Below are 57,671 nucleotides of genomic sequence, written 5' to 3' on the forward strand. Positions count from 1 at the left end.
GGCATATCATCCACTGGGTATCCTTGGTTATTAGTGGATTGGAAATGCATTTTTTTATAAGACATATTGGCCACCTGAGGTCATGAATGTTTGAGCTACGTGAAAACGGATAACCACAGTATAGAGTGAATGGTTAGTAGATTATTCGCACACGTTGGCATTTTTTGCATATGAAATGAGTTTGGTTCGAGAGTGTGGATTTAGCAAACCAATAGCGGGAAATAGTTTTGTTAATGAAAGGGTTGGAGAGGGGGGTCGAGCATCATTATTACTGAGCCAAAGTAGGCTCAGTAATATCTTACAATGCTTTCGTCAGTCACCTTTAGCCAATTGCTTGTGTAACAAAGCTATAGGAAAATGGCGCTGTTGTGCTGATCGGTGGTTGCCCTATCGCCATTAAGGAAACATCATCAACTTGTTCTAACCCCCAATCAAGAAGTGTTGACTCAAGATTATACTGGGTTGGTGTGTCTATACGGACGAATTTACCAAGGTATTGTGCTAAAAGTGACTCAATTAATAATATGGCATCAGTTTGATTTTGTGCCACGACTGGCCCAATAGCAAAGCCTCGGCCAAATGGGCGAATACAAGCAAACCCAGTGACTTTGTCCTCAGGATCTAACACCATGATCTGCTGGGCGATATCAAAAATGGCTTCGCCTACTTTATTTCTGGTCATACCTTCTGTCTGATTCATTAGCTCAAGTAACGCATTTTTGTCATTTGCTAATGCTGGACGCAGGCCAGTAAAAGGTTTTATGAGTTTATTTGGCGAATGTATGACATTACCTTGGAATTGTTTTGCTCGGCCATATTCTTGAAACCCCAGTTTTTCGTAAAGAGGTTTTCCGGCAGTCGTTGCACTAAGAAAGAGATTTCTGTCTCCTGCTTTATCCATGATGCTATTCATCAATTGGCGTCCTAGCCCTAATCCTTGATACTTGTCGGCAATGATAATCAGGCCGATGCTAGCGAAGTTACCCTGTAGCACGCTACATGCGGTGCCAATCAATTGCCCTTCATGTTCAAAAACGATAGTTTCGGATAGTTGGAGCATGGTTGCCCAATCTTCACGGCGATGGGGCCAACATAATGCTTGTGTTAAGGCATAGGCGTTATCCAAATCGGCTTCAGTCATTTCTCTTTGGGTATAAGCCAATGTATTAACAGTATTACTCATGCTTTATATCCTTGTTTCATCTTTGCGGAATCTGTCTATACCCAAATATTCTCAAGATGCTGTTTCAGCGAGAATGTCACTGCTCTGAGTTCTGCATATTGAGGTCATTTGGGCATATATGCACGTTATTCTATTCTGGGGATAAGATGCAAGCTCTCATCGGTATTTCGGTAAATAATGCCGAATTGATAGCGCCTTTGATGAGAGATGCTGTGTAAGCCTAATAGCTCGGCAGCACCTGCTGAGATAATTTATTTACTATGGATATACCCAAATGAAGAACGATTCTCTCAAGGTATTTGAGGGATGCACTGATGCCTTTTGTGTTCTATCACGATGTTGTAGTCGCATAAGGTATGTCACAACAAAGCATAGGGATATCAAGATCTCGTGTTAATGAGGAATGTTCATGGAAGACCAATACATAACAAATACCCCAATCCCAAATGGTCATTTTTATCACGGTGAATGCCACCTATCTAAAAAGGATGAGTGCGTAAAGGTGGTTTGTCCCTCTACGGGGGAGGTGTACGCTCAAATGCCTATTGCCAGTAAGGAGATGGTGGATAACATTGTTCTAGCATCTTATAACGCTCAAAGAGACTCAGATTGGGCGACTAGAGCTCCAAGAGAAAGAGCGAAAGTATTGTATCGTTGGGCCACCCTTATCGAGCAGAATCAAGCCTATTTGGCTCGCCTTGAGGCGATTGGTTCGAGCCGCCCTATGCATGAAGTTTTGGCGTGGGATATTCCTTACATTATTGATACCGCGAGATTTTTTGCTGAACTTGCTGATAAGCACGGTGGTTACATTGGGGCGACTCAATCTGATCGGCTGGGGATGGTTATTCGCGAACCTTACGGGGTTGTTGGTGCGATTACACCATGGAACTTTCCTTTGAGTATGGCAATGTGGAAAGCTGCTCCCGCTCTGTCTGCCGGTAATGCAATTGTGATTAAACCGTCGGAGCTAACCCCATTTTCAACAGTATATTTAGCTAAGTTGGCCTTTGATGCTGGTTTACCCAAAGATATCTTTAACGTTGTTTTAGGTTCCGGAAGAGAAACGGGTGCTGCGCTATGTGAACATCCGCAGGTTGGTAAAGTGACATTTACTGGCTCCACTCAAACAGGTGCTTCGATCATGTCTGCTTGTGCAATGACCGGCCCGAAACCCGTGACATTAGAATTGGGCGGGAAAAGTCCTCAAATTGTTTTTGCTGACACAAAAGATTTGGAGCGTACGGCGCATTGTGTAGCAAAAGCAATCACTGGAAATGCAGGTCAGGTCTGTGTGTCGGGGTCGCGCTTAATTATTGATAAAAGCATTGAAGCTTCTTTTATTGAATGTCTTAAACGGTATTTCAAGCAACTCTCCCCTGGTGTGACTTGGGAAAGCGAAACAACTTTGTCACCGATTATTTCAAGGCAGCAAGCGACTAGGATTCAATCGATAGTGGATCAAAGCATAAAAGAGGGGGCTGATTGTTTATGTGGCGGGGAAATTATCAATGGATTGGGGGGCGCTTATTTTGCCCCGACGCTACTTAAGATACATGACGAGAAAAATATCGCTTTAGAACAAGAAATTTTTGGACCTGTACTGACAATACAAACTTTCGACACAGAACATGAGGCTTGGAGCTTGGCTCAGCACGATGTGTATGGATTAGCGGCTGGTATCCACAGTGCCAATTTGGACCGTGTGATGCGCGGTATAAGGAAATTGGAAGTTGGGTCTGTGTGGATAAATCGATATGGCCGTAGCTTTGATCACATTATGCCTACAGGAGGGTATAAGCGCTCCGGAATTGGAAAAGATATTGGCATTGAAGCTTTTGAAGCAAACTTAAGGAGTAAATCGGTCCTTCTTGAGTTTGATGAGGCGTACTAGGCTTTTATCTTTACTTCTCTTTAATGGCATTTGAGTTTGTCTGCTGTGCTCTTTCCTGTGCCCAATTACGTAGAAAGGAAAATTAATTCCTTCCGTAATTGAGCACAGTTAAGCCCGTTGATGAGCTCTGAGTGCTGAATTTTGCATCTTGAAGTTAGGTGATTTTATAAAGATCAAAATAGCATTAACACTTAAGTGTTATATTTTCACCATTTAAATCACTAAGTTACATTGGGGATTTTTCTTGTGAGACAATATGTCGCATAATAAAATATTCCTAGTGCAAATTGTTTAATATTGAAAATAGAAAACAGGCTAATACTTTAGAGGGTGAAATAAATAACGATAAAAGTGTGATCTTATACCACCTAACCAATAGCTATATAACTAAGTATTGACTAACTAACTTTTATAACTATAATTTATCCCCTTAAAAATCCAATGTGGTATATTTTGTCCCATGTAATACTAAAGGACTAAAATATTACCTAATATAATCAATCATTTACATATAATGGCTAAATGTCACACTTTAATGTAAAAAAATGAATGCCATTCAATAAATGATACATTTGTCACTCTCCTGTTTTTTTGTCTCAAAAAAAAGTACTCATTAAAAACGTGTTTGGTTAAATTAGCACCGTCGAAGAGACAAAGCGGGTAACAAAATAAAGCTTACTCAATTAAACAGGTTTTGATTGAATTTAAAGTTGCGTTATAAAGCTAAGATGGCTTTGTAATAGAGCATTAAAAATGAATTTTACTCTACTGAAGAATCGAATGAATCTTTATTAGAGAGCTCAAAAAATAAAGTTCAATCGTCAGTTGAAGGTAAAAATTATGTTGAATGCACTATCTACAAAATTTTATTTAAATGTGGTTTCATTCTTTAAAGATCAACGTGGTGTTACTGCGATTGAATATGCAATTATCGGTGTGGCTATGTCGGCGATTGTACTATCAGTATTTAATTCTGGTTTATCAACTGCACTAAATGGCGCTATGTCTTCTATTGATGCAAATATTAGCAGTGCTGGTTCATCGTCTGGTGCTTCAGGCAGCTAATTAAACTTTACATTAAAGATTTTAAACAGTTAACGAATTTTAAATTAATATTTATAGGTAATTGATCATGTTGAATACTCTATCTACGAAACTATACGTTAAAGTGTCTACTTTTCTTAAAGACCAACGCGGTGTTACAGCAATTGAATACGCTATTATTGGCGTCGCAATGTCAGCCATCGTTCTTGCAGTGTTTAATTCCGGTCTATCAGATTCATTAAACAGCGCTATGTCTTCTATCGATGCTAACATCAGCAGCGCTGGCTCAACGTCAGGTGCATCAGGTAGCTAATTAGTCTAAAGACTCAGTTGTTATGCAACTAGTGTTTACTCAACAAGGACTATGCCTGGCGGTACTAGTCCTTGTTTTTTTTAAAATCATCGTAAGTGATATTCGCTATCGGCTTATAAAAAACTGCGACGTAATCATAGTATTGATACTAGTATTACTATTACGTCGAAATGACATGGAGACGGCGATTGTAATGCAAGCAGTCTATGTACTTATAGGCGGCTTTATTATCGTTAGTCTAGGTATATGTGGCGCCGGAGATATAAAACTCTTTGCTGTCATAGCCTTAGGGATTGACCCTGCTTGGTTTATGCTTACGCTCAACTTAATGCTGTGGTTGGGTGGGGCTTTAGCTGTAGTGATGTGGCTTAGGAATAGGTTAAGGCATCCGGACCGTAGAAAGTTAGTCACGATTCCTTACGCAATTCCTATCGTTGTCAGCTCTAGTGTAGGCATAGGTTTGAGTATGCTTACCTAGACGATGTATCTATCGGTTAGGTAATGACATGAATATTAAGCTAATGATCGCCATCGCCGTTATCGCAATAGGGGTGGGGGTCTATGGGATTAATCATAAGAAAATCATTCCACCAGAAGCTCCTCCTAAAGTAGTAAAAAAGGAGAGGCTGGTTTCTGTATTGATTGCGAAAAGCGACATTATTCGTGGTGAGTTGTTAACAAGGGATAACACTAAATTTGAAAAATGGCCAGAAGCTGAAGCGGACAGAAAAGGCGTCCAAGAGGATATGGTTATTGATTTCAAGCAAGCTCCAATTGCGACAACAGATTTTGTCAAGGGAGAGCTGATTGTTAAAAGGCAGTTTATCACTGAAAATGATATCAATTATATCGATTTCATCATTAAACCTAATAAAGTTCCGTTTCCTATTGAAGTTGAAGCAGATTCCATCGTGGGTGGAGTGGTTTTAACTTATGGCTACGTTGATATTTTAGCGTTGGCATCAAACTCCCAAAATTTAGCTAACGATAGCTCTATTAAAAATTTTAAAGATGTTTCTTTAACACCTGTTTTAACCAATATCCGAGTGCTGAAAATAACTCATGACAATAAAGTGATTAAAGATAAAGACTCTGCACGGGTTAAAACTACTTTAATTTTAGAACTGAGTACCAAGCAGGTAGCGACGTTAAGTATTGCAAGACGTATTTCTAAACTAGAAGTCCATAAATCCATAAAAAATGCCAGCTATGAAGAATTATCTGCGAATGCGGGTGATGTATTGGAATCGTATCATGCGATTAAAGAATTTCGCGCTAGCAGCATTTCAGTGAAATAGGCAGTAAGGGCCAATTATGTATCGAGCTTTTTATAACCTAATAATATTATTAATATTTTCATCATTATCACTGTCTTCGTATGCTGCTCCAATTTTGAACTTAAATAAAGATGAAGCGAAAACGATTCAGCTAGATGTGGACATGAGTTCCGTTTTCATCTCTAACCCTAATATTGCTGACTACTCAACGATTGGTAAAAAAACGCTAGTAGTTTACGGAAAGTCTGTCGGATCTGCTTCTCTGATTATTTTCGATAGTGATGGCAAAACCGTTTATTCACGCACAGTTACCGTTAACACCAATCTGTTGAGTTTAAAACAGTATGTGAGTGCACGGTTTCCTGATTTGAGCATCGAGATCTCTCATATCGGAGATCATATTGTGCTTGAAGGATTGGTTGCAACTGAACAGCAAAAAATGGATGTAGAAGCCTTAGTCGGTGAAATATTGGGGAAATCCTTTAATGAATTAACCGTAACGCTTGAAGGAAGAGGAAAGCCCTTTCATAAAGAAAAAACCTATCAAGGTATCTTAAACAACTTAAAAGTAGCTGTGACCAAACAAGTCAATGTGAAGCTTACGGTGGCGGAAGTATCCCAATCATTTGTCGAAAATTTGGGTGTACGACTTTTTTCTGATGGGGAGGGGTTCGGCACGATTACCAACTCCATTGTTGGATTCAGTGCCTCTGATATCGTGGCGATCATCAATGCGGTCCAGGATAACTCGGTTGGTCAAGTTCTCGCTGAACCGAATATTTCGGTTATTTCTGGTGAAAGCGCAAGTTTTCTGGTTGGAGGCGAGTTGCCAGTTGTGACGGTCATTGATGGCAGTACTAGTGTTACTTATAAAGAATATGGCATTAAGCTCGATCTTGCTGCAAACGTGCTAAAAGATGACAAAATTAAGTTGGCTATTGTGCCTGAAGTTAGCTCTCTGGATAGCCAATACCGCAACGAAACTTATGATTTACCAGCGTTGAAAACACGTAAAGCATCAACCGTTGTGGAATTGGGTGATGGTCAAAGCTTTGTCTTAGCTGGATTGCTCAATAACGAAGAAGTTGAATCCTTCTCAAAGATCCCGTTTATTGCTGATGTTCCCATTTTGGGCGCACTTTTCCGTTATTCACAAACTGAACGTAAGAAAACTGAATTGGTGATTGTGGCAACCGTTAGTCTGGTTAAGCCAATTGAAAGTCGTGACGTTCGTTTACCTGTTTTCCGCCAAACAACCACTTTAGAGCGTCTTTTTGACTTTTCACAAGAAGGTGAAGATCAACAGGAGACTCAGGAATGGCTTGAAGAAGGAGGATTTATCCAATGAATTTAAGCAAATACCTTCTTATTGGCTTTTTAATGTCACTATTAGCTGGCTGTGAAGTCGTTCATCCAAATAGGGGAGTGCAGATTGAGCTTTACCCTGTGACTAATCAGTTAACGTTAAACATTTCCAATGTAAAAGAAGCCAAGAGTTCAGTACATAACTTTCTCAAACAGCACCAAAAAGATCTGTTTACCGCGACTTTTAATATTACTTATAAGACGGCACATGCTCGCAAGTTGGCGTTGAGAACTCGCTCAGATTTGATAAAGCGCGGCGTAGACCCATCAGCCGTGATTGTTCTGAAAGAATCTAACCAGGAAATGCAATTTGTTTTACAAATGGTCACGGTGTTGATGAAGAATTCGCCTTGCCCAGATATTTCGTATCGTTCATATAACTCAAATAAGAATAAGTATGGATGCACAGTTGAAACTAACAGATGGAAGTCAATGGTGCACCCTGAACGTGCTGCTGGACTGGTGAAATAGGAGTAACGGCAATGTTTGAGCTTACGAGTATTCTCAAGTCAGGTAAAAACCAAGACAATCATAACGATCAAATTAAAACGGTTTTGTTCTATCAAACAAAGCAATGCAAGAGTTTGTTTGAAGAATCATTTCGTTTTGAAGGCATAACAGTGCCTATCGCTATCGAAAACAAAGACGACAATATTATTGAGCACGTCAAAAACAAATCAGCAGAAATTATCATCATTGAGCTAAACAAGTCGAAAAACTTAGTGGCCGATGCTGAGCGTATTTCTCATTTGATTCCGACCGAATCCGCTGTGGTTATCGTTGGCGGCGAAGATGCCATGTCCACCATGCGAGGTTTGAAAAAGCTGGGCTTTTATTACCTATTTTGGCCAGCAACCAAATCGGAACTGGTGGAATTTGTTAATAGTATTTATGACGAAAGAGAACGTCCTTTTAGTGTGAGTAAGGGACGCAAAGCGAAGCGTATTTCTATTGTTGGTGCAAAAGGTGGGGTGGGAACAACCATGGTCACTGCTGAGTTATCCTGTTTATTGGCAGAAACTCGTCACTCTTCCTCTATTATTGTTGACCATAACTACAACAGCGGAAACCTAGATATCATGCTTGGTATCAATAAGTTTGAAAAGAAGAAGGTTCAAAAAGGAGCCTTATCTGACAATCTTGATGTATCAAGTTCGCGCAGCTTATTGGTGAAGAAGAGCAATTTACTTTCCATATTAAGTATCTCTGCTGAAGAATTTAGCTACGGTGAAATGGTTGATTATCGTCGTTCCATTATCAACGTCATGCGCTCTGAGTGTAACTTCATAGTTGAAGATATTTCGGCGTCCACTGGGCAAGTATTCGACTTCAATAACGATTGGATGGAAAGCGATTGTATTGTTGTTATTACCAACGCAACGGTTTCGTCATTGCGCGATGCCGGTCGATTAAATTCGATCATTGAGGCAATGCCAACCACAGAGCGCCCTCGAGTCTTTATCGTGGTTAACCATACCATGCCGGAAAAATACGCCAGTGTTTCATCTGATGAAATTGAAAAGTTTCTCAAGAGGAAGGTAGATTTGGTCATCCCTTATATCAAGGACTTTTCCGATGTCATTTTGGATGGTAAGCGCTTGGCGGCAAGACGCCATCGTTCTGCAATGGTCCTTAACCAACTCTCATCTTTGGTGCTGGGTGAGGATATCAATGCGAAAAAATCGTTCTTCAAAAAAATAGTTTCGAAGGGTTAATGTCATGAGTGTGGCAAAGAATCTTTATGTCAAATTACGTCGTCAGATCTTTGATGCTTTAGATCCATCAGCGATTGCCGATATTGCACGTTCACAACTCGAAGAAGAGCTTGAGAGCGCAATCAACTTATTGATCGATAAAGAGAGTGCTGCGGTTTCTAACTCGCTACGGAGAGAGTTTGTCAATGCGTTGGCAGATGAGCTGGTTGGCCTTGGTCCTTTGCAAAGACTCATGGATGATGACACGATTTCCGATATCATGATTAACGGGCCTGAAGCGATCTTTATTGAACGCAATGGTTTGGTTGAAAAATCGAGTGTTACTTTTATCGATGAACCCCAATTGGTTGGTATTGCAAAACGTATTGCGAGCCGTGTTGGACGACGTGTCGATGAATCTAGCCCCTTATGTGATGCACGTCTTCTAGACGGTAGCCGTGTCAATATTGTTATTCCTCCAATCGCTATCGATGGCACGTCGATTTCCATTCGTAAGTTTAAAAAGCACAGCATCGATTTCGCAAAATTGTGCCAATTTGGTGCTATGAGTCCAGAGATGGCGCAACTCCTTATGGTTGCGGCTCGCTGTCGACTGAACATTCTTATCTCAGGTGGTACAGGTTCAGGTAAAACCACCATGCTCAATGCACTTTCTCAATTCATTTCTGAGAATGAACGTATTGTGACTATTGAAGATGCTGCGGAATTGAAACTGCAACAGCCCCATGTCGTTCGTTTAGAAACGCGTGCAGCAGGGATAGAGAATACAGGTCAGATTAGCCAGCGAGAACTGGTAATCAACTCGCTACGTATGCGTCCTGACCGTATTATTGTCGGTGAGTGTCGTGGTGCAGAAGCGTTTGAAATGCTTCAGGCGATGAATACGGGTCACGATGGCTCTATGTCCACATTGCACGCAAACACGCCTCGTGATGCGATGGCTCGTGTTGAATCAATGGTAATGATGGCAAATAACAACCTTCCACTAGAGGCGATAAGACGCACCATTGTTAGTGCGGTTGATTTGGTCATTCAGATCTCTCGTTTGCATGATGGTAGCCGTAAAGTTATGTCGATAACTGAAGTTGTTGGCCTTGAAGGTTCGAGCGTGGTTCTGGAGGAAATTTATCGTTTCCAACCTACCTATGAAAAAACGGCGGATGGGAAAGTCACAGGCCAATTTGTTACGGCTGGTTTGATGCAACGGTCTGTTTTGGTTGAAAAAGCCAAATTCTTTGGCTTAGAAGAGAAGCTCATGAGCTCCTTTAAAAATACGGGAGGACGTAATGAGTAGCGACCTCTATTTTTTATTGCTTGGTGTGGTGATCATCATTGTTGCCTTGATCATTAACTACCGTACAAAAAAACGCCGTATGACCTATTTGCGTGACTTCGACAGTAGCTTCGGCTCTACAACCGTTGTTAGTCAACACCAGGCCGTAGACATTCAGTCTCTTCTAGATCGAGGTTTTAAAGAAAGAGCGCTGCAAAATTGGCATAACTTTAAAAGTCAGCTAGGTAATATGCCTGAAGTGAAGCTGGTTTTAATTACCATAGTTCTACTCGCTATCTCAATATTGTTTAACCGTAACTTTTTGCGTGAGTCGCAGTTCCTTGTTACCCCTATCATATTGATTCTAGGTTACTTCTTTTTGTATCGCTGGTTGCAAAACCGAGAGAAGCAAAACTTTGAGTCTCAATTTCCTGATGCTTTGAATATGATGACCAGTGCCGTGTCGTCAGGGGACAGTATCATGCATGCAATTATGTATGTTGGTAATCAGCTAGAAGGCGATGTGGGAAATGAATTTCGAATCATGGGGCAGCGCCTACAGTTAGGTGAGGATCCTGATGACGTGTTCCGCAAATCTTGCCATCGTTACCCTTATCCGTCTTTTTATTTTTTTGTGATTACGCTGCGCGCTAATATTTCGCGAGGCGGACAGCTAAAAGACATTATTCAGCGTTTAAACCGAACGATGTTTAATGCAAGGGCGATGGACAAGAAAAAGTTTGCGCTTACTTCTGAGGCTCGGTCTTCTGCAAAAATAGTGGCGGCAATACCCTTCTTCTTTCTCTTTATGTTGCAATTTTTAAGCCCTGAGAACTACGAATACGTGATGTTTAATGAAGATGGAAAAGTCATTCTCTATTACGTGTTAGCAAGTGAGTTTATCGGCATATCCATTGTTTGGGGTCTAATGCGAGGCGTTAGTTAGGAGACATTATGGATATTATTGCACTTGCATCGATTGGTCTAATTGTTCTTGGTTTGGTTGCTCTCTTCGTTTCTGCTTTAAAAGCAAAGAGAGCAAAGCGATTAGAGAAGCTTAATTTTTCTGAGAAAGAAAAAACATCGATCAACTTTTATGGTTTAAGTGAATTTTTAAATAAAGTCTTTTCTACTAATCAAAAAGATGTAGATGACAAATTTATTGCCGCGGGATTTTACGAGTTAAAGTTTTCTAAGTACTTTATTTTGCTCAAATACACAGCGGTTATTGGCGGTATTTTAGCAGTCGGGATTTTAGGTACAGTTTGGCGTTTACAGCCGAGTACATTTATAGCGGTGGAAGCGCTTTGGATCATGATTAGCCTAATGGGGCCAGATTATTATTTGACCTTTAAAGCTAATTCAGTCCGTAAGGATATTTCTAATAAATTGCCTTATATGCTTGATTTAATGGGTGTATGTGTTCAAACCGGAATGACAATTGAGGCTGCAATAAGCTATTTATCACATGAGTTTAAGGCGTTTGATAAAGATCTTAGTTACATACTCAATCTTGTAAATGAACGTTCTAAAGTGGTGGGGATTGAACAGGCTTTAAATGAGCTTTATAAGCGGTTTCCTTCGAATGAAATACGCAGTTTTGTGATGACTCTAAATCAAAGTATTCAGTATGGTTCTTCGATTTATCCAGTATTAATAACGTTGGCGACTGACATTCGAGAAGTTCAGTTGCTGCATGTCGAAGAAAAGATTGGCCAACTGTCGGCGAAAATGTCGATCCCTTTGATTCTCTTTATCATGATTCCAATTGTTGTGCTCATTGCAGCACCAGGCGTAATGAGGATGTTAAGTTAATGAACAGAATTATCGCGTTAGCAGTGCTGCTAATCAGTGTAACAGGCTGTGTTTCTACGTCGAATAATCGTAGTGGTGGAATAGATTTTAAAACCCAAGAGAAAGTACTGTTAAGTGGTAAAAATTACCAGAAGCTTATTTCTCTATATAAGTCCAAACTGTTAGCAAAAGAGGACTTTACCACTCGTCTTAAATTAATTCAAGCTTATGTTGATACCGCAGATTTTAGTTCGGCAATTTTCTATTTGGAGCCATTGTTAAATACAAAGAAAGAATCCTTTGAGGTGAACTATCTAGCCGGTAAGTCCTACTTAAATTTAGGTGAACTAGACCGAGCAAACCAATATTTAACCAAAGCCAATCATTTGAATCCACGGGATGCGGATGTGCTGAACTTACTCGGAATTAACGACTGTTACCTAGGCGAATTCTACCAAGCTAAGCAGCGGTTTTTACAGGCCCGTGTGTTTATGGATGATGATATCACGGTGAAAAATAATTTGGCTCTTGTGGCTATCTTGCAGCAACACTATTTCACGGCCAAAGATTTGTTAGAGCCGATGTATTTTTCCAATGCGAAAGGTAGCCACAGAATTAAGGCTAACTTAGCAATTGTGTATGCCAAACTTGGTGATATGAGCGGATTCTCTCGCTTAACATCTGGCATGCCTAACGATCAGAGAAAAAAATTATTTAGCAATTTACGCATGCTAAAGCTTGCTGATGTTAAAAAAGCGGTACTCGGAACCCCTAAGAAAGGGCGGGAGGCTGTGAGTGAAAATCACTAAGTCTCGCGTCTACAAAGCGTATCAGAAAGGAACAGCCACGATTGAATTCGCTATGGGCTTTATTTTTTTCTGGCTTATGTGTGCCTTTTGGGTCGAGATTGCTTTCCTATCTTATGTCTCCGGGCTGGGGGATATGGCCATTGCGCAAGCCTCTCTACACAGTAAAAGATTGGCGAGCACGACGGAGTTTCTCGGTGACTTTGAAAAAATGTTAGCTCAAGAAGACAGCGTATGGGCTTCGGTGATTGATCCTAGTCAGTTCCGCTTCAGTGTTCGTTATTTAACAAGTTTTAACGAGTTATCAGCCCTAACCGAGAAATGTGTTCCAGATGAAGAGAGTGATGACATTAGCATTGAATGTGGTGATGCCGTTGGATCGTCTATCGCTATTTATCGCGTCGACTACAGAGCACCACATATTTTTAGCTACTTCTTTGATACAGAATCGATGTTTACTCGCGAAGCTATCGTAATACAGGAATATCAACGTGATGAATTCTCCATTGATTAAACAACGCGGTAACTTCACGGTTGAGTTTTCGATCGTAGGCGTATTTCTCTCACTGCTGATTGTCTTCACTGGCGATTTGATTATGAAACTTAGCATGAAAGGCAAGTTAGAGCGTCTTTCCTACTCGATCGCGAGTGTTATCAAAGAGCGTACCCAGTTGTTTGAAGAAGAAGAATATTCTGTAGACGATGATGAAGCGAGAGAAGCCTATCAAATCGTGGTTAATTCATTAACTCGTTCAATGGGGCATTTTGATCCAGAGTTGTTTGGATTTGATTTAAAGGTAAGGCAAAGAAGTTACTACGGTTTAGGTAATCAAATGATAGAAGTGTCTAATTGGAATAGTGCGTCAGCTTTAGGTATTGGGTTGCCCTGTCCTGGCGTAACGCCAGAAGTTGATTTACTTTTCCAAACATCGTGGGGGCGTTCAGCCACTTTGTATCAAGTGACACTTTGCTACCAGAGTTCCAACTGGTTTGGTGAGTTATTTGGCAAAGATTACTCTTTAGTTGCAGCGAATGCGTTTACATTAGCGCGGTAAAATATGATGAAACACACTCGTTTTCAAAAACAGCAAGGCCATGCAGCCTTACTATTTGTTTTATTTATTCCAATGTTATTTGGCGTTTTTGTCTTGGGATTAGATGGCGCTAGAGCATTACAAAATAAAGCTAGACTCGACGAAGCAACCGAGGTGATGGCACTTGCGATGTCGGGACAAAATACCAGTTCTAGCGCGACACGAAATCAGATAGTTAATGATTACGTATCTTACTTTTTTCCCAAAGCGACGATTGAATACTTAGACACAAAAGTCATCCCTTGCGATGCTAACCCTAAATGTGATTTATCCGCACTTGCGACACAACAGTTTTTTGAATACGACATTCAGCTGACCATTAGTGAGCCAACTTGGTTCCCAAGCAGTGGTATTTCTAATGGTTTTGGTGAGTCGATGAATATTGCCAGTGCATCAGCTGTACGAAAGTACAACTCAAAATCGGTAGATGTCATTTTGATCTCAGATTTCTCCGGTTCGATGGCGGAATCGGTGAGTGACGACCGTGATCCTAAATATGTTGAGCTTAAAGATATTATTAGCACGGTATCGAGCTCGCTTGCCGAATATAACCAAAACACGGGAACCAATAGTCAAATCTCGTTTGTCGGATTTGATGGCTTTGTATTTCCAGGTACCGGGTATACCACAAGAGTCTGTAATAGTTTTTATTGTACGAATCGACACTATTATTATGCCTATTCCTATTTGATCTGTAGTCATGACCGAGAGTCTAATGGCACTGTGTATCCGAAAAATAGCGGTTGGTGTTATAGCCAGTCACAATATGTCGATCCTTATGCAACCATAAGTAATGTTTTCGATGAATCAGCTTATGCAGCAACCGGAGTTACCAGCAACTTACACTTTTATACGTTAGGTCTGACTAACGATTTTTCCACGTTTGTTAATAGAGTGAATCAATTTGGTCCTTCAGGAACGACGGCGTTCTATGCTGGGCTGATCCGTGGCGCCCAAGTTGCCGCCGAAGGTGATAACTCTCGACGACTATTCATTATTCTTTCTGATGGCATGAATAGCTATGAACAGATCACCGACTCGCTTGTATCTAATGGCTTATGTTCTGCCATTACAGATGAATTAAATACAAGGCAGACTTCTGAAGGCGAAACGGTCAAGTCACGTATGTTTGCCATCGGTTTTGGTTATACCATTTCAAACTACCCACAGATGAAAAACTGTGTAGGTGAACAGAACGTATATGACGCAACCGATAAAGACTCAATCAAAAACAAAATATTAGAACTTGTTGCAGATGAGATGGGCCGACTAGAGCCATCGGATCTTGCTCCGTCTAACTAAAGGTAGATAAGGTTAACTATGTTAAAACGAACTTCACTCGCGATCGCGCTCATATCTACATCTCTTGGTGTGGGAGCAGAACCTAGGTCTAAATACTCATTTTTGTGCAACAAAAATGACAATATTCAAGGGTACGAGTTGTCGGTGGGGAAGCCATTACGTGTTCAGATGTACCCTGGCAATTCGATACTAAGCTCAAATAATGATGTACGCATGGATCAAGAGTGGATCATGCAGAACATCGAGCCAGACGTTATTCCTCCCAAGTGCATTAGCTATTTCCTTAGTCAAGGTTATTGGCAATCAGGGCGGAGTATTGCTCGCTTTCATTTTGAATTTGATAGCCGTGAGTTAACAGACGAAGACAAGATGATTTTTTCTCGCTTAGTTAAGGCTCTGTCGAATACGCCGAATGTATCGGTAGTCGGGCATACCGACAATTTTGGTACAGAAAAGTATAATCAAAAATTGGGGCAACATCGCGCCGACGAAGTGGTTAAGCAGGCAATGCAGCAAGGTGAAAACATCATGCTGACATCGAGTAGCCGAGGAGAGTCATCACCCATAGTTGATAATAAAACTGAACGTAACCGCGCTTATAACCGTCGTGTGGAAGTGATCTTTGATGACCGCTCTGCAAAATAGTAATCACCATTCTATTTGAGGTGATTTGGATACAATCTCTAAAAAGGGAACCTGTCGGTTCCCTTTTTCTACAGAATCACATTCTTTACGCCAAAATCAGAGTCGTTTTGGGGCATAAGACCAAGTGAAGACCTTCTTTGGAAACATTATCATCAGCCGTACTGGTTGAGATAAATATCAAATAGTTACCTCTATCATGATTTTTGTGTTATTGTCCTGCCCGCTTTTGATATATCAAGCAAAAAAGAACCGTAATAAATCAATACCCACTATTGGTGATTTTTAACAAATCTTTTTTGCTAACTATTCTCATCGTTGATGAGAATTTCTGCTGTAAATATCTTCCCAACTCTGATGCACTCTTACTTATAGTATTGATATTTAAAGGGTGTGTATTCGTTAACTATACTGTGCAATCGTATTGCGTAGTACATTTTTCGGTGCAAGATGTCTCATTTATGAGATTTTCTGGCGACTCATTAAGTTTTCCACTAGTTTTTGCTATTCATCAAACTCAATGCAAATTATCCTTGCTACATCCAGTTGTCCAAACGCTGACATTTTGTTGACACAATTTCACCTCATACTTTTTCTTGGTGAATAGCGAAGGTCGTCACTGGAATACATGATCGAAAACACACTAGCAAGTTAGTTGACTCAACACTTGTAGGGGATGCTTTGTCTTGATTTTCCGTTACAGGTTAGTAAAGAGAAGTGTGGATCAAAAAATAAAAATTGAATTGGTTTAATTTAAGGATATTAAAATGTTGATGAATCTAAGCTGCAAACTTTACTCAAATATCGTTGCTTTTGCTCAAGACAAACGTGGCGTAACTGCAATTGAATACGCAATTATTGGTGTGGCTATGTCTGCAATTGTTTATGCCGTATTCGATGGTCCTCTCAAAGGTTCTCTTACTCAAGCGATGAGTGCTATTTCTACCAAGATTACTTCTGCAAGTAACATTACAGTTAAAAGCTAATCTCTATAATAGATGACAGTTAATATGGAAGGACTGATATATTGCATATTAGTCCTTAATTTACTTTATATCGTTGTCTTTGACTGTTGGCAACGAACTATAAGTAATAAAGCGATTTTTTTGCTTGCAGTTATCTCGTGTTTTCTGATTAAGCAGCATTTTTATCCTATATCACTAGCTATTGCACTAGCAGTACTTGTGCTCGGCATTATTATATTCAGTGCAGGCATCTGTGGTGCTGGTGATATAAAACTGCTGTTTGTCCTTATTCCCATGATTCATCATCAATGGTTATTACTCTGTTTTACCTTGATGTTTGCTTTAGGCGGAGTTCTAGGAATTGGGCTATGGCTGGGCGATAAAATTTGGCCGCAATGCAAATTGAGTGCTAAAGGCGTGCCTTATGCCGTACCTATCTGCATCAGTTTTGGCTTTGGCCTATTTTTAACGGCAATAACGCATTAAATAAACTCTAGATTTTATCGGTAATATTATGAATATTAAAGTGGTTACTCTTGTAGCTGTTTTGGCCATTTTTGCGGGTGGTTACGGTTTAACACATCAATCGTCAGCCGAGCCATCACAACCGGTAAAGCAGAAAAAACAAGAGCTGCTTGTTAAAGTTTACGTGGCAAAACATGACCTAGCAAAAGGTGAAGCGCTGTCTCGTTCCGATGTTGTGGTAGAAAAATGGAAGCAGGCTAAGGCCAATAAATTTGGTCTTGATAAAGATCAGTCACTGGTATTTAAAACGGGTCAGCTAGTGCGAACTCCTATATCAGCTGGTGCTGTTATTTATCCTGAAAATATTATATCAATCCAAGACCCTGACTATGTCGATTTTATTATCCAGCCAAATAGAATTGCTTTCCCACTGGAAACAACCTCAGATGCTATTGTTGGCGGAGTCATTCGAACAAACAGTCATATTGATGTATTAGCGTTAACGTCGACAGCACAAAATTTAGCGAATGATCGTTCAATAAATTCTTACAAAGGGGTCTCTCTTGCTCCCATTTTGATGAATATTAAAGTATTAAAAGTCGCGACTGAGAAAGTAAAAGAAAATAAAGAAGAACGTGACAAAACGAGTTTAATTCTCGAGTTAACCCCTAAACAGGTATCAACACTCACCATTGCCAAGCGTATTGCACAATTAGAAGTTCACCAAACGATTGAGAATGTAACCGCAAAAGACTTATCGGCGAATTCCGGTGATGTGATGGGAACTTACCATGCAATTACTGAGTTCCGTGCCGGAAACTCATCTGTGAAATAGAGTACTTGAAATGAAACTGAAAAGTAGTTGGCTATACCAAACGCTGATGCGTTTATCATTTTTGTGTATTTTTTTAACTGGCTCAACCGTTTTTGCTGCGCAAGTGACAAATATTGCTAACGGCGAAGCTACTGCTTTAACAACCAAAGAAGATATCAGCTCGGTTTTTATTGCTGATCCAGCGGTTGCCGATTATCAAGTCATCGGCAAGAACAAAGTGGTGGTATTTGGTAAAAACATTGGTAGTACCTCTATTTTAGTGTTTGATGGTGATGGTGAGACGTTATTAAGTCGCACTATTGTGGTGAATGAAAGCTTATTAGCCATCAAACAACAAATCGCTTTGCGTTACCCTGAGTTAGATATTTCTATCTATAACTTGGGCAAACAAGTGATTTTAAGTGGGATGGTGTCATCTGAAGAACAAAAACAAGACATCGAAACACTGGTGGGGGAGCTACTTGGTAAATCGGGCACTGACAATTCCGTTTCGCTATCTAGTAGCGATAGTCCCGACTCTTCTGAGTCATCAAGCTCATCTTCTAACTCTAACTCAAGTTCAACGCTTAAAGTGGGTAAAACGTATCAAGGCGTAGTCAATAATCTTGAAGTTGCTGTGACAAAACAAGTTAATGTGAAATTAACTATTGCAGAAGTCTCTCAATCGTTCTCGGAGAATTTGGGTTTACAGATGTACAGTGATGGTCAAAGTAATGGTATTTTCGTTAACCCATTAAAGAGCTTTAGTGCCAGTGACATCGTCTCTGTTATTAACGCTATTGCTGATAACTCAGTTGCTCAAATATTAGCAGAGCCCAATATGTCGGTTATTTCAGGAGGCAACGCAAACTTTTTAGTCGGTGGTGAATTACCTGTAGTAACTATTGTTGATGGTAGTACTAGCATTTCATATAAAGAATACGGTGTTAAACTGAATTTAGCCGCTAATGTACTTCGTGACGATAAAATTCAATTGGCAATCGAGCCAGAAGTTAGCTCCCTAGATTCGATGTACTCAAACGAAACTTACGATGTACCTGCGTTAAAGACTCGTAGAGCTCAAACTACTATCGAGCTTGGCGATGGGCAAAGCTTTGTATTAGGCGGCTTGCTGAATAATGAAGAGACCGAATCACTATCTAAAATCCCTTACATTGGTGATGTCCCTATTTTAGGTGCGCTGTTTCGTTATACAGAAACTTCACGTAAGAAAACAGAATTGGTGATTGTCGCAACAGTGAGCTTGGTTAAACCGATTAAAAGCCAAGATGTTAAATTGCCAGCGTTTGAGCGTACCACAAACCTACAACGCTTCTTTGCTTGGGATAAAAAGACAGATAAAAACTATCCAGCTCGTCAGTTGCTATTGGATGGAGGATTTATCCAATGAAAAATATGACTATAATCGCGCTCTTCTCATTATTCTTAATGGCATGTAGCCAAGTAAGAGACCGTTCTGGTATTGAATTGGATCTTTATCCTATTACTGCTTCGTTATCAATGGATGTTGGAAATGTAGTTCAAGCTAAACGCCAAGTTAACCAATTTATTATTGAGCATAAGCAAGAATTGCTGACAGACTCGATTGAATTATTTGCTAGTAATAATAAGCAGCGTCAATTGGCTAAATATACTCGTCAAAAATTATTGGTTATTGGTGTATCTAAACAGCAAATATCGGTTAGTAATAGTACATCATCTGGTCTTTTTGAACTGCGTATGACCCAATTTCATGTGAAGAGCGGCAAGTGCCATTACGTGAACTACAACTCTTTAAATACTATGTCGGATGACCACGGTTGTAATGTTGAAAGCAATCGCTGGACTTCTATGACCAATCCAGAACGTTCATTAGGTTCTATAGGTAAGTAAGCAAGTATGTTTAATTTAGTTGACACACTAAAGTCAAAACAAAAGCAAGAAGCGGAGCAGGAGCAGATTCAGACGGTTTTGTTTTATCAGACAGAGTCTTGTCAAAACCTTGTTCAAGAATCTTATCGTTTTGAAGGGATTGCCGAGCCGGCAACCCTTTTGAACAATGATGACGAAATTGCAGAGCACGTTCGATTACAAAGCGTCGAAATTGTTATTATCGAATTGAACGATAGTAAGAATATTGCCAAAGATGCGGAGCGTATCAGTCACCTCTTGCCAAGCCATGCTTCTGTGATTGTTATTGGTAGTGAAGATGCTATTTCAACCATTCGTAACCTTAAGGCGCTAGGTTTTTATTACCTATTTTGGCCGATCACTAAGCAAGAACTGATTGATTTTGTTCGTAGTGTGCATGAAAACCGTGAACGCAACCGTGGTCCTGGTCAAAACCGTCGAGCTAAGCGTGTATCGATCCTTGGAGCAAAGGGAGGAGTAGGAGCCACAGCCATTACGGCTGAGCTATCTTATCTGCTTTCTGAGGAAAAACATGCCTCTTGTGTCGTTGTAGACCATAACTACACGAGCGGTAATATCGATATTATGCTCGGTATTCAAAAGTTTGAAAAACGTCGTATGCAACGAGGTGCTTTTACCGAATTGCTGGACTTATCCAGTGCGCGTGGTTTGCTTTATAAGCAGAGTGAGTTACTTTCGGTATTAGGTTTAACCTCTAAAGAGTTTTCTCATGAAGAAATTGCTGAATATCACCGCTCAGTAATTAATGTCATGATGAGTGAATGTAACTTTATAATTGAAGATTTCTCGGCGTCATCAGGCCAAGTCCATCTCGAAAAAAATAGTTGGCTAGACAGTGACTGTATTATTTTGGTGCTTTCTCCCACGGTATCATCATTGAGAGATGCCGGACGTCTCAAATTATTACTAGATAAGGTGCCGCTGTCCGAGCGTCCTCGAGTATTAGTCGTCGTTAACCATACTTGCCCAGAAAAATTTTCTACCGTGACCTTTTCTGAAATAGAGAAGTTTTTGGAAATTAAACCAGATGCCATCGTGCCTTTTATTTCTAACTTCGGTGAAGAAATTCTCAATGGCAAACGCTTAGCAAAATTGAATAATAAATCTTCGGTACCTATTCGAGCGCTAGCATCTTTAGTTGTGGGTGAAAAAACCATAGCTAAGTCATCTTGGTTAAATAAGTGGTTTAAAAAGGCCTAAATACCATGATTGGAACTAAAGATCTTTACGTCAAACTACGTAAGCAAATATTTGATGCACTTGATCCGACAATGATCGGTAGCATCGAGCGGCCTCAATTGCAGTCACAGCTCGAAAGCGCTGTGAATCTTTTGCTGGAAAACGAAGATGTTCCAGTGTCTAACGTTGTTAGACACCAGTTTGTTGATAGTTTAACCGATGAATTGGTCGGATTAGGGCCGCTACAACGTTTAATGGATGATGAATCGATCACCGATATTATGGTCAATGGTTCGGATGCGGTATTTATTGAGCGTAATGGTTTAGTCGAAAAAGCGCCGATCAGTTTTATTGATGAAAACCAACTGCTAGCGATTGCCAAGCGAATCGCTAGCCGCGTAGGTCGTCGAGTTGATGAATCCAGTCCGACGTGTGATGCGCGCTTAGTTGATGGTAGTCGTGTTAATATCGTTATTCCGCCAATTTCTATTGATGGAACTTCGATATCAATTCGTAAGTTTAAAAAGCACAGTATTGATCTGCAAAAGCTATGTGAATTTGGCGCTATGAGCCCAGAAATGGCTCAATTACTGATGATCGCTGCGCGTTGCCGACTCAATATTTTGATCTCTGGTGGTACAGGTTCTGGTAAAACGACCATGTTGAATGCGTTATCAGAGTATATTTCTGAGAAAGAACGCATTATTACCATAGAAGATGCTGCAGAGCTAAAAATGCAGCAGCCGCATGTTGTGCGTTTAGAAACTCGAACGGCAGGGATTGAAAATACTGGTTTGATCAACCAGCGTGACTTAGTGATCAACTCGTTGCGTATGCGTCCTGACCGCATCATTGTCGGCGAATGTCGTGGCCCAGAGGCATTTGAAATGCTCCAAGCCATGAACACGGGTCATGATGGTTCGATGTCAACATTGCACGCCAATACTCCACGTGATGCAATGGCCCGTGTGGAATCTATGGTAATGATGGCGAATAATAACCTTCCTCTTGAGGCGATTCGTCGCACGATTGTGAGTGCAGTTGATTTGATCATCCAAATTTCTCGTTTGCATGATGGTTCGCGTAAGGTAATGAGCATTACGGAAGTCGTCGGTTTAGAAGGCAGTAACGTGGTAATGGAAGAGATATTTCGCTTTCAACCCTCTTACCAGGCGAGCGAGGATGGCAAGGTACGAGGCAATTTCATTACTGCGGGTTTGATGCAGCGTTCTGTGCTAGTTGAAAAAGCGAAGTTTTTTGGTCTAGAAGATCAACTGATGGCGGCTTTTAGAGCTGGAGAGCCGGCATGATTATTTATCTTCTTATTATGCTACTAGGTGTCGGAACTATTATCTATGTTGTGCTCAACCAACGTAAATTGCATCGTTCACGTCACTCCTATCTTAATGAATTTAATAAGACAGAGTTTGTTCATTCTCTAGTAACCAACCAACAAGCGGTTGACCTTGCATCTCTTTTAGAACGCTCGTTTTCTGAAAGCGTGAAACAACGTTGGGAGAACTTTAAAAAGCAACTCGGAGCGAAACCTGAGCTTAAACTATTGCTGGTATTTGCAGGGCTGTTCTTTGGTGCGATTATTTTTAACCGTACCTATCTTCGTGCAGATAACACGTTATTTGTGCCGATTTTTATGTTGTTAGGCTTTGTTTTCTTCTACCGTTGGATGCAAAACCGTGAACGTAAGTTATTTGAAGAGCAGTTTCCTGATGCACTCAATATGATGACCAGTGCCGTTTCTTCCGGTGAAAGTATTATGCATGCGATCTTGTATGTTGGCGATAAACTCGAAGGTGATATTGGTAAAGAGTTCAACCTAATGGGGCGAAGATTACAACTTGGAGAAACACCTGATGAGGTTTTTCGTAAGTCGTGTCGGCGTTATCCATACCCGTCTTTTTATTTCTTTGTTATCACGCTACGAGCCAATATGCAGCGAGGCGGGCAATTAAAGGAAATTATGCATCGTTTAAACCGAACGATGTTTAATGCTAGAGCGGTCGAAAAGAAAAAATTCGCTTTGACCTCAGAAGCTCGTACCTCTGCAAAAATTGTTGCTGCTATACCATTTATTTTTCTATTTATGCTGCAATTCTTGAATCCTGAAAACTATGAATTCGTCATGTTCAATGCTTCTGGTCGAGTCATTCTTTATTACGTCATTATTAGCGAAGCGATTGGTATTGGCATCGTTTGGTCATTAATGAAGAGCGTTAAGTAGATTGCTATGAATATAACGATGGTTTTATCTTTTTTACTGCTAAGTTTTGGGATTGGCTCATTATTGTTTGTGGTGGGTAAGAGTCGTCGACAAAAAAAGCTGACTCGCTTTAATCTCGACATTCCTCAACATGACGATAATGAATTAGCCAAAGTTGCAGATTTTTTTGACCGAGTATTTTCTAATAGCCAAGAAGAAATAGAGAAAAAATTTTTAGCCGCAGGGATTTATGACACATCTTGGGCTAAATATTATTCTGTAGTGAAATATGGTCTGTTGTTATTGGGTGTAGCATTCGTTGCTGCTGGCTACTACTGGTTTGATTTTACCCAAAAACAGATCATTATGATTCTAGGTATTTGGGTCTTAGTGTTGCTACTCGGTCCTGATATGTATATGGCAAAACGTAAGAAAGAACTCCAGAAAGTGATTTCTGCAAAGATGCCCTACATGCTAGATCTGCTGGCGGTTTGTGTCCAAACCGGTATGACGATAGAAGCTGCTGTTAGCTACTTGTCCTTAGAGTTTGGTGCTTTCGACAAAGATTTAAGTCATATGTTGAAGAAAGTGGATGAACGTGCACGTCTTGTAGGATTAGAGCAAGCGCTATCTGAATTATATGAACGTATCCCGAGTAACGAAATTCGCAGTTTTGTTATGACGCTTAACCAAAGTTTGCAATATGGTTCCTCTATCTATTCCGTATTAACAACGTTAAGCGCTGATATTCGCGAAGTCCAACTGCTTCATGTGGAAGAAAAAATAGGTCAGTTGTCCTCAAAGATGTCTATTCCACTCATCATTTTTATTATGGTTCCAATCGTGATTTTAATTGCCGGGCCTGGGATCATGAGGTTAATGCAAAATGGTCTATAAATTAACATCTTACCTTTTTTTAGCTCTGGTTTTGTCTGGGTGTACTTCTTTGCAAGACAAAGGGACTCATCTCTCGGATGAGACCAACGAGAAAGTGTTTATTAGCACTGGGAACTACCCCAAGTTGATTGAGTTCTATAAAAAACAACTCAAAGATGATGAAGATAGTAAAACGCGAATAAAGCTCGTGAATGCTTATGAACGGGTTAACGATTATTCCTCGGCCATTTTTTATCTTGAACCGCTATTAGATGAAGCGAGTAAGGCAACGGTTGAGGTTAATATTCTTGCTGGTCGTGCATATCTTAATCAGGGAGACTTTCAGCAAGCCAAACGCTATTTGGAACGAGCCAACAAGCAAGAAGCCAGTAATGCAGAGGTGATGAATTTACTTGGTGTACTGGCAAGCTACCAAGGTGATTTTCCTACCGCTAAAAAATGGTTCTTGGCGTCGCGTACAGCCATGGGGGATGACAAAAAGGTGAAAAATAACCTTGCCCTTATTGCCATGCTTGAAGGGGATTTTGCAACGGCAAAGTACCTTCTAATTCAGCTTGTTGAAGACAAAAGTGCCCCCCAGAAGAAAGTGCGTTCTAATCTAGCGTTGGTGTATGCCAAGCTAGGAGACAAAGCGGCTTTTAATGACTTGATTCGACAATCCGATAGAATAAAAAAAGATGAGTTATTTGCTCAATTGCAGCAGGTTCAGCTGGTGAATATGAGCTCTCTATTGTCCAATTCCACTTTAGATAATGGTGATACTAATGAAACGCCACTATCGAAATAAGTCTATCAAAAAACAAAAAGGCGTTGCGGCAATTGAATTTGCGATGGGCTTTTTCTTTTTTTGGTTAATGTGCGCCGCTTGGGTCGAGATGAGTTTTCTATCTTATGTGTCTGCTATTGGTGATTTAGCCATTTCACAAGTTGCGTTACACAGTAAGAGAGTTTCTTCTGAATGGTCGAGTGCTAATGATGTCTTTTTGGCTGATTTTGAATCTGTGATAGATAAAAGTGACAGTTTATGGCGCTATGTCGTTGATTCCGATGATTTTAGTTACAGCATTCGTTACGTTGCAAGTTATGAAAGATTAGTTGATGAAGATGATACATGTGAAGTGACGGATACCAGTGAATCGAATAGCACTACCTGCGGTGATGCATCAAATGCGGCTATCGCTATTTATCGTCTTCAATATGATGCAAAACCTATTTTTAATTATTTTCTCGATAGTAACACTCTGTTTTCTCGTGAAGCCATAGTCATCCAGGAATATCAACGTGAAAAATTCGAACTGTAGTAAAAGCAAAGGTAACTTTACGGTGGAGTTTGCCATTGTTGGTGTATTCTTTGCGTTATTACTGGTATTTAGTGGTGACATTATTATAAAACTCAGTATTAAAGGGAAATTAGAGCGACTCTCTTATTCAATCGTTAATATTGTAAAAGAGCGTACCCAGTTATTTGGTGAGGACGAATATAGTATCGATGATACGGAAGCAGAGAATGCTTATACCATTACCGTTGACTCACTAAAAAGGACCATGTCAAGTTTTGATGAAAGCAAATTTGGCTTTGTTTTAGATGCATACACAAGAACTAATTATGGTACTGGCGATGGGATAGATAGCCTAGGTTCATGGTCTCAGGAAGGCAGTAATATTTCTTGTCAATCATCTAAGCCAGACAAAGAACTTATTTTCCAAACCTCTTGGGGGCGGTCAGCTACCTTTTATCAGGTGACACTATGTTATGCATCACCCAATTGGTTTGGTTCTGTTATGGGCGGTGATTATTCGAAGATATCAGTACGCTCTGCAGCGGTAGGACGATAACATGATAAGTCATCGCAATAAGCAATCAGGACATGCAGCAATACTTTTTGCCATGATGATCCCGCTATTATTTGGCGTTTTTATTTTTGGTACTGATGGGGCAAGAGCATTACAAGCCAAAGCTCGTTTAGAAGAGGCCTCTGAAGCCGCGGTGCTAGCCGTAGCGGGGCAAAGTGGATCAACTCAGGCTGCTCATGATGAAATGGCGACCAATTACATTCAATACTATTTCCCATTTGCTGAGATGGAAGATATCACTACCGAAGATATCCCATGCTCTGAAAATTCAGCCTGCAATACCAAGGATGATGCAGTTAATCGCTTTTATGAGTATACCGTTTCTGCAACCATAGCTGAGCCGAATTGGTTTTCTAAGGATACTATATCAACCAGTTTTGGCGATTCTACCGATGTTGGTGGTTATTCATCTGCACGTAAATATCAGTCGCAAACGGTCGATATTATCTTAGTATCGGATTTTTCATCCTCGATGTTACAAAGTACAGGCACTAGTGTAAATTCCAAAGTGACGGATTTAAAATCGATAATTTCAGATGTTGCTGATACGATTAACGAATACAACGAACATACTGGAACACAAAAAAACACCATGGCGTTTGTTGGTTTTGGATATTATACCTATGGTGAGTACTCAACAAGTATTAGTAAAAATGGTTCTACATATAGTGGGTTTCCCTATTACACCTATCTCATGTGCACTGGAGCGAAAAATAGCTCACATCCTGCTAATGATGGTTGGTGCGGAGCTTCATCGAACGATTTAGGAAATATTGATTATTTACAGTCTGTAAGCGCGGCAAATATTTTCGATGAAAGTGCCTACTTACCTACGAATATTATTCAATTGAAATATAGTATTACTGATGCAACATATGAAACATTAAAGCCCGAAAATAACAATAATGTAAAATCAGAGGCATATAAGATGTTTACAGAAGAATCATACAGTGGTTATCATCATTTTAGATATTACAACTTGGGTTTAACATCAGATGTTTCTGAGCTTAGTGACACCATTAATGATTTTTATCCTCAAGGTTCAACGGCATTTTATACAGGCTTGATTAGAGGGGCTCAAATTGCAAATAAAGGAACTAATTCACGACGTTTAATTATCATTTTGTCGGATGGTAATAATACACATGAAGATGTTACAACGAAGTTAGTTTCTGATGGTCTCTGTGACAATATTACAGATACACTGAATACCCAAACCACGACTGTTACCGACAGTGAAGGTCATGAGGTTGAAGAATCGGTTAAGTCTCGAATATTTGCAATCGGATTTGGATATCAAGCGAGTCAGAACCCTGGCATGACAAATTGTGTTGGAACGAATAACGTTTATGACTCAAATGATAGTGATGAGATCAAAGACAAAATTTTGGAATTAATTGCAGAAGAGATGGGGCGGTTAACGCCATCAGATGAGACAAATTAGGATAATTTTATGAAAAAACAATTAATAATTTCTTTGGTGGCAAGTGTTATTTCTGCAAGCTGTTTGGCCCAAGAGTCTGATTTGTATTCTTATTTGTGCAATAAGGATGGCAATACGCAGGGTTATCAAATGACGGGTGGCACGGCAAAAAAATTGGTGATGTACCCTGGCGATAGTTTACAAACGGCAGCAATAACCGCAAACCCAGATCAAGATTGGCTACTTAGCCAAGTGAAACCTGATCAAGTGCCAACGGATTGCTTGAGTTACTTTTTGAGTCAAGGTTATTGGCAAAAAGGTCAGAGTATCGCTCGTTTCCATTTTGAGTTTAACAGCAAGTCATTGTCTGGTGTTGATAAGGCGATTCTTACTCGTTTAGTGACTACATTGGCGCATACACCTAACGTATCCGTTGTTGGTCATACAGACTCAATCGGCTCAGGTGCTTATAACCAAAGCTTGGGTGAAAAACGTGCACAATCTGTGGTTAAACTTGTATCGAGTCAGAGTAAAGACGTGTCGTTGACAACAAGTAGCAGAGGGGAAAGCCAGCCAATCGCTGCCAATAGTACTGTTCAAGGTCGTGCACTTAATCGTCGTGTTGAAATTGTGTTAGAAGATTTAATGTAATAAAGAATATTTATTTAAAATAATAAAAAAGGCTTAACATTTACGTTAAGCCTTTTTTATTGTCCTGCCATTTAGCGAATTCCTTATTGTTAAATTACCAATGTAAATCTATGTAAGTGTGTGTCATTATTATGTCAGATCTTGTTATTGGATATACGCAAAACCTTAATACGATATAGTAGTGTACGAACGATTTTCTATCAAAATACTCTATAAATTCAGTTGGTTGATATAATGATAAATAGAAATAGGCGAGACCAATCAGGCCACGCTGCGTTGCTTTTTGCTCTAATGATTCCATTACTTTTTGGTGTTTTTATTTTGGGAACTGATGGAGCAAGAGCATTACAGAGCAAAGCTAGGTTAGAAGAAGCGTCAGAAGCTGCTGCATTAGCGATTGCTGGGCAAAGTGAATCTTCACAAGGATCTAGAGATGCTTTGGCAAGTCGTTACATTCGGTATTATTTCCCTCATTCCGATATCATACGAATGGAAACACAAAATATTCCATGTTCTCAGAATCAGGATTGCGAAAAAATTACTTCTGCCACAGAACAATATTTCGAGTATACGGTTTCTACTAATATTGAACAAAAAAATTGGTTTTCGAATGATACAATAGCTACCAGTATGGGGGATGGGCTCAATGTCGGTGGTTATTCTCAAGCAAGAAAATATCAATCACAGGCTGTAGATGTTATTTTAGTGGCCGATTTTTCTGGGTCGATGCAAGATCGCCTACCTGGTGAGAATAAAAATAAAGAGCAACAGCTAATAGAAGTAATGAAAGAGGTAGCAGATACCCTAAATGATTATAATCAGCATTCAAATTTAAAAAGTGAACTCGCTTTTACCGGTTTTAACTTTTTCACCAAAAAGTATACTTTTGATAGTAATGATTTGAAATATTATAATTATCTTATATGTAAAAAAGCATATCAGAATCAATTTAGGCAACAAGGCTGGTGTTTTGATTCTTATGAAAATGGAAGAAATATAGATGTAAATGCAACTGTTTCCCAAATTTTTGATTATGATGCTTATGATTATTGGACAGAAAAACAAATAATAGAAAATAACTCTTGGGGGCAAGATATAGTTAACGCGAGATTTCGTGAAATACCATTAACAGATGATTTTAGTAAGTTTAAACGTGAAATAAGTCAGTTTTATGCCAAGGGTGGAACAGCCTCTTATACAGGATTAATAAGTGGTGCTCGTTTAGCCTATGATGGTGATAATCAGAGAAAACTGATAATTTTATTATCCGATGGACAGGATAGTAACTATTTTAAAGCGGATGATAATATATCATCTGCTCTGATTTATAAAGGGAAATTATGTTCAGTCATAATATCTAAACTTAATGAAAAATTGGTATATAACGATAGTACACAGTCAAACGAACATGTAGTTTCGAAAATGTTTGCCATCGGTTTCGGTTATGCCGCGTCAGATTACCCAGTTATGCAACAATGTGTCGGCCAAGGTAACGTATACGATGCAAAGAACAGTGAAGCAATAAAGGATAAAATCCTAGAACTGATTGCAGAGGAAATGGGGCGTCTTTCCCCATCGGATTAATCCTCTCTCTTTCAATATACCCAAATGACCTCAAGATGCAGACTTCAGAGCTTCATCAACGAGCACAGGTCAAGCTCAATGACGGCAGGAATGGTCATTCCCTTTCAACGTCATTGGGCGCAGAAATGGGCTTGTTGATGAGCTCCTATGCTGCGTTACCGATTTTCTACGTAGAATACTATGTATTTAAATATAACTATGTATTCAAATCGGTGCCTTGCCTATGAGCGAATACATTCTCGCTGAAACCGCATCTTGAGGTTACTTGGGTATAAACAAGGCCTGAATATTCAGGCCTTGTTTATTTTCGATAGTAATAAATTTAATGATTACTTCATACTGTTATAAATAACATCCACGTTGTGCTCGAATGCTTTTGCGTAAGTTGGTGCTTCGCCGTTCGCGTCGGTTAATGCTTCAGGATAAAGTTCGCCACCTGATTTTGCGCCGGTTGCTGCCGCAATTTGTTTAACTAGACGTGGGTCAGTTTGGTTTTCGATAAAGTAAGTGTGGATATGCTCTTGCTTGATTTGGTTAATCAGTTTACCGACATCTGCTGCACTGGCTTCTGCTTCGGTTGAGAAGCCTACAGGTGCAAGAAATTGCACGCCATACTCTTGGCCAAAATAGCCAAATGCATCATGACTGGTCATCACTTTACGTTTGTCGTTAGCGACACCCGCGAATTTGCCTTTTGCCCAGCTATCCAGTTTTTCTAGTTTCTGAATGTAAGCTTGGCCTTGAGTTTGGAAGTATTTCGCATCCGCAGGGTCAGCTTTAATCAATGCGTTCATTACGTTACGCGCGTAAATGACACCATTGGCTGCACTGTTCCACGCGTGTGGGTCAGTAATGGTTTCGCCATCTTCCACCATAGAACGAGTTTTAACGTCTGTTGAAGCTGTCACTACGTCACCCTTGTAGCCTGAAGCGGTTACCAAGCGATCCATCCAACCTTCTAGACCTAAACCGCTAATAAACACCACGTCGGCTTTGTTGATCAGTACGCTGTCTTTAGGTGATGGTTCGAACGTGTGTGGGTCGCCATTGGGACCAACCAGTTCGCTGACTTTTACGTGTTCACCACCGACTTGTTTCACAATGTCACCTAGAACCGAGAAGCTCGCTACGGTATTCACTGTGTTAGCAAATACGGAAGGACTAAGAGCGATTGCGATAGATAGCGCAGTGGTATGCCAAAGTTTCATATAAATTCCTTATAAAAAAGTATTCAGTTAGTGTTGTTGCTTGCGATAAATCGGAAAAATGCCTTTTTCTTTGCCAAAGGCAATCGAGAGCAAAAAGCAGATGGTTGCAGTTAAAACGATGGCTGGCCCAGCCGGTACCGATTGATACCAAGACCATGTAAGGCCAATAAATGAACTCACCATGCCTGTAATAGCAGCAATCGCCATAGTTGAAGGCAAATGGTTGGTCCAACAGCGAGCTGTGATGGCTGGCAGCATCATTAATCCAACGGTCATCAAGGTGCCAAGGATCTGAAATCCAGCCACTAAGTTCATCACGACCAGTGCCATAAACATCGCATGAACTAAGGTTGGAAAACGCTTAGAGCGTGCTTGGAAAAAGGCTGCATTAAACGATTCAAATACAATGGCGCGATAGAAAAAGGCCAATACGAGAATCGTGATGGTCGCGATTACTCCGATAAAAAGCAGCGACTGATTATCGACAGCCAATAACGAACCAAACAGCAGGTGCAGAAGATCAACACCGGAACTGCGCAAAGAGACCAGTGTTACGCCAAGTGCGAGTGAACCTAGGTAGAGACCCGCGAAGGTAGAATCTTCATGCAGCCTAGTGGCATTACTGATCCAGCTTGAACTCATTGCCACGAGTAGGCCGGCAACAAAACCGCCTAATCCCATGGCAAGCAAAGACATGCCAGCGCACAGATAACCAATCGCAACACCGGGCAATACCGCATGGGAAAGGGCATCACCGATAAGACTCATACGGCGCAGTAACAAAAATACACCAAGTGGAGTCAGGCTAAGAGATAGAGCCAGACACGCGACTAAAGAGCGGCGCATAAAGCCAAATTGAATAAAGGCATCGATTACGTGATAAGTCATCTTTTTTCCTTAACCGAAGCTCAGTTCCATACGAACCGACTGGTTATAAATGTCACAGCTGTTTAACACATCCTGGGTCTTGCCCCAGTGAGAACACTGTTCGTTGATCAGCAGTGTCTGGGGGAAATAGGACTCCACAATGGCTGGGTTATGCAGCACGGTGATAATGGTTTTCCCTTGTTGATGCAGCTCGCAAATCAGATTGAGGAGTGTCTCTTGAGTTTGGCTATCAATGCCGGTAAAAGGCTCATCCATCATCATCACAGGCGAGCCTTGCACCAGAAGGCGGGCAAACAGCATGCGTTGGAACTGACCGCCAGAAAGCTGGTTGATGGTGTAGTTAGCCAGATCGATAATGCCGACATGTTCCATCGCGTTGGCAATTTTTGCCATGTCATCACGCTTAATCGAACTTAAAATGCCTTTGTGTGGCCAACATCCCATCGCAACCACATCCGATACTGTGATTGGGAAGGTGCGGTCGATGTCACTTTGTTGTGGTAACCATGAGAGCAGTTCTTTGCGTGGGCGACTTAAAGCGAGGTCGCCAGAAATCGGTGGTAATAATCCACATAAGGTTTTTAATAGGGTTGATTTACCTGCGCCATTGGCTCCCATGATGGCCGTTAGGCTCCCGGACTCAAACTGTCCAGAAATCGGTTTAATAAGCGGTTTACCCTGATAGCCAACCGTGAGGTTATGTAAGGTAATCATGGTAGTTTAACCGCCCAGAAAATGGCGCCCCAAAGCAGCGCTAAAAGTACCAGCATTAATGCCACGCGGGTAACGCCAGAGCGAGTTAATAAAGAGCGATAGTTTTTATCACTCGAAGCTGTAAAACGAATCATGGTCAGGTCTAAGATTGGTTTGATTTGTTATGTTATATTGTAACAATAACATTTTCTTACAATTTGAGGGAAGCACAATTGTTTTGATGATTCACATAGTTTGATTATCAAGGTGATTGAGCCTGTTTTGACTACAAAAGGACGTACTGCGGTAGATTCTACTTCCGTCTCGGTTGAGCCAATTTTTTCATCAAAATTAAAAAATAAATATAATTCAGATGGTTATGTTTAATTTTTATCTAATTTCTGACCGTTATAACGGTCAGGAATCATAGCGAACCGTATTAACTGCTGTTCGGTTTTCAAAAACGCATGGTTTCTACTTCTTGCTCGGCTAATTAAACGTCTTCTGCTGCTACACCTGTGGTGAAATGAATTTAGAAGATGACAAAGAGTGAACTCAGTTTGTCATTAGGACGCGACGTAACGTTTTAAGGAAGGAAACACTATGAGCATTAAACGCCCTAAATTCATTACCTTTGATTGCTATGGCACATTGACTAATTTTGGTATGGCTGCGATGACCCGAGAAATTTTTAAAGATCGTATCTTGCCTGAACAGATGAACCAGTTTGTTAAAGACTTTGGTAGTTACCGCTTAGATGAGGTATTGGGAGCATGGCAACCTTATGATCAGGTGATAAAAAGTGCATTGGAAAGAACCTGTCGCCGTTGGGGCATCGCTTATAACGATGCTGAAGGCCAAAGTTACTATGATGCCGTGCCAACTTGGGGGCCTCATGCCGATGTTCCATCTGGCTTGGCACGTTTAGCCAAAGAATTTCCATTGGTGATTTACTCAAATGCGAGTGATAGCCAAATCATGAGTAACGTGGAAATGTTAGGCGCACCATTTCATAAAGTGTTTACCGCTGAACAAGCCAAATTCTACAAACCTCGTCTCGGTGCTTTTGAATACATGCTCGATAATTTGGGCTGTAATCCAGAAGATGTATTGCATGTCTCTTCTAGTTTTCGTTACGACCTAATGCCAGCGGATGACATTGGCATTACCAACAAAGCCTTTATTGCTCGTGGGCACGAGCAGCCTGCAGATCCTATCTATCGCTATAACCAGGTTCCTGATATCAATGCGCTCGCAGACCTTCTCGGCCTCGATTAACGCAACGTCATCTTATGAGAGGTAGGAGAAGATGCTTAATCAATCATTTTGGATTCATACCGGCCCAACCTTAACTCATGGTGAGCCCAGCAAGGTGGAAGGCCGTTATGATGTGGTTGTTATTGGCGGCGGTTTGACTGGTATTGCAGCTGCTTACACATTAGCTAAAGAAGGGGCCAGTGTGGCCCTATTAGAAGCTGATGCCATCATGCAGAAAGCTTCCGGACAAAACGGCGGACAATGTAGCACAGGTGTTGCGCAGGATTTTGCGTCGATGGCTGCATCACTAGGGTTGGATAAAGCCAAGCGTTATTACACCGCTTATTCTGAAGCAGTAGATACCGTGCGCCGTTTTATTCAGCAAGAGAACATCGAGTGCGACTATCGTGAAAGCGGCAAATTGAAGTTGGCAGCTAAGCCTCAGCATGCCGATAAAATTCATCGCACTTACGAATTAATTAAAAAAGAAATAGATACCAATGTCGCTTTTTATGAAGCCAATGAACTGAAAAGTGAAATCGCTTCTGACAAGTTCTATGCGGGATTTTTACAGCGAAACGCCCTACAGTTACATGTCGGTAAATTTGGTGTCGGTTTAGCTGAAGCTGCGATTCGTTATGGGGCCAAATTTTTTGAGCATGCTCCGGTGACAAAAATGTCCCAACAAAACGGGGAAACCTTGGTTGAAACTCCACGCGGTACATTAGTCGCTAAACAGGTCATCGTGGCAACCGGCATTAGTCAACAAGGCCCTCTAGGTTGGTATCGTCGCCGAATTGTTCCAGTAGGCAGTTTTATGCTCGCGACAGAAAAACTGGATCCCAAACTGATCGAAAGTTTGATGCCGTATAAACGTTCTTATGTCACCAGTAAAAACATCGGTAACTATTTCCGCGTAATGGGCGATGATCGCATTCTGTTTGGTGGCCGTGCTCGTTTTGCTATGAGTAATCCAGAATCTGACGCCATCAGTGGCGAAATATTGATGCGAAGCATGATCGACATGTTCCCTGCATTAGACGGTGTAAAAGCCGAATATTGTTGGGGCGGGCTCGTCGATATCACACAAAACCGCTTACCTAAAGCGGGCACTCATAACGGCATGTTCTATGCGATGGGATACAGCGGTCACGGTGTTCAGATGTCGGTCTACATGGGTCAGCAATTGGCACAAATGCTCGGTGGACGCGAAGAGGCCAACCCATGGAGAGATGAAACTTGGTCGGCTATTCCTGGCTATTTTGGTAAGCCTTGGTTCTTACCTTTTGTTGGTGCCTATTATCGATTGCAAGATTATCTCCACTAATCGTCAGTGGATTGACGATTCCAAATTAACTTCAACAGCGTAAAGGATTTATATCATGGATGATAAAAAGTTGATTACAGGGCAAGAATGCATGGAGCAGTATGAACAGATGACCCAATCAGGGTGGACTAGACGTCGAATCCTGAAAACGCTTGGTGTCGCTGGCGTCTTTGCTGCCACATCAGGCTCACTGCTAAGTCCCGCTCGCGCATTAGCGGCTGGCGCAAGTGAGCCTGCCGTTGGCAAGCCTGGCGGAAAAATCCGTGTTGCTAGCCTTTCTTCTTCTACGGCAGATACGCTTGATCCGGCTAAGGGCGCCTTATCCACTGATTACACCCGTCAATATATGGTTTACAACGGGTTGACTAAGTTTGATGAACACTTAGTGCCACATTTGGAGTTAGCAGAAAGCATTGAAGACAAAGGCGCAACGACTTGGACAATTACGTTGCGTAAAGACGTTACTTTCCACAATGGGCAACCGTTAACCGCCAAAGACGTGGTGTTTTCATTAAACCGCCATAAAGACCCAGCGGTGGCCTCTAAAGTGATGGGGCTAGCTAAACAAATGACCTCTATCACCGCTACAGGCAAACATGAAGTCACTATTGTGTTAGACGGGCCGAATGCTGAATTGCCTTCAATCTTTGCTATTTCTCATATGTTGATTGTGCCTGATGGCACAACCGATTTTTCCAAAGGTATTGGTACTGGGCCATTTAAAGTGAAAAATTTTGTCCCAGGAATGAGTACTGTTGTAGTTAAAAATGAGAGCTACTGGAAACCGGGCTTACCTTATCTAGATGAAATTGAATTGTTTGCGATTCCAGATGAACCTTCGCGAGTCAATGCTCTGTTGGCTGGAGAGGTGCATGTCATCAACGAAGTGAACCCTCGTTCAACCAAACGCATCGAACAAAGCCAAGGGCATCACTATGTGAATGCGCCTTCTGGCAATTACACCAACTTGATCATTCGCCAAGATATCATGCCAGGTAAGAGCGCTGAATTTACCGAAGCGATGAAATTACTGCTTGATCGCGAGCAGGTGAAAAAATCCATTTTCCAAGATTTTGCCGTAGTAGGTAATGATACGCCGATTGCGCCAAGCGCTCGTTACTTTAACCAAGAATTACCGCAAACCACATTTGATCCAGATAAAGCTAAATCGTTATTGCAAAAGGCAGGTTTGGCAAACGCCAAAATTCCAGTAGTGGCGTCATCAGCTGCAACAGGTTCTGTGGATATGGCGGTTTTACTGCAACAATCAGCAGCAAAAGCCGGACTGAAAATCGATGTGCAAGTTAAGCCTGCCGATGGCTATTGGTCAAACCATTGGGCCAAGCATCCATTGAGCTTTGGCAACATTAACCCACGCCCAAATGCCGACATTATTTTTTCTCAATTTTTTGCGACTCATGCTTCTTGGAATGAATCTCATTGGGGAAATAGCCAGTTCGACAAGCTGCTGGTTGATGCTCGTAAAGAGACTGACGATGGTAAACGTAACGCAATGTACTGTGAAATGCAGACGCTAGTTCATGATCACTGTGGCATCGGTATTCCTGTGTTTATCAGTAACATCGATGGGGTGGATTCTCGCATCAAAGGCTACGGAACCAATCCATTAGGTGGATTTATGGGGTACATGTTTGCCGAAAAAGTATGGATGGATGCGTAATCGTCTGAGTGTCTAGTTCTGTGTGCTATTGAAAGATAGCACACCATTTATCGAGGGAGAGAGTCATGAACCAGATACTGTTCAAGCTAGTTATTCAACGCGTTCTTAGTGCTTTATTAACCCTTTTTTTGGTTTCAATTGTCGTGTTTGGTATCACCAATATTTTGCCTGGGGATGCTGCACAACAAATCTTGGGGCAATTCGCCATGCCAGAGCAAGTGGCGGCGCTACGTCAGTCGCTTGGGTTGGACGAACCTGCGCTAACGCGCTATCTGCATTGGCTTTTTCAGGTTGTTCAAGGAGATTTCGGCCAATCAATGACCAATAATATGCCGGTAAGTCAACTGATGTCAGGGCGACTCAGTAACACACTAATGCTGGCTGCGGTCACTTCGTTAGTTTCAGTTCCTTTTGCTCTCGCTTTGGGGATTGGCGCTGCAATCTTTCAAGGAGGGCGTATCGACCGTGCGTTAAACCTGTTTACTCTTGGATTAGTCGCTGTACCTGAGTTTTTAATTGCTACCATTGCGGTATTGATCTTTGCCGTAAAACTGCACTGGTTCTCTGCGCTGTCTTATGGCGGTGCTGGGGAAGGTTTAGCGGGCTTTTTGCGTGCGTATACCTTACCTGTTATGACGCTCTGCTTTGTTATTACTGCACAGATGGCACGAATGACAAGAGCGGCGATGGTCGATGAACTCAACACCGATTATGTTGAGATGGCAAGATTGAAAGGCCTATCCACGCTAAAAATTGCTTTTGTGCATGCTTTACCTAACACGATTGGACCCATTGCAAACGCCGTGGCATTGAGTCTCTCTTATTTATTTGGTGGCGTGGTTATCGTCGAAACCATATTTAATTTCCCGGGTATTGCAGGCTTGATGGTCGATGCCGTCACCAACCGAGATATTGCGCTGGTGCAGGCCTGTACCATGATTTTCTGTACGGGCTATCTTGGTTTAATTTTGATCGCCGATCTCTGTTCCATTCTATTTAATCCAAGATTGAGGAGTCGAGTATGAGCACAACTGCCGCCAACTCTCACACGTCCAATGTCTGGCCCGTAATAAAAAAATTACTGATGAGCTTTAGCTCAGTGTTGTGTCTTTTTTGGCTAGTGGTGGCGATATTTGGTCCATCCATGGCGCCACATAATGTTGGGCAGGTTGTTTCAGATCAGATATTTGGCCCAATAAGTTCTCAATTTCTTCTCGGCACCGATTATCTAGGTCGAGACAACTTAAGCCGCATTTTGGTAGCGACGCGTTACACCGTCGGTTTAGCGTTAGTTGCTTCAGTGCTCTCTTCGATGGTTGGCACGCTAATCGCGTTACTGGCCGTCATTTCTCCCAAATCCGTAGAAGTGGTGATCCTGCGCGTGATTGATGCGCTGATTTCCATTCCAAGCAAAATGATGGCGCTCGTTATTGTTGCAGGTTTTGGTAGTTCAGTTCCGTTGTTAATTATGACGGCTGTCTTAGGGTATGCCCCTGGAGCATTTCGCATCGCATACATTTTAGCGCTCAATCAAAATGAGATGGAATACGTCAAAGTCGCCATGATTCGTGGTGAAGGGCGTCTCTACATCGCTATTCGTGAAATTTTGCCCAACATTTTGAATCCAGTTCTCGCCGATTTTGGTTTGCGATTCGTATTTATTGTGCTGCTGTTGAGTGGACTTAGCTTTCTTGGTTTAGGCATTCAACCACCTAATGCGGACCTTGGCTCTCTGGTTCGGGAGAATATCGGTGGGTTGAGCCAAGGCGCGCCGGCTTTACTGGCTCCTGCTTGCGCTATCGGCTTGTTGACAGTGGGAGTGAACCTAGTGATTGACCGGATATCTCGTCAACGTAACGAACGCTAAGGAGTAGCAACATGGACCGTTTTCTTACCGTAAAAGATTTACGAATTAGCGTAAAACAAGAACAAAAAGAACAGATTATCGTCAATGATGTGAGTTTTACTCTCGATAAAGGCCAAGTGCTCGCCTTAATTGGCGAATCAGGCTCGGGTAAAACTACCATTGCACTATCACTGATGGGGTATGCCAAACCAGGCTGTTATATCAGCGGGGGGCAAGTGACGTTGGGCAACGACAGTGTACTGGATGCCGATGAAGCGACCCTTCGCCAATGGCGCGGTAACCGTGTTGCTTATATCGCACAAAGTGCGGCTGCGGCGTTTAACCCCAGTAAACGCTTGATGGATCAAGTCATCGAATCGGCACTACTGCATGGCATTGATACCAAGGTGAACCTGAAACGACGGGCGGTGGCTTTGTTTCGTGACTTAGCGTTACCCCATCCCGAAACCATTGGTCAGCGCTATCCCCACGAGGTTTCTGGTGGGCAGTTGCAACGAGTGATGGCGGCCATGGCTTTGATTGCTGAACCTGAGTTGGTGATATTGGATGAGCCAACAACTGCTCTCGATGTGACAACTCAAGTTGAGGTATTGCAAGTCTTTCGTCGAGTGGTCAAACAGCTTGGCGTGACCGCGGTGTATGTCTCTCATGACCTTGCCGTAGTAGCTCAAGTGGCGGATAAAATCGTAGTGCTAAATCATGGTGAAATTCGCGAGGATAATACGACAGACAGCATTCTTCATCATGCACAGGACCCATACACTCAAGAGCTTCTCGCTGCGGTCGCGCATGATGAGTTAAATTCGATTCAGACTACAAGTGGTCAGAATACAGAAAATCCATTACTGGTATTGCGAAAACTGGTGGCAGGTTATGGCCGTAAAAGCAGCCAAGGTATTCCGGATATCAAAGTGTTAGATGATATCAACTTAACCCTTTATCCAGGTCAGGCTGTTGGCATCATTGGTGAATCTGGGTCGGGCAAAACCACATTGGCGAAAGTGGTGGCAGGTTTGCTACCTCCAGCACTAGGTACAATGAAACTGGCTGGCCAAGACCTAAATGGTCCATTTTCTCTGCGTAGCAAAGAGCAGTGTCGTGAAATACAGCTGGTATTTCAAAGCGCAGATACGGCGCTTAATCCCAAACATACGATTCGTCAGCTGCTAGGCCGACCACTCAAAGCGTATTTTGGTATGAAACGGTCAGCTAGAGAGTCACGCATTAAAGAGTTGTTGGATCTGGTGAAATTGCCCCACGATTTGATTGATCGCAAGCCATCGGCACTGTCAGGTGGCCAAAAACAGCGCATCAACTTAGCTCGAGCGCTTGCTGCTGAACCTAAATTGATCATTTGTGATGAAGTGACTTCGGCATTAGATACCGTTGTCGGCGCAGCCATTCTTGAGCTGCTAAAAGAGTTAAAACAGAAGTTAAACGTCGCCTACCTCTTTATTAGTCATGATATTCATACGGTGAAATCGCTGTGTGAGAACGTAGTAGTGATGTACCAAGGACATCAGGTTCAAGTCGCGAAAACCGCACTATTGAGCACCGGGGTATTGCATCCTTATACCGCATTATTAATCGACTCGATTCCTCAGATGCGCCAAGCGTGGATTGAAGAACCAAGATTGGCAACGGAGCACTTGGCGACGCCTTCGTTTTATTCGGTTCCGGATCATCAAGAAACCTGTGCGTTTTTAGAACGCTGTCCTCATAAAATCAATGGGATCTGCGATCGCAATGCGCCGAGCATTCGTTCTGTCAAAGGGGGTGGGCAAGTACTTTGCCATCTCAAACCTGAGTTCTTGCCTTTGATGGAGGACCTTGAGCAAAAGCGATCGCCTAGTGGTTGGCAACGGACTGCCAGCATCAATGCAAAGGATGTTAATTATGAAAAATCGCTTTCAACGCTTAACTGAAACGGATCGAGAGCCGATCACGTTACGAATCGATGGTGTGCAAGTGTCAGCTTTAAGTGGTGATACCTTAATGGCAGTCATACTGACTCATCAAGACGCGTTGCGAACCAATGAGTTTGACCATGAACATCGTGCCGGTTTTTGCCTGATGGGCGCTTGTCAGGATTGTTGGGTGTGGACGCGTAAAGGAGAACGACTACGTTCTTGTTCAACGTATGTACAAGCCGATATGGATATTGTGACCAAGCAGCCGGAGGAAGTATGGAACGTCCACGAATTGTCATTATAGGTGCAGGCCCTGCTGGGATTCGCTGTGCGCAAACGCTGGTTGATGCTGGACTTTCTCCAATTGTGTTAGATGAACAACCTCAGTCTGGAGGGCAGATTTATAAGCGTCAACCGCCGGGCTTTAAACGTGACTATAACACGCTATATGGCACCGAGGCGTTAAAGGCTAAAGCACTTCATCGCTGCGCCGATACGCTGCAGGCGAAGATTGATTATTATCCCAATACCTCCGTGTGGGATGTACAAGATAAGGTGGTTTACGCGTATCAAGACGAAAAGCCTATCGAAATCCACTACGACTATTTAGTACTTTGCACTGGGGCAATTGATAGGGTTATTCCGATTGCTGGATGGCAACAAGCTGGGAGCTATACCTTAGGGGGAGCGCAAATCGCGCTAAAACACCAAGGTTTATCGATTGGCAAGCAAGTGGTGTTTATGGGAACTGGTCCACTGCTGTATTTAGTGGCTTACCAATATGTGAAGGCTGGGGCAAATGTCGAAGCTGTATTGGATACCTCGTCTTTCGCTGATCGTTTAAAAGGCCTACTGGGCTTAATGGCAAAACCTAAGGCGTTGCTTAGCGGTATGTACTTTATCGCCAAAATGAAAAAGCGTGGTGTGGTATTTAAAAATGCCATCAAACCTAAAACCATATTAGGTGACGAGCAAGGTGTTGCTGGAGTCGAAGTCGAGGATGCTGCGGGTAAAGTGTGGCATTTTGCTTGTGATGCGGTAGCAACAGGCTTTCATTTAAAACCGGAAACTCAATTGGCTGATCTTCTTGGATGTGAATTTATCTATGAACCGCTTAGCCAATTATGGCTCCCCAAAACCGACGAATGCGGACGAACCACGGTTGCTGGAGTTTATTGTGCCGGTGACGGTAGTGCTATTTTAGGGGCCGATGCTGCTGAGTGTGCCGGTAAACTGGCTGCGATGGCTTTGCTCACTGATGCCAAACAGCTTACTGAGAAGTTAAAGCAGCGTTTACCTAAACTGCAACATAAGATGACTCAACTGCGCCGTTTTGGCATGGGATTACAGAAAGCCTTTCCTTGGCCGGCCTATTTGCTCGATGAGATTGAGGATAATACGGTCATTTGTCGCTGCGAGATGATTTTGGCGAAAGAGATCCGAGACAGCGTGGTGCAAAAAGGCGCTGATGAAGTGAATCGCTCCAAGTCTTTCACCCGAGTGGGAATGGGGCGCTGTCAAGGGCGCTACTGCTCACATGTGAACGCTCAGTTGATTGCTAATGCAAGCCGTAATGGTCGTAGTCTTGAGGCAACATCAACAGGAGCTTTTGTTGGACGTCAACGCTCACAAGCTCCAGTCAAGCCTTTGCCTGTTAATGTCTATCTAAATGAACCTCTGGTTGTTGACAGAAAAGAAGAGGTGATCTTATGAGTCATAATTCGTTTGATGTCATCGTTATTGGTGGTGGCTTTATGGGCGCTGCCAGTGCCTTTTTCTTGGGCCAGAAAGGCAAAAAGGTCGGTTTGTTTGAGCAGGCAAAAATTGGTCAATACGCCAGCGGAGTCAACTTTGGCAATGTGCGTCGCCAAGGGCGTCATCTTGATCAACTGGACCTTTCCAATCGTGCTCGCCGCTTGTGGAGCGAGCTACCACAATTGATTGGCGATGATTTAGAATTTATCGCAAGTGGTCATATGCGTATTGCTTATGATGAGCGCACTTTAGCGCAATACGAAGCGTATGCCAAAGACCCTCGTGCAGCAGAGCTTAAACTGGAGATTTTAACCGGACAAGAGCTGCGTAAGCGTTTCCCCTATATTGGTCCAGACGTGCTGGTGGGGTCCTATGCGCCTTTAGATGGTCATGCCAATCCTAGGTTGGCCGCGCCTGCCTTTGCAAGAGCGGCAGCAAAAGCCGGTGTCACGGTCTATGAGCAAACCCAAATCAGTCAGGTGAAAAAGACCAAATCAGGGTTTGAAGTGCGAACACGAAACGGTGAGCACTACTATTGTGAACAACTGCTGATTACCGCCGGAGCTTGGGGAGAGCGATTGTCCAATCAATTTGGTGAGTCGGTACCGCTGTTTACCCGTGGGCCGCAAATGACGGTAACCGAGCCACTGCCTTATCGTTTTAAAACCGTCATCGGGGTTTCCTCGCCAAGTGAACCAGAGAATATCTATTTCCGTCAAATACCTAGAGGGAATATAATCATTGGCGGATGTCATCGCACTCTGCCTGATATGGACAGCCGTACCGCGCGTTTTGAGCCTCAGGCGATGATTTATCAGATGCAGCAACTTCACCGGATCGTCCCGACATTGGGTAATATTCATATCATCCGCAGCTGGAGTGGAATCGAAAGCTATCTGCCTGATTCATTGCCTATTATTGGCTCAAGTCACACGACGGAGGGTGTTTACTATGCCTTTGGTTTCTGTGGGCATGGGTTTCAACTTGGGCCCGCAGTTGGGGATGTGATGGCGGAACTTATCACGACGGGCAAAACGTCGACCTATATCGAACCTTTTGCCATCGACCGCTTTCTACCTCAACCAGCCAAGAGAATTGCTTAAATGAACAACGTCGAACTGCTGCAACAGCTCATCCGTTTTCCTACGGTTTCTTCCGAATCCAATCTGGATCTTATTCACTATATTGCTCAGTTATTGGAAGAAAAAGGCATTCAAGTGCAGGTGATTCAAGATCCGGTTCAGGCGAAAGCGGCTTTGTTTGCCACCGTGGGTGACCCGACGATTCCGGGAATTTTGCTGTCTGGGCATTCAGACGTGGTTCCGGTTGAAGGGCAGGCTTGGAGTGTTGATCCTTTCTCTGCCACCCTTGTGGAAGATAAGCTCTTTGGCCGCGGTGCATGTGATATGAAAGGGTTTATTGCAGTCGCGCTTAACCTGATGTTATCTCTAGCCGACAAGCCATTGGCGAGGCCGGTACATCTGGCGGTCAGTTTTGATGAAGAGCTTGGCTGTCTAGGAGTCAAAGATATGCTGTTACATTTGCAGCATCTAAAGGTTGAGCCGTTATTGTGCATTGTCGGAGAGCCCACCGAAATGAACATCGCATTGGGACATAAAGGAAAAGCGGCTTACCGCGTTCACTGCTGCGGTGAAGAAGCCCATTCGTCTCGAGCGCCGCTCTCGGTCAATGCGATTTATCTGGCCTGCGATTTCATCGCCAAGTTAAGAGAACTGCAGCAACAATTTAAAGTGCGTGGAGCAAGAGATGATGAGTACGACATTCCTTATTCGACGGTACACGTTGGTAAAATCGAGGGCGGTAAAGCCATCAATATTGTTCCTCAGTCCTGTCAGTTCGATTTTGAAATCCGTCACTTAGCTCAAGATGATCTGGATAAAGAGTTAACCACGCTTTTTAGTCAAGCTCAGCACATTGTCGAGGCCGTGCGTGCAGAGTTACCCGCTAGCCGAGCTGAGATTCAATTTGCCTGCATGAGCCGCTATCCCGGGTTAAATACCGATGCGAGTCACCATGCTATTCAGCGCCTTAAAAAATGGTCAGCAGATGACGCAAAATTTATTCGCGTTGCGTTTGGCACTGAGGGCGGGCTGTTTTCTCAGGCGCTTAACGCACCCGTTGTGGTGTGTGGCCCGGGGTCGATAGAACAAGCGCACAAGCCGGATGAGTTTGTCGCATTAAGCCAACTGCACGATTGTGAGCAGGTACTGACCCAATTTATTTACGATATTTGCCAATAATTTATTTATGATATTTGCCAATAACAGGGAGTAACACATGGCAGCGTCTTCATTTATTCAAGCTCTAAAGGATAAAACCTTACTTAGAGAGCTCGCTTATTATCAAGGAAAGTGGTTTGCGGCAGAGGATGGTGCCACCATTGATGTATTAAACCCAGCTAATGGCGAATGTATTGCAACTGTACCTGCGCTTACCCAAGCTCAAGTTCTCGATAGCATAGAATTTGCCCAGCAGAGTTGGCAGGCTTGGCGTCAAGTGCCTGCGGCTGAGCGCAGTGATATCTTGTATCGTTGGTATCAGTTGATGATGGAAAATCAGGATGATTTGGGCCTCATCATGACCATGGAGCAAGGGAAACCATTAGCAGAAGCGAAAGGCGAAATTGCGTATGCTGCGAGCTTTATCAAATGGTTCGCAGAGGAGGCACGTCGCATGCAAGGGCAAACCTTGATTGCTCCTGCGACGGATCGACGTTTAATGACGATCAAACAACCGATTGGCGTGTGTGCGGCCATTACGCCATGGAATTTCCCGGCGGCGATGATTACGCGCAAATGCGCTCCAGCCTTAGCGGCGGGTTGCCCGATTGTCGTTAAGCCAGCCGATTTAACACCACTTTCGGCATTGGCTTTGGCTGAGTTGGCAGAGCGCGCGGGTGTACCAGCAGGGATCTTCAATGTGTTAACGGGGGAGGCTGCGATGATCGGGGCGGTATTTACTCAACACGATGCGATTCGCAAAATCACCTTTACAGGGTCTACTCGAGTTGGACGCCTTTTGATGGAACAAAGTGCATCGACCATCAAACGCCTGAGTTTAGAACTCGGCGGTAATGCGCCCTTTATTGTCTTTGAGGATGCGGATTTAGATGCCGCTGTGGCTGGGCTAATGCTGAGCAAATTTCGTAACGCTGGGCAAACGTGTGTGTGTGCTAACCGCATCTATGTGCACGATAAGATCTATGACGAATTTGCAGCCAAATTGAAAGAAAAAGTCGACCAATTGGTGGTGGGAGATGGGATGCAAGCGGGCGTGACCATAGGTCCTATGATCAATGCCGCCGCCGTTAATAAGGTCAAACGTCATGTTGAAGATGGCTTAGCCAAAGGGGCAACACTGTATGCTGGTGTCATTCCTGACGAGAACAGCCCATTTGTGCAACCTGTTATTCTTACCGATGTCCGTTCTGATGCTCTCGTTTGTGAAGAAGAGACCTTTGGGCCGCTTGCTCCACTAATTCGTTTTCATGACGAAGCTGACGTACTTACTCTTGCCAATCAAACACCATACGGATTGGGTGCTTATTATTATACGCGGGATATGTCTCGAGCTTGGCGAGTGGGAGAAGCGTTGGAATTTGGAATGGTGGGGCAAAATACCGGTGTTATCTCAATGGATATCGCCCCGTTTGGTGGCGTTAAGCAATCTGGATTGGGCAGGGAGGGCTCTCAGCTCGGTTTAGATGAGTATCTCGAAGTGAAAGCATGGCATATGGGCGGAATTTAGTCTTTGACCAAATTGCAAAAACCAGCGATATCTGTCGCTGGTTTTTTGTATTAAGGAAAAATCTATTGCTTGTGGCACTAGGATTGGTATCGCTTTAGTAGCCCTTATTGACATCCACAACACCTAACAGTGGCAATCCCTTTTGCCAACGTTCAATGTTCTCTTTGAGAGAGATAAAACCAGCCTCTGGACGTGTAATACCAGCAATGTGCGGAGTGAGTTGCACTTTAGGATGCGACCAGAAAGCATGTTGCTCAGGAAGGGGCTCAACACAAGCCACATCGAGCAGGGCGTAGCCGAGTTGTTCGCTGTTTAATGCCTCAATAAGATCTTCTTCATTGACATGTTCGCCACGGCCCATATTGATAAGCGATGCGCCTTGTGGCAAGGCTTTAAAGATATCTTGGTTTAAAATACCTTTGGTTTCTGCAGTGAGAGGCAGCAAGCAAATCAGCACATCTAAGTCACTTAAAAAAGTGCTTAACTCTTTTGCACCAGCAAAGCTGTCCACACCTTCAATGTCGTGCTGACTGCGAGCCCAGCCTTTACAGTTAAAGTGGAACTGTTGCAGTCCACGTAGAACGGCTTTCCCTTGTTGTCCTAGCCCCATCACACCGACATTAAATTGGTTCGCGGGTTTGCAATACCACGGCTTCCAGAGATGATTGCGCTGCTGAGCAGTAAACAGAGGTAGGCCGCGATAGATATTCAATACCCCCATGCAAGCGTACTCAGTAAGCTGCTGCTCCAAATCGGTATTGATCATTCTGACCAGAGTAACGTTCTGGGGTACATACTCAGTTGGGATTTGATCCACCCCAGCAGAAACCGTAAAAATCACTTCCAAATTAGGAAGTTGAGCAAGTAATTCTGGCTTAAGCTGCCATACCACCAGCGCGGTAATCTCGTTTAAATCGCCATGTTCAGGCCAAAGGCGAAATTCAATGTCGGGAAATGCCTGTTTAATTTGCTGCTGCCAATGTGCGCCACGTTTCGGTTCAGAGTGATAAAGAATAACCATTTTAGTCCCTTAAAAATGTCAGTGGGATCAGTGTGCCATAAATTGCAGTTTGATAGTGCTGAAATTTGCTGACAAGACGGCAGATTCTGGCACCAAAAAAGAGCTCACAGCATAGAGTGCGGTGACAACGGATTGTGCTGTTTGCTGTTGTAAAAAGAGTTGAATGTGGAGATTCGCTGGTTGAATTAAGCAATGCACACTGACGAAAAATGGTAGCGTTTTAAATAGAGAAAGTAGGGGTAAAACCGCAGTGTTATGTCCTGAGTCTTTCAATTAAAACCAATTCAAGGAGTAGAAGTGATGGAAAGTGAGTCTCGCAGTGACAACGTATTAGCACGCAAACAGCAGCAAGTTCCTCGTGGGTTAGTGAACGCCCATCCCGTGGCTATCGCGAAGGCATTAGGCACGGAATTATGGGATGTGGATGGCAAACGTTATCTCGATTTTGTTGGCGGCATTGGGGTGTTGAATGTCGGCCATTCTCATCCCGCGGTCACTAATGCAGTCATTGAGCAACTGGACAAAGTGGCTCACCCTTGCGCTCAAGTTGTCGTCTACGAACCTTATCTTGACGTCGCAGAATCGCTTAATCGCTTGGTTGGTAAAGGTGAAGCATACAAAACCGTGTTGCTCTCATCGGGTGCTGAAGCGGTAGAAAATGCGGTGAAAATCGCGCGCGGTTACACCAATCGACCAGCGGTCATCTCTTTTCGTGGTGGTTTTCATGGACGGACATTATTGGGAAGTACACTGACCGGTATGAGTGCCCCTTATAAGCAAAATTTCGGACCACTAGCGGCAGAAGTCTACCATACCGTTTACCCTAATGCGTTTCGTGGTATTACGACTCAAGATGCATTGAATGCTCTCAATGAACTGTTTTTAACGGATGTGACGCCAGATAGAGTGGCTGCGATTGTGATTGAGTCTGTGCAAGGGGACGGTGGTTTCCTCGCTGCCCCAACCGAGTTTATGCAAGCACTGCGTAAGATCACTGAAGATAACGGCATCGTATTAATTTGTGATGAGATTCAAGCAGGATTCGGTCGAACCGGTAAGATGTTTGGATTTGAGCACAGCGGTATTCAACCTGATCTTGTGACGACGGCGAAAAGCTTAGCTGGTGGCTTACCACTTTCTGCGGTTGTCGGTAAAGCTCATATCATGGATGGCCCTTTGCCTGGTGGTTTGGGTGGTACTTATGGGGGGAATGCGCTCGCCTGCGCAGCAGCATCTGCTGTGATAAAACTCTTTGAAGAAGAGGATCTTTTAGCTCTAGCCAGTCGCAATGGCCATTTCTTTAAAGAGGGGCTGGAAAGCATCGCCAAAAAATACCAAGAAATTGCTGATGTGCGCGGTGTGGGATTTATGCTGGCGATGGAACTTGTCTCTGATGAGCAAAATCTGACACCCGATGCAGAGTTAACACAGAGATTAATCGATGCGTGTCGTGAGGAGGGCATGTTGGTAATAAAATGTGGTACTTACCGCAATGCCATTCGTTTCCTGCCACCGATTAATACCCCGGAAGAACAACTTACCGAAGCATTAACCATGTTAGATAAAGCTTGTGAGAAAGTACTTTCTCACCGCGCATGTTGAGTGTAAAGCACGTAAGTTTCGCTCAGTAACAGTGCATGGATGCACTTTAAATGAACAAAGTGGCATAAGGAAATTGGCTTATGAGTGACAGACAGATTCAGCTAGTGATCCTCGATTGTGATGGTGTTCTCATTAATCATCATCAAGGATTTTTGCTCAACTTATATAAACTGCGGCAGGATATGCCGCAGGATATTTTGAGCCAGCAAAAGGCAATCAATCATTACGACGAACGTTATGTTCACTACCTCCGGCAATTGCCAGAGTTGGGCTTTTGTGCCATTCAGTGCTTCTGTTTTGCCGATGTTTTGACGCATTTTGGTTTGCAAGCCCAGTGGCGGGAAATGTTGCATTTTGCTCGCTCAATAGGGAAGTGGCCCACATTTGAAGACGCATTTGGCGCTCTGCACTATCTAAAAAAGTTTTATCGGGTGATGGTGCGTTGCGATCGGGAAAAAGAGGACGTGGAATACCTCAAGCAAAAATTTCAGCTTAGCCCCAATGACATTTTATTACGCGATTCTGAGCCTGATCAGATACAGCGACACTTGCGTTCACTGGGTTTAACGGATGATCAAGCGGTTGTGGTGACTAACCCCATTAATGCTCAAACCTTAACCTTTCCGCACGTGCGTGTATTGTCTCGTGCTGGCTCTAGTACTAAAGAGAGTTTAGCTACTTTGATTTTTGAACATCAAGAAAATCTGCGAGGAAATGGCATCAAATATGCTTTAACCGATTGATACCTAAATTAACGTCGGCGAATTTGATGCAGTAGTATGATGGCTCTTGGGTAGTAGGCAGAAAGGTATTCTCGCAAGCAAAAGTTCATCATCAATCAGTTCAGCTTGATGTCACTGTGCACAAAGGAGTGACCTATGGCAACGGATTTTCGGTTAGATCGCATAGATATCAATATTCTGACTCAGTTACAAAAAAATGGCCGTATGACCAACGTGAAGTTGGCAGATGCTGTAGGGCTTTCTGCTAGCCCGTGTTTGCAACGGGTTAAGCGATTGGAACAAGCCGGTTTTATCAAAGATTACAAAGCCTTTCTTAATATTGCCAAGATTACTGAATACATTACCGTGTATACCGAAGTGTATCTCAATGGGCACAAACGCGAGGATTTCATTAAGTTTGAAAACTACCTCAAACAGATAGATGAAATTATGGAGTGCCATCTCATCAGTGGCGGATACGACTATTTAGTTCGTTTTGTCACTCGTAATATTGCTCATTACCAAGAAGTGATCGAGAGTATGGTGGATAGTAATATTGGTATCTCTAAGTACTTCAGTTATATCGTGATTAAGTCACCAGTAATGAAAGAAGATATGCCTCTTAAAAAGCTGCTTGCTCACGCCCCACAACCTCTTACCGTGTAAATTCCACCTCATCGCACCCAAATAACGTCAAGGGCGAAGCTAGCTTCGCTGCCTTGAGGTTGTTTGGGTATTATTTGATGTGACTGCACATCAGTATTGGTAGCTCGGCAACCTTTTCTTACGAGTGTGTTTTGTTCACCCGTACAAATTCTCCCTTTTAGCGATTTAATTTACCCTCCTTATTTTGTGAATTAGCACACATTTACATGGGTTTTAACGACTTGGATCACGTACCAATTGTGCATATGCACAGCGACGATTAAAAAAACAGCATTGAGATTTGTAGTGCTGCCTAATGTGCTGGGTGGTCCGAGGTGGTTTAATTTCTCCATCGTAATCGACTATCAAGGTGCGTCATGAAAAACATATTTCCTAATCAAGCAAGACAGAAACTGAAAAACGGTGAACGAATGATCGGCTGCTGGGCAGCGATGACCAACCCTTTGACGACAGAGCTATTAGGTCAAGTCGGATTTGATTGGCTGTTGATTGATAGTGAACATGCGCCGAATGATATCAACTCCCTTATCCATCAGTTGATGGCATTAAAAGACAGCGATTCAGCACCGTTTGTTCGCCCAACTTGTAACGATAAAGTTGAAATTAAACGTCTGCTTGATATCGGTTTTTATAATTTCCTCATTCCTTTCGTTTGCACGAAAGAAGAAGCAGAAAATGCGGTGAGCTACACACGCTATCCATCAGCAGGCGTGCGTGGTGTGAGTGTAGCGCACCGCTCCAATAACTGGGGATTCCAGTCTGACTACCAACAAAAAATCAACGACAACATCTCTATCGTTGTTCAAATCGAAGATCGCTCAGCTTTAGATAACGTAGAGCAAATTCTGGCTGTAGAGGGAATCGATGCTGTATTTGTTGGCCCTTCAGATTTGGCAGCGTCTCTAGGTCATCTAGGTAATGCTGCTCACCCAGAAGTATTCGACAGCATTTGCCACGTTATTGAAGCAGCTAAAAAAGCAGGCAAAAGCTGCGGCATCCTTGCTCCAAAACAAGAAGATGCGAACCGTTACCTTGAACTCGGCGCGAACTTCGTCGCAGTCGGTAGCGATATCGGTATCTTCAAGTCAGCCGCTGTTCAACTCAAAGAGAAGTTCCTATAAGGAGGATTCATGAAAATCGCATTTATTGGCCTGGGTATCATGGGCAAACCTATGGCTAAAAACCTACTTAAAGCAGGTCACGAACTGACAGTATTTGATAACAATGCAGACGCTATCAATGAGCTAGTAGAAGCGGGCGCAACCGGCTCAGAATCATCAAAAGATGCCGCGAAAGGTAACGAAGTGATCGTTACAATGCTGCCAAACTCTCCTCACGTAAAAGCAGCGTTGCTTGGTGAAGGCGGTGCAGTAGAAGGTGCAGAAAAAGGCGCTACCGTTATCGACATGAGTTCTATTGCTCCTTTAGCCAGCCGTGAAATCTCCTATGAATTGGCAAAATTTGGCGTTAACTACCTTGATTCCCCAGTGTCTGGTGGTGAACCAAAAGCGGTCGACGGTACTCTGGCTGTGATGGTTGGTGGCGACAAAGCGCTGTTTGATAAATACCAATCAGTGATCGGTGCTATGGCTTCCTCTGTGACTTATGTCGGCGAAGTAGGTGCTGGTAACGTCACTAAATTGGCTAACCAAGTGATTGTTGCATTGAACATTGCAGCAATGAGCGAAGCATTAACACTGGCTAAAAAAGCAGGTGTTGACCCTCGTAGTGTTTACCAAGCTATCCGTGGTGGTTTGGCTGGCTCTACTGTATTAGATGCGAAAGCACCTATGGTTTTTGAACGCAATTTCGAACCTGGTTTCCGTATTGACCTGCACATCAAAGATTTAACCAATGCAATGGACACTTCTCATGGTGTTGGTTCTCAACTTCCATTGACCAGTCAAGTATTGGAAATGATGTATAGCCTACGTGAAGACGGCCACGGTGGTTGTGACCATGATGCATTGGCTCTCTACTACGAAAAAATGACTAACACAAAAATTGCTGACTAATTGGCCTTTGTGGTGGCTGCTTTTGCAGCCACTACCTCTCATAAAGGACGACGTATGAAAATTGTTATTGCGCCCGACTCTTACAAAGAGAGCATGTCTGCTGAGCATGTTGCGCAGCACATTGAAAGTGGCTTTAGACACGTATTTCCTACCGCTGAATATGTTCGAGTACCGATGGCCGATGGTGGTGAAGGGTCACTCGATGCAATCAAAGCATCTCTTCAAGGTCAAGAAATTACTTTAACCGTAAAAGATGCCTATTTTAACGACCGTAGTGCCAGCTATTTCCTTGAAGCCGATGGGAAAACTGCGCTAATCGAAATCGCCAAGATATGTGGTATTGAACACACCACTGCAGAGCAGCGTGCACCGGGTAACGCAACCACTTACGGTGTGGGGCAAACGATCGTAGATGCACTCAATAAAGGGGTGAACCACATTGTGCTCTTCATCGGTGGCAGTGCCACAAATGACGCCGGTGCGGGTATGGTTCAAGCGTTAGGTGCCCACCTACTAAACCAACAACATCAAGAATTGCCGGTCGGCTGTTTAGCCCTAGCGGACTTGGCACATATTGATTTGAGCGGTTTCGATCCTCGAGTGGCGAAGGTTTCATTTGAAGTCGCCTGTGATGTGGATAACCAACTTTTAGGCCCTTTGGGGGCAACCTATATTTTTGGTCCACAAAAAGGCGTGCAACCGGAACAGTTGGAACAGTTTGATAGCTGTTTAGCTCAATTTGCTCACGTAATTGCACAAGATCTTAATCAAGATGCGAAGAGCATTCGTGGTGGTGGCGCTGCTGGTGGTTTGGGTGCTGGATTAGCGGTGTTTTGCCAAGCAGAACTGCGCAATGGGTTCGATATCATCAGTGATTTAGTCGAACTTCGTGCTCAAATCAAAGATGCCGACCTGGTGTTAACTGGGGAAGGGCGGATTGATAGCCAGAGTGCTCATGGCAAAGTGCCATGTGGTGTTGGTAACTTGGCGTTTGAGTACAGTGTTCCTGTGATAGGCATCGCCGGCAGTGTCTCTCATGAGCTTGATGAAGTATACCAGCAAGGCGTTAACGCGGTCTTTTCGGTTTTAAATAAGCCGATGACGCTGGCAGAAGCATTTAAAACATGCGAAGAAAACATAATTAATACAAGTAAAAATATAGCGTTAGTAATTAAAAGCGCAGCTCTAGTGAAGTAATAACCCCTATAACTAACGTGGAACAGTATTATGTCAGATATGTATCTTATCTGGACCGCTGTCGGTTCAATACTACTTTTACTCTTTTTAGTAATGAAAGCGCGTTTACATGCTGTCATTGCTTTGATCTTAGTTTCGATGGTGGCAGGGATTGCGACCGGTATGTCTCCTGCAGACATCAACAAAACCATTCAACAAGGTATGGCGGGAACTCTAGGTTTTATCGCCGTGGTTGTTTCCCTTGGTTCAATGTTCGGTAAAGTGATGGAGCAAACCGGAGCGTTGGATGTGATTGGCCAAACTCTTGTGCGCAAAGTCGGTGCTAAATATACCCCATGGGCGGTCGGCCTAACCGGGTTAATTTGTGCTTTACCTTTGTTCTTTGATGTGGCCGTGGTACTGCTGATTGGGTTGGTTTTTGCTACCGCTCGCCGTGGTGGTGGTACTGTCACAGCAAATGGTTGTGCACTGCTAGCCGGGATTGCTTCATGCCAAGCGTATTTGATTCCAACGGCGGGGCCTATTTTGGTAGCTTCCCAACTGGGTGCTGATTTTGGTTACGTGATTCCTTTTGGCATCTTAGCTGCGGTTCCTGCCATGATTCTTGGTGGCCCTGTTTACGGCAACTGGATTGCAAAACGTGTACAGATGCCACTACCAGAATTGAAAGGTAAAGAGTGTGCTGGTGAATGCGCATCAGATCAGCCACTGCCTCCGACCTTTGGTTTGGCATTGGGGTTGATTTTGCTGCCACTTATCATGATTGGCGTGAAATCCATTGCGCTACATATTATCGATAAAAGCTCAGTATGGTATTCGTGGTTTGAGTTTATCGGACACCCATTTACCGCCATCTTGGTCGCTTGTTTTATGGCCTTCTACATGCTGGGGATTCGCCGCGGATTGTCTAAACAAGATGTGATGGATATCTGTAGTTCAGCATTGCAACCAGCAGGCGTGATTATCCTTGTAACAGGTGCTGGTGGCGTCTTTAAACAAGTGTTAGTGGACTCTGGTGTGGGTCATGCCGTTGGCGCGTTTCTATCACAATATGACCTATCCGTTGTTGTGCTCGCATTTCTCTTCGCAGGATTTGTGCGTGTTATTCAAGGTTCAGCCACGGTCGCTATGTTAACCGCAGTCGGCTTGATTCAACCTATGTTAGAACCACTGCACCTTAGTGGCGCAGAGCTAGCGGTCGTTACCATCGCAATCGGTGGTGGTGCAAAACTCCTATCTCACGTAAATGACTCAGGTTTCTGGCTTGCTAACCGTTACCTCAACTTAACCGAAAAACAGACGCTGCAGACGTGGACCGTGACAGACACCATTGTGGGCTTCACTGGGTTCTTTGTGGCATTGATTATTTACTCTCTGATTTAAAACGAATTTTGATTTAAACAGCAAAAGATTAAAGGAACGAATTATGTCTGTACCTACTATTACTGAAATGCATGTTATCCCTGTTGCTGGCCGTGACAGTATGTTGTTAAACCTAAGTGGTGCTCATGCCCCTTTCTTTACTCGTAATATCGTGGTGTTGAAAGACAGCGCTGGTAACGAAGGTTTAGGTGAAGTCCCTGGAGGCGAAAAAATTCGTCAAACTCTGGAAGATGCGCGCGAATTGATTTTGGGTCGCTCTGTAGGGGAATACAAAAATGTAAAAACCGCCGTTAAAAACAAATTTAACGACCGTGACAGCTCTGGTCGTGGTCTGCAAACATTCGACTTGCGTACCACTGTCCATGTGGTTACTGCCATTGAATCTGCGTTCCTTGATTTGTTAGGTAAACATCTTGGTTTAAACGTTGCTTCACTTCTAGGTGATGGTCAACAACGTGATGCAGTTGAAGTGCTGGGTTATCTGTTCTTCGTCGGTGATAAAGACAAAACAGATTTGCCTTACCAAAACCAAGATGATGAAACTTGTGAGTGGTACCGTATTCGTCACCAAAAAGCGATGACTCCAGCCTCAGTTGCTCAATTGGCACGCGCTAGTCATGAACGTTACGGTTTCCATGATTTCAAATTAAAAGGCGGTGTGTTGGCCGGTAAAGAAGAAGCGGAAGCAGTAAAAGCAATTAAAGAAGCTTTCCCTGATGCTCGCGTAACTCTCGATCCAAACGGTGCTTGGTCACTGGAAGAAGCGGTTGAATTGGGTATCTACCTAAAAGACACCCTCGCTTATGCTGAAGACCCATGTGGTGCGGAAAATGGTTTGTCTGGTCGTGAAATTCTTTCTGAATTCCGCCGTCGCACTGGTTTGCCAACCGCAACTAACATGATCGCCACCGACTGGCGTCAAATGGGCCACTCTTTGAGCCTACAATCGGTTGATATTCCATTGGCAGACCCGCACTTCTGGACCATGGAAGGCTCTGTACGTGTGGCGCAAATGTGTCATGAGTTTGGTTACACTTGGGGTTCTCACTCAAATAACCACTTCGATATTTCTCTAGCGATGTTTACTCACGTTGCTGCCGCAGCGCCTGGTCATATCACTGCCATTGATACGCACTGGATTTGGCAAGAAGGCAACCAACGTTTGACTACTGCGCCACTTGAAATCAAAGACGGCAAAATTGCTGTACCAACAGAACCAGGCCTTGGTATCAAACTGGATTGGGAAAAAGTGGAACAAGCCAATAAGTTGTACATGGACAACTGTCTGGGTGCTCGTGACGACTCAATCGGCATGCAATACCTCATTCCTGGTTGGAAATTTGACCCTAAAAAACCTTGTTTAGTAAGAGATTAAGCAGTGCTTAGACAAGAATAGCTGTCTGTAGATAAGAATAACTTAGCTCAATCACAGCGATGTGTCGGTCCATTAGGGTGTAAGGCTCAGCCGAACTTCGCTGTGTTGAGTGGACGATTAAATACGTTACTTGCTTTGCCACCGTAGATCCGAGGTGGCTTTTTTACCCAATATACCTAAGCGACTTTATACCCAAGCAACTTTACGATACCAAATGAAGGTTGTTTGGGTATGTATCCATTGTATTGCATCGCATTGCGGGCAGATGAGGTGACCTGTGGAATTGAATACCGAAATAGCAGAACAAATCGTGTATCACGCACGGCGAGTTATCCAGTATCCCATTAACGTTATGGATGCGGATGGATTGATCATTGCCGCAACGAATCCTGCGCGAAAATATCAAAAACACAGTGGGGCAGTGGTGGCATTGAGCCAACGTTCTACTGTTGAAATAGATGATGTTACTGCACAAAACATGCGCGGTACTCAACCCGGGGTCAATTTACCCATTCGATTCAAAAATACCATTATTGGAGTGATTGGTATTTCTGGGCCTCCTAACGATATTCGCCACTTGGGAGAATTAGTTAAGATGGCAGCCGAGATGACGGTGGAACATGAATATGTGGTCGAACAAAGTCACTGGAAGGAGCAGCGAAAAAAAGATTTGCTGCTTCAATGGATTGATCAGAAAGCGGATTTTGAACTGATTGAGTCACAAGCGATTCCACTTAAAATTGACCTGTACGCCAATTACGTTGTTTGTTTATTGGAAGCATCGAGTGGTGAGCAGTTGGTTGAGTTACACAACCTCCTAAAACGCTGGAAGAAAGAGCTGCTGTCGGTCGAACTCACGAAAAATCGCGTCTTAATCTTGCTCAAATACTCCAGCAGTCAGAGTGAATGGAATCAGATGCGTCGTTTCCTTGATGGTGAAGTCAGTTTTAAGCTGCATGGCGCATTGGGTAAGTTTTACTCTGATCCTCGTCAGCTCTTTGCTTCTTATCAAAGCGCGTTAGCGGCACTCAATAGTGGCAAGAAGCTGTTAAAAGATCAGCAATATTTCGAGTTTGATCAAGTGACGTTACCCGCCATATTAGACAACGAACGTAAGAATTGGCAGCAGCAACTTCTGTTTGAACCCATCCGCCGAGTCGAAGAGATGGATCCTGTGTTGAAGAAAACACTGTTAAGTTGGTTTGAAAATAACCTAGACAGTGCCAAAACGGCTGAGAAATTGTTTATCCACCGTAATTCGCTGCGTTATCGATTGAATAAAATTGGAGAAATTTGCCGCCTCGATTTAAATAATTATCAAGACAGAGTCTGGATTTATCTGAGCTTGATACTCTCGCCAAGTGAAGGTTAACGCCTTATTAAGCTTTACGCTTTTGGGGACCTTACATCATGTTCTCCGTCATGGTTGACGGCCCGTCGCCCTAATCATATCGCTAGATTGTGTGTTAGGGCTTTTTTTCGGCTTCATTGCTATTTTACAGTGTAAAACGATCAAAAGGATCCTTGGTTTTTTCGAGTTTAAATCGGGGTTTGACTATGGTTAACGTCGACATCAACAAGCAGCAACATCGCGAATAATCAGATAAATAGTGATTGTGCAGAGTAGGGAATTACCGTTATCTTAAAGAAGA

At 42.9% G+C, this 57,671-nt stretch carries 59 protein-coding genes (1 of these 59 only partly in view); 52 read left to right on the forward strand and 7 right to left on the reverse strand.

Annotation, left to right across the window (positions count from 1 at the left end):
* Together JCM16456_RS16700 and JCM16456_RS16705 are read right to left on the reverse strand one after the other, a co-directional pair.
* Positions 1-65 carry the 5' portion of an alpha/beta hydrolase gene (locus tag JCM16456_RS16700; protein WP_197655234.1) on the reverse strand. 973 nt of this gene lie to the left of the window's left edge, so 65 of the gene's 1,038 nt are visible here — the first part of the coding sequence; it begins with the start codon at positions 63-65; the stop codon falls past the left edge of the window.
* 257 nt (positions 66-322) lie between these two features.
* Positions 323-1,183, reverse strand: a complete 861-nt coding sequence (locus JCM16456_RS16705; RefSeq protein WP_068716617.1) for a GNAT family N-acetyltransferase — start codon at positions 1,181-1,183, stop codon at positions 323-325.
* A gap of 409 nt (positions 1,184-1,592) precedes the next feature.
* Between JCM16456_RS16705 and JCM16456_RS16710 the strand changes: the two genes are divergently transcribed.
* From JCM16456_RS16710 to JCM16456_RS23810, 32 genes are all read left to right on the forward strand, one after another.
* Positions 1,593-3,077 (forward strand): aldehyde dehydrogenase family protein, encoded by a 1,485-nt coding sequence (locus tag JCM16456_RS16710; protein WP_068716619.1) that lies wholly within the window; start codon positions 1,593-1,595, stop codon positions 3,075-3,077.
* 840 nt (positions 3,078-3,917) lie between these two features.
* Positions 3,918-4,142, forward strand: a complete 225-nt coding sequence (locus JCM16456_RS16715) for a Flp family type IVb pilin (protein WP_068716621.1) — start codon at positions 3,918-3,920, stop codon at positions 4,140-4,142.
* A gap of 67 nt (positions 4,143-4,209) precedes the next feature.
* Positions 4,210-4,434: a Flp family type IVb pilin gene (locus tag JCM16456_RS16720; protein ID WP_068716623.1), complete on the forward strand. Its 225-nt coding sequence runs from the start codon at positions 4,210-4,212 to the stop codon at positions 4,432-4,434.
* A 22-nt stretch (positions 4,435-4,456) separates the two neighbouring features.
* Entirely contained in the window at positions 4,457-4,912 is a 456-nt protein-coding gene (locus tag JCM16456_RS24500; protein ID WP_068716624.1) for a prepilin peptidase, read from the forward strand.
* A 28-nt stretch (positions 4,913-4,940) separates the two neighbouring features.
* Entirely contained in the window at positions 4,941-5,732 is a 792-nt protein-coding gene (gene cpaB, locus JCM16456_RS16730) for a Flp pilus assembly protein CpaB (protein ID WP_068716626.1), read from the forward strand.
* A 16-nt stretch (positions 5,733-5,748) separates the two neighbouring features.
* Positions 5,749-7,059 carry a type II and III secretion system protein family protein gene (locus tag JCM16456_RS16735; protein WP_068716628.1) on the forward strand — a complete coding sequence of 437 codons (1,311 nt, stop codon included), beginning with the start codon at positions 5,749-5,751 and terminating at the stop codon, positions 7,057-7,059.
* Positions 7,056-7,547: a hypothetical protein gene (locus JCM16456_RS16740; RefSeq protein WP_068716630.1), complete on the forward strand. Its 492-nt coding sequence runs from the start codon at positions 7,056-7,058 to the stop codon at positions 7,545-7,547. Before JCM16456_RS16735 ends, JCM16456_RS16740 begins: the two co-directional genes overlap by 4 nt.
* An 11-nt stretch (positions 7,548-7,558) precedes the next feature.
* Positions 7,559-8,791, forward strand: a complete 1,233-nt coding sequence (locus tag JCM16456_RS16745; protein ID WP_068716632.1) for an AAA family ATPase — start codon at positions 7,559-7,561, stop codon at positions 8,789-8,791.
* 4 nt (positions 8,792-8,795) lie between these two features.
* A complete protein-coding gene (locus JCM16456_RS16750; RefSeq protein ID WP_068716634.1) occupies positions 8,796-10,085 on the forward strand; it encodes a CpaF family protein in 1,290 nt (429 codons plus the stop codon).
* The gene (locus JCM16456_RS16755) at positions 10,078-11,010 is read left to right on the forward strand and encodes a type II secretion system F family protein (RefSeq protein ID WP_068716636.1); all 933 of its coding nucleotides are present in this window, start codon (positions 10,078-10,080) and stop codon (positions 11,008-11,010) included. The genes JCM16456_RS16750 and JCM16456_RS16755 overlap by 8 nt, the downstream gene beginning before the upstream one ends.
* A gap of 8 nt (positions 11,011-11,018) precedes the next feature.
* Positions 11,019-11,879, forward strand: coding sequence for a type II secretion system F family protein (locus JCM16456_RS16760; RefSeq protein WP_068716638.1), 861 nt, complete (start codon positions 11,019-11,021; stop codon positions 11,877-11,879).
* Positions 11,879-12,667 carry a tetratricopeptide repeat protein gene (locus JCM16456_RS16765; RefSeq protein ID WP_068716640.1) on the forward strand — a complete coding sequence of 263 codons (789 nt, stop codon included), beginning with the start codon at positions 11,879-11,881 and terminating at the stop codon, positions 12,665-12,667. The genes JCM16456_RS16760 and JCM16456_RS16765 overlap by 1 nt, the downstream gene beginning before the upstream one ends.
* Positions 12,654-13,178 carry a hypothetical protein gene (locus JCM16456_RS16770; RefSeq protein ID WP_068716642.1) on the forward strand — a complete coding sequence of 175 codons (525 nt, stop codon included), beginning with the start codon at positions 12,654-12,656 and terminating at the stop codon, positions 13,176-13,178. The genes JCM16456_RS16765 and JCM16456_RS16770 overlap by 14 nt, the downstream gene beginning before the upstream one ends.
* A complete protein-coding gene (tadF, locus tag JCM16456_RS16775; RefSeq protein ID WP_068716644.1) occupies positions 13,159-13,719 on the forward strand; it encodes a tight adherence pilus pseudopilin TadF in 561 nt (186 codons plus the stop codon). The genes JCM16456_RS16770 and tadF (JCM16456_RS16775) overlap by 20 nt, the downstream gene beginning before the upstream one ends.
* Positions 13,720-13,722: 3 nt before the next feature.
* On the forward strand, positions 13,723-15,060 hold the full coding sequence (locus JCM16456_RS16780; RefSeq protein WP_156430583.1) for a TadE/TadG family type IV pilus assembly protein: 1,338 nt from the start codon (positions 13,723-13,725) through the stop codon (positions 15,058-15,060).
* An 18-nt stretch (positions 15,061-15,078) separates the two neighbouring features.
* The gene (locus JCM16456_RS16785; protein ID WP_068716648.1) at positions 15,079-15,705 is read left to right on the forward strand and encodes an OmpA family protein; all 627 of its coding nucleotides are present in this window, start codon (positions 15,079-15,081) and stop codon (positions 15,703-15,705) included.
* Between the two features lie 764 nt (positions 15,706-16,469).
* Positions 16,470-16,688, forward strand: a complete 219-nt coding sequence (locus tag JCM16456_RS16790; RefSeq protein ID WP_068716650.1) for a Flp family type IVb pilin — start codon at positions 16,470-16,472, stop codon at positions 16,686-16,688.
* 24 nt (positions 16,689-16,712) lie between these two features.
* The gene (locus tag JCM16456_RS16795) at positions 16,713-17,153 is read left to right on the forward strand and encodes a prepilin peptidase (protein WP_068716652.1); all 441 of its coding nucleotides are present in this window, start codon (positions 16,713-16,715) and stop codon (positions 17,151-17,153) included.
* 28 nt (positions 17,154-17,181) lie between these two features.
* Positions 17,182-17,967, forward strand: a complete 786-nt coding sequence (cpaB, locus tag JCM16456_RS16800) for a Flp pilus assembly protein CpaB (protein WP_068716654.1) — start codon at positions 17,182-17,184, stop codon at positions 17,965-17,967.
* A 10-nt stretch (positions 17,968-17,977) separates the two neighbouring features.
* Positions 17,978-19,357 (forward strand): type II and III secretion system protein family protein, encoded by a 1,380-nt coding sequence (locus tag JCM16456_RS16805; RefSeq protein ID WP_082712349.1) that lies wholly within the window; start codon positions 17,978-17,980, stop codon positions 19,355-19,357.
* The gene (locus JCM16456_RS16810) at positions 19,354-19,839 is read left to right on the forward strand and encodes a hypothetical protein (protein WP_068716656.1); all 486 of its coding nucleotides are present in this window, start codon (positions 19,354-19,356) and stop codon (positions 19,837-19,839) included. The genes JCM16456_RS16805 and JCM16456_RS16810 overlap by 4 nt, the downstream gene beginning before the upstream one ends.
* A 6-nt stretch (positions 19,840-19,845) precedes the next feature.
* Positions 19,846-21,078 (forward strand): AAA family ATPase, encoded by a 1,233-nt coding sequence (locus tag JCM16456_RS16815; RefSeq protein WP_068716658.1) that lies wholly within the window; start codon positions 19,846-19,848, stop codon positions 21,076-21,078.
* 5 nt (positions 21,079-21,083) lie between these two features.
* On the forward strand, positions 21,084-22,367 hold the full coding sequence (locus tag JCM16456_RS16820; protein WP_068716660.1) for a CpaF family protein: 1,284 nt from the start codon (positions 21,084-21,086) through the stop codon (positions 22,365-22,367).
* Entirely contained in the window at positions 22,367-23,296 is a 930-nt protein-coding gene (locus tag JCM16456_RS16825; RefSeq protein ID WP_068719001.1) for a type II secretion system F family protein, read from the forward strand. Before JCM16456_RS16820 ends, JCM16456_RS16825 begins: the two co-directional genes overlap by 1 nt.
* 6 nt (positions 23,297-23,302) lie before the next feature.
* Positions 23,303-24,172 (forward strand): type II secretion system F family protein, encoded by an 870-nt coding sequence (locus JCM16456_RS16830; protein ID WP_068716662.1) that lies wholly within the window; start codon positions 23,303-23,305, stop codon positions 24,170-24,172.
* The gene (locus tag JCM16456_RS16835) at positions 24,162-24,959 is read left to right on the forward strand and encodes a tetratricopeptide repeat protein (protein WP_068716664.1); all 798 of its coding nucleotides are present in this window, start codon (positions 24,162-24,164) and stop codon (positions 24,957-24,959) included. Before JCM16456_RS16830 ends, JCM16456_RS16835 begins: the two co-directional genes overlap by 11 nt.
* A complete protein-coding gene (locus tag JCM16456_RS16840) occupies positions 24,937-25,473 on the forward strand; it encodes a TadE/TadG family type IV pilus assembly protein (protein ID WP_068716666.1) in 537 nt (178 codons plus the stop codon). The genes JCM16456_RS16835 and JCM16456_RS16840 overlap by 23 nt, the downstream gene beginning before the upstream one ends.
* Positions 25,454-26,008, forward strand: a complete 555-nt coding sequence (tadF, locus tag JCM16456_RS16845) for a tight adherence pilus pseudopilin TadF (RefSeq protein WP_068716668.1) — start codon at positions 25,454-25,456, stop codon at positions 26,006-26,008. Before JCM16456_RS16840 ends, tadF (JCM16456_RS16845) begins: the two co-directional genes overlap by 20 nt.
* A 1-nt stretch (position 26,009) precedes the next feature.
* Entirely contained in the window at positions 26,010-27,470 is a 1,461-nt protein-coding gene (locus JCM16456_RS16850; protein WP_068716670.1) for a TadE/TadG family type IV pilus assembly protein, read from the forward strand.
* A 9-nt stretch (positions 27,471-27,479) separates the two neighbouring features.
* Positions 27,480-28,100: an OmpA family protein gene (locus JCM16456_RS16855; protein ID WP_068716672.1), complete on the forward strand. Its 621-nt coding sequence runs from the start codon at positions 27,480-27,482 to the stop codon at positions 28,098-28,100.
* 234 nt (positions 28,101-28,334) lie between these two features.
* Positions 28,335-29,684 carry a TadE/TadG family type IV pilus assembly protein gene (locus JCM16456_RS16860; protein WP_068716674.1) on the forward strand — a complete coding sequence of 450 codons (1,350 nt, stop codon included), beginning with the start codon at positions 28,335-28,337 and terminating at the stop codon, positions 29,682-29,684.
* Positions 29,685-29,719: 35 nt separating this feature from the next.
* Positions 29,720-29,911: a hypothetical protein gene (locus tag JCM16456_RS23810; RefSeq protein ID WP_156430585.1), complete on the forward strand. Its 192-nt coding sequence runs from the start codon at positions 29,720-29,722 to the stop codon at positions 29,909-29,911.
* 102 nt (positions 29,912-30,013) lie between these two features.
* Here the strand turns inward: JCM16456_RS23810 and JCM16456_RS16865 are convergent, their stop codons facing one another.
* The 4 genes from JCM16456_RS16865 to JCM16456_RS24055 are packed head-to-tail and all read right to left on the reverse strand — an operon-like array spanning position 30,014 to position 32,628.
* Positions 30,014-30,892: a metal ABC transporter substrate-binding protein gene (locus JCM16456_RS16865; RefSeq protein WP_068716676.1), complete on the reverse strand. Its 879-nt coding sequence runs from the start codon at positions 30,890-30,892 to the stop codon at positions 30,014-30,016.
* Between the two features lie 27 nt (positions 30,893-30,919).
* Positions 30,920-31,780 (reverse strand): metal ABC transporter permease, encoded by an 861-nt coding sequence (locus JCM16456_RS16870; protein ID WP_068716678.1) that lies wholly within the window; start codon positions 31,778-31,780, stop codon positions 30,920-30,922.
* 9 nt (positions 31,781-31,789) lie between these two features.
* Entirely contained in the window at positions 31,790-32,494 is a 705-nt protein-coding gene (locus JCM16456_RS16875; RefSeq protein ID WP_068716680.1) for a metal ABC transporter ATP-binding protein, read from the reverse strand.
* Positions 32,491-32,628 carry a hypothetical protein gene (locus tag JCM16456_RS24055; RefSeq protein ID WP_169795773.1) on the reverse strand — a complete coding sequence of 46 codons (138 nt, stop codon included), beginning with the start codon at positions 32,626-32,628 and terminating at the stop codon, positions 32,491-32,493. The genes JCM16456_RS16875 and JCM16456_RS24055 overlap by 4 nt, the downstream gene beginning before the upstream one ends.
* A 448-nt stretch (positions 32,629-33,076) precedes the next feature.
* On the opposite strand from JCM16456_RS24055, the gene JCM16456_RS16880 reads away from it, so the two are divergent.
* The 11 genes from JCM16456_RS16880 to JCM16456_RS16930 all read left to right on the forward strand — a co-directional run bounded on the left by JCM16456_RS16880 (position 33,077) and on the right by JCM16456_RS16930 (position 46,038).
* The gene (locus JCM16456_RS16880; protein ID WP_068716682.1) at positions 33,077-33,751 is read left to right on the forward strand and encodes a haloacid dehalogenase type II; all 675 of its coding nucleotides are present in this window, start codon (positions 33,077-33,079) and stop codon (positions 33,749-33,751) included.
* Positions 33,752-33,782: 31 nt separating this feature from the next.
* Positions 33,783-35,057, forward strand: a complete 1,275-nt coding sequence (locus JCM16456_RS16885; protein WP_068716683.1) for an NAD(P)/FAD-dependent oxidoreductase — start codon at positions 33,783-33,785, stop codon at positions 35,055-35,057.
* Positions 35,058-35,112: 55 nt separating this feature from the next.
* Entirely contained in the window at positions 35,113-36,738 is a 1,626-nt protein-coding gene (locus JCM16456_RS16890; protein WP_068716686.1) for an ABC transporter substrate-binding protein, read from the forward strand.
* Positions 36,739-36,803: 65 nt separating this feature from the next.
* Positions 36,804-37,763 carry an ABC transporter permease gene (locus JCM16456_RS16895; protein ID WP_068716688.1) on the forward strand — a complete coding sequence of 320 codons (960 nt, stop codon included), beginning with the start codon at positions 36,804-36,806 and terminating at the stop codon, positions 37,761-37,763.
* A complete protein-coding gene (locus tag JCM16456_RS16900) occupies positions 37,760-38,605 on the forward strand; it encodes an ABC transporter permease (RefSeq protein WP_082712351.1) in 846 nt (281 codons plus the stop codon). Before JCM16456_RS16895 ends, JCM16456_RS16900 begins: the two co-directional genes overlap by 4 nt.
* An 11-nt stretch (positions 38,606-38,616) precedes the next feature.
* Entirely contained in the window at positions 38,617-40,530 is a 1,914-nt protein-coding gene (locus JCM16456_RS16905) for an ABC transporter ATP-binding protein (RefSeq protein ID WP_082712352.1), read from the forward strand.
* On the forward strand, positions 40,502-40,819 hold the full coding sequence (locus tag JCM16456_RS16910) for a (2Fe-2S)-binding protein (RefSeq protein ID WP_068716690.1): 318 nt from the start codon (positions 40,502-40,504) through the stop codon (positions 40,817-40,819). Before JCM16456_RS16905 ends, JCM16456_RS16910 begins: the two co-directional genes overlap by 29 nt.
* Positions 40,792-42,228 (forward strand): FAD/NAD(P)-dependent oxidoreductase, encoded by a 1,437-nt coding sequence (locus tag JCM16456_RS16915; protein ID WP_068716692.1) that lies wholly within the window; start codon positions 40,792-40,794, stop codon positions 42,226-42,228. The genes JCM16456_RS16910 and JCM16456_RS16915 overlap by 28 nt, the downstream gene beginning before the upstream one ends.
* A complete protein-coding gene (locus tag JCM16456_RS16920; RefSeq protein WP_068716694.1) occupies positions 42,225-43,373 on the forward strand; it encodes an NAD(P)/FAD-dependent oxidoreductase in 1,149 nt (382 codons plus the stop codon). Before JCM16456_RS16915 ends, JCM16456_RS16920 begins: the two co-directional genes overlap by 4 nt.
* Positions 43,374-44,531, forward strand: coding sequence for an acetylornithine deacetylase (gene argE / locus JCM16456_RS16925; protein ID WP_068716696.1), 1,158 nt, complete (start codon positions 43,374-43,376; stop codon positions 44,529-44,531).
* A gap of 37 nt (positions 44,532-44,568) precedes the next feature.
* Positions 44,569-46,038 carry an NAD-dependent succinate-semialdehyde dehydrogenase gene (locus JCM16456_RS16930; protein WP_068716698.1) on the forward strand — a complete coding sequence of 490 codons (1,470 nt, stop codon included), beginning with the start codon at positions 44,569-44,571 and terminating at the stop codon, positions 46,036-46,038.
* Positions 46,039-46,132: 94 nt separating this feature from the next.
* Here JCM16456_RS16930 and JCM16456_RS16935 read toward each other — a convergent pair whose 3' ends face one another.
* Positions 46,133-47,059 (reverse strand): 2-hydroxyacid dehydrogenase, encoded by a 927-nt coding sequence (locus JCM16456_RS16935; RefSeq protein ID WP_068716700.1) that lies wholly within the window; start codon positions 47,057-47,059, stop codon positions 46,133-46,135.
* A gap of 300 nt (positions 47,060-47,359) precedes the next feature.
* On the opposite strand from JCM16456_RS16935, the gene JCM16456_RS16945 reads away from it, so the two are divergent.
* From JCM16456_RS16945 to JCM16456_RS16985, 9 genes are all read left to right on the forward strand, one after another.
* Positions 47,360-48,661: an aspartate aminotransferase family protein gene (locus JCM16456_RS16945; protein ID WP_068716705.1), complete on the forward strand. Its 1,302-nt coding sequence runs from the start codon at positions 47,360-47,362 to the stop codon at positions 48,659-48,661.
* 80 nt (positions 48,662-48,741) lie between these two features.
* A complete protein-coding gene (locus JCM16456_RS16950) occupies positions 48,742-49,404 on the forward strand; it encodes an HAD family hydrolase (RefSeq protein WP_068716707.1) in 663 nt (220 codons plus the stop codon).
* Between the two features lie 135 nt (positions 49,405-49,539).
* Positions 49,540-50,049, forward strand: a complete 510-nt coding sequence (locus JCM16456_RS16955) for an Lrp/AsnC family transcriptional regulator (RefSeq protein WP_068716709.1) — start codon at positions 49,540-49,542, stop codon at positions 50,047-50,049.
* Positions 50,050-50,405: 356 nt separating this feature from the next.
* Positions 50,406-51,170: a 2-dehydro-3-deoxyglucarate aldolase gene (gene garL, locus JCM16456_RS16960; protein ID WP_068716711.1), complete on the forward strand. Its 765-nt coding sequence runs from the start codon at positions 50,406-50,408 to the stop codon at positions 51,168-51,170.
* 9 nt (positions 51,171-51,179) lie between these two features.
* Entirely contained in the window at positions 51,180-52,064 is an 885-nt protein-coding gene (gene garR / locus JCM16456_RS16965; RefSeq protein WP_068716713.1) for a 2-hydroxy-3-oxopropionate reductase, read from the forward strand.
* 54 nt (positions 52,065-52,118) lie between these two features.
* On the forward strand, positions 52,119-53,261 hold the full coding sequence (locus tag JCM16456_RS16970) for a glycerate kinase (RefSeq protein ID WP_068716715.1): 1,143 nt from the start codon (positions 52,119-52,121) through the stop codon (positions 53,259-53,261).
* 30 nt (positions 53,262-53,291) lie between these two features.
* Positions 53,292-54,644, forward strand: a complete 1,353-nt coding sequence (locus JCM16456_RS16975) for a gluconate:H+ symporter (RefSeq protein ID WP_068716716.1) — start codon at positions 53,292-53,294, stop codon at positions 54,642-54,644.
* Positions 54,645-54,687: 43 nt separating this feature from the next.
* Positions 54,688-56,019 carry an enolase C-terminal domain-like protein gene (locus JCM16456_RS16980; protein WP_068716719.1) on the forward strand — a complete coding sequence of 444 codons (1,332 nt, stop codon included), beginning with the start codon at positions 54,688-54,690 and terminating at the stop codon, positions 56,017-56,019.
* A 277-nt stretch (positions 56,020-56,296) separates the two neighbouring features.
* Entirely contained in the window at positions 56,297-57,391 is a 1,095-nt protein-coding gene (locus tag JCM16456_RS16985; RefSeq protein ID WP_068716721.1) for a sugar diacid recognition domain-containing protein, read from the forward strand.
* Positions 57,392-57,671: the final 280 nt, after the last annotated feature.

The organism is Vibrio tritonius, from assembly GCF_001547935.1.
GTDB classification, from domain to species: Bacteria; Pseudomonadota; Gammaproteobacteria; order Enterobacterales; family Vibrionaceae; genus Vibrio; species Vibrio tritonius.

Bases quoted from the DNA above. Each gene is read 5' to 3' on its own strand.
- JCM16456_RS16705 (WP_068716617.1), bottom strand. From the start codon at position 1,183: ATGAGTAATACTGTTAATACATTGGCTTATACCCAAAGAGAAATGACT.
- JCM16456_RS16710 (WP_068716619.1), top strand. From the start codon at position 1,593: ATGGAAGACCAATACATAACAAATACCCCAATCCCAAATGGTCATTTT.
- JCM16456_RS16715 (WP_068716621.1), top strand. From the start codon at position 3,918: ATGTTGAATGCACTATCTACAAAATTTTATTTAAATGTGGTTTCATTC.
- JCM16456_RS16720 (WP_068716623.1), top strand. From the start codon at position 4,210: ATGTTGAATACTCTATCTACGAAACTATACGTTAAAGTGTCTACTTTT.
- JCM16456_RS24500 (WP_068716624.1), top strand. From the start codon at position 4,457: ATGCAACTAGTGTTTACTCAACAAGGACTATGCCTGGCGGTACTAGTC.
- cpaB (WP_068716626.1), top strand. From the start codon at position 4,941: ATGAATATTAAGCTAATGATCGCCATCGCCGTTATCGCAATAGGGGTG.
- JCM16456_RS16735 (WP_068716628.1), top strand. From the start codon at position 5,749: ATGTATCGAGCTTTTTATAACCTAATAATATTATTAATATTTTCATCA.
- JCM16456_RS16740 (WP_068716630.1), top strand. From the start codon at position 7,056: ATGAATTTAAGCAAATACCTTCTTATTGGCTTTTTAATGTCACTATTA.
- JCM16456_RS16745 (WP_068716632.1), top strand. From the start codon at position 7,559: ATGTTTGAGCTTACGAGTATTCTCAAGTCAGGTAAAAACCAAGACAAT.
- JCM16456_RS16750 (WP_068716634.1), top strand. From the start codon at position 8,796: ATGAGTGTGGCAAAGAATCTTTATGTCAAATTACGTCGTCAGATCTTT.
- JCM16456_RS16755 (WP_068716636.1), top strand. From the start codon at position 10,078: ATGAGTAGCGACCTCTATTTTTTATTGCTTGGTGTGGTGATCATCATT.
- JCM16456_RS16760 (WP_068716638.1), top strand. From the start codon at position 11,019: ATGGATATTATTGCACTTGCATCGATTGGTCTAATTGTTCTTGGTTTG.
- JCM16456_RS16765 (WP_068716640.1), top strand. From the start codon at position 11,879: ATGAACAGAATTATCGCGTTAGCAGTGCTGCTAATCAGTGTAACAGGC.
- tadF (WP_068716644.1), top strand. From the start codon at position 13,159: ATGAATTCTCCATTGATTAAACAACGCGGTAACTTCACGGTTGAGTTT.
- JCM16456_RS16780 (WP_156430583.1), top strand. From the start codon at position 13,723: ATGATGAAACACACTCGTTTTCAAAAACAGCAAGGCCATGCAGCCTTA.
- JCM16456_RS16785 (WP_068716648.1), top strand. From the start codon at position 15,079: ATGTTAAAACGAACTTCACTCGCGATCGCGCTCATATCTACATCTCTT.
- JCM16456_RS16790 (WP_068716650.1), top strand. From the start codon at position 16,470: ATGTTGATGAATCTAAGCTGCAAACTTTACTCAAATATCGTTGCTTTT.
- JCM16456_RS16795 (WP_068716652.1), top strand. From the start codon at position 16,713: ATGGAAGGACTGATATATTGCATATTAGTCCTTAATTTACTTTATATC.
- cpaB (WP_068716654.1), top strand. From the start codon at position 17,182: ATGAATATTAAAGTGGTTACTCTTGTAGCTGTTTTGGCCATTTTTGCG.
- JCM16456_RS16805 (WP_082712349.1), top strand. From the start codon at position 17,978: ATGAAACTGAAAAGTAGTTGGCTATACCAAACGCTGATGCGTTTATCA.
- JCM16456_RS16810 (WP_068716656.1), top strand. From the start codon at position 19,354: ATGAAAAATATGACTATAATCGCGCTCTTCTCATTATTCTTAATGGCA.
- JCM16456_RS16815 (WP_068716658.1), top strand. From the start codon at position 19,846: ATGTTTAATTTAGTTGACACACTAAAGTCAAAACAAAAGCAAGAAGCG.
- JCM16456_RS16820 (WP_068716660.1), top strand. From the start codon at position 21,084: ATGATTGGAACTAAAGATCTTTACGTCAAACTACGTAAGCAAATATTT.
- JCM16456_RS16830 (WP_068716662.1), top strand. From the start codon at position 23,303: ATGAATATAACGATGGTTTTATCTTTTTTACTGCTAAGTTTTGGGATT.
- JCM16456_RS16835 (WP_068716664.1), top strand. From the start codon at position 24,162: ATGGTCTATAAATTAACATCTTACCTTTTTTTAGCTCTGGTTTTGTCT.
- JCM16456_RS16840 (WP_068716666.1), top strand. From the start codon at position 24,937: ATGAAACGCCACTATCGAAATAAGTCTATCAAAAAACAAAAAGGCGTT.
- JCM16456_RS16850 (WP_068716670.1), top strand. From the start codon at position 26,010: ATGATAAGTCATCGCAATAAGCAATCAGGACATGCAGCAATACTTTTT.
- JCM16456_RS16855 (WP_068716672.1), top strand. From the start codon at position 27,480: ATGAAAAAACAATTAATAATTTCTTTGGTGGCAAGTGTTATTTCTGCA.
- JCM16456_RS16860 (WP_068716674.1), top strand. From the start codon at position 28,335: ATGATAAATAGAAATAGGCGAGACCAATCAGGCCACGCTGCGTTGCTT.
- JCM16456_RS23810 (WP_156430585.1), top strand. From the start codon at position 29,720: ATGCAGACTTCAGAGCTTCATCAACGAGCACAGGTCAAGCTCAATGAC.
- JCM16456_RS16865 (WP_068716676.1), bottom strand. From the start codon at position 30,892: ATGAAACTTTGGCATACCACTGCGCTATCTATCGCAATCGCTCTTAGT.
- JCM16456_RS16870 (WP_068716678.1), bottom strand. From the start codon at position 31,780: ATGACTTATCACGTAATCGATGCCTTTATTCAATTTGGCTTTATGCGC.
- JCM16456_RS16875 (WP_068716680.1), bottom strand. From the start codon at position 32,494: ATGATTACCTTACATAACCTCACGGTTGGCTATCAGGGTAAACCGCTT.
- JCM16456_RS24055 (WP_169795773.1), bottom strand. From the start codon at position 32,628: ATGATTCGTTTTACAGCTTCGAGTGATAAAAACTATCGCTCTTTATTA.
- JCM16456_RS16880 (WP_068716682.1), top strand. From the start codon at position 33,077: ATGAGCATTAAACGCCCTAAATTCATTACCTTTGATTGCTATGGCACA.
- JCM16456_RS16885 (WP_068716683.1), top strand. From the start codon at position 33,783: ATGCTTAATCAATCATTTTGGATTCATACCGGCCCAACCTTAACTCAT.
- JCM16456_RS16890 (WP_068716686.1), top strand. From the start codon at position 35,113: ATGGATGATAAAAAGTTGATTACAGGGCAAGAATGCATGGAGCAGTAT.
- JCM16456_RS16895 (WP_068716688.1), top strand. From the start codon at position 36,804: ATGAACCAGATACTGTTCAAGCTAGTTATTCAACGCGTTCTTAGTGCT.
- JCM16456_RS16900 (WP_082712351.1), top strand. From the start codon at position 37,760: ATGAGCACAACTGCCGCCAACTCTCACACGTCCAATGTCTGGCCCGTA.
- JCM16456_RS16905 (WP_082712352.1), top strand. From the start codon at position 38,617: ATGGACCGTTTTCTTACCGTAAAAGATTTACGAATTAGCGTAAAACAA.
- JCM16456_RS16910 (WP_068716690.1), top strand. From the start codon at position 40,502: ATGAAAAATCGCTTTCAACGCTTAACTGAAACGGATCGAGAGCCGATC.
- JCM16456_RS16915 (WP_068716692.1), top strand. From the start codon at position 40,792: ATGGAACGTCCACGAATTGTCATTATAGGTGCAGGCCCTGCTGGGATT.
- JCM16456_RS16920 (WP_068716694.1), top strand. From the start codon at position 42,225: ATGAGTCATAATTCGTTTGATGTCATCGTTATTGGTGGTGGCTTTATG.
- argE (WP_068716696.1), top strand. From the start codon at position 43,374: ATGAACAACGTCGAACTGCTGCAACAGCTCATCCGTTTTCCTACGGTT.
- JCM16456_RS16930 (WP_068716698.1), top strand. From the start codon at position 44,569: ATGGCAGCGTCTTCATTTATTCAAGCTCTAAAGGATAAAACCTTACTT.
- JCM16456_RS16935 (WP_068716700.1), bottom strand. From the start codon at position 47,059: ATGGTTATTCTTTATCACTCTGAACCGAAACGTGGCGCACATTGGCAG.
- JCM16456_RS16945 (WP_068716705.1), top strand. From the start codon at position 47,360: ATGGAAAGTGAGTCTCGCAGTGACAACGTATTAGCACGCAAACAGCAG.
- JCM16456_RS16950 (WP_068716707.1), top strand. From the start codon at position 48,742: ATGAGTGACAGACAGATTCAGCTAGTGATCCTCGATTGTGATGGTGTT.
- JCM16456_RS16955 (WP_068716709.1), top strand. From the start codon at position 49,540: ATGGCAACGGATTTTCGGTTAGATCGCATAGATATCAATATTCTGACT.
- garL (WP_068716711.1), top strand. From the start codon at position 50,406: ATGAAAAACATATTTCCTAATCAAGCAAGACAGAAACTGAAAAACGGT.
- garR (WP_068716713.1), top strand. From the start codon at position 51,180: ATGAAAATCGCATTTATTGGCCTGGGTATCATGGGCAAACCTATGGCT.
- JCM16456_RS16970 (WP_068716715.1), top strand. From the start codon at position 52,119: ATGAAAATTGTTATTGCGCCCGACTCTTACAAAGAGAGCATGTCTGCT.
- JCM16456_RS16975 (WP_068716716.1), top strand. From the start codon at position 53,292: ATGTCAGATATGTATCTTATCTGGACCGCTGTCGGTTCAATACTACTT.
- JCM16456_RS16980 (WP_068716719.1), top strand. From the start codon at position 54,688: ATGTCTGTACCTACTATTACTGAAATGCATGTTATCCCTGTTGCTGGC.